Below are 57,671 nucleotides of genomic sequence, written 5' to 3'. Positions count from 1 at the left end.
TCTAGACTTAACAAAATGTAAATTTATTCTTATTCGCCAAGATCCACCTTTTAATCTTGAGTATATTTCAACAACTTACATTTTAGATACAATTAAGACTAAAGTTAAAATAATTAACAACCCTACTTCAGTAAGGAATATTTCTGAAAAATTGTATTCATCTAAATATCAAAAATACATGCCAGCTACTATTTTTACTCAAAATATGGATGAAATTAAAAAATTTTTCCAAAAAAACAAAAAAGTTATTTTAAAGCCCATCCATAGTTTCAGTGGAAATGATATTCATTTACTTACTAAATTTAATTCAAAATTAATTAATAAATTTATAAAAAAACATGATCATATAATGTGCCAAAAATTTCTTCCTAAAATAAGTAACGGAGATAAAAGGGTTTTTATTATTAATGGGAAAGTATGCGGTGCAATTTCAAGAGTTCCAAAAAAAGGTTCTATTTTAAGCAATATGAGTAAAGGAGCAAAACCCACTAATATAAAATTAACAAGTAAAGAAATTAAAATTTCAAAACTAATTGCAAAAGATTTAAAAAAAGAAAATATTTTTTTTGCAGGAATTGATTTTATAGATCAAAAACTCAATGGAGATATTAATGTTACCTCTCCAACTGGACTTAAAACACTTTATGATCTATCAGGAAGAAATTTAGCTAAAACTTTTTGGAAAGAGCTTAAAGCGTGAACAATTTAACCGATCAACAAAAAGGTTCATTGATGGCTTTTATAGGAGTTATGTTTATAACTCCAGATTCTTTACTAATTAGATTATCAAATATTGATACTTGGGGAATGCTTTTTTACCGAGGGGCAATACCATTTTTAGTAGTTTTAGTTGGTCTTCTTTTATTTTATAAAAATAATTTCTTAAAAGCTTTGTTTAAAATTGGTTACCCAGGGATTTTTTATGTAATTAGTTTTTCTATTTGTAATATTACTTTTATTATTTCAATTCAAAATACTAATGTAGCAAACACTTTATTGATGGTAGCTCTTGCACCAATGTTATCAGCAATCTTAGGAGCTATTTTCTTAAAAGAAAAACCAGATAATAAAACTTGGGTTGCTATAATAATTACCTTCATTGCTTGTGTTTATATTTTTTACGACTCTTTAAGTCTTGGCAATTTTTATGGAGATATGTTTGGTTTAATCACTTCTTTTGGATTAGCCTGTAACGCAAACATTGCAAGATATGCAAAATCTACCGATTTAGTACCTGCTGCTGTAATTGGAAAATCTTGCGTTGCTATATTTGCCTTTTTCTTCGTTAAAGACTTTGCATTAGTAGGAAACGATCTTTTTTATATACCCTTAATGTGTGTAATGTGTGTAGCCATACCATTTGTTTTAGTCACCATAGCACCAAGATTTATAACTGCAGCTGAAGTTAATCTATTTTTCTTATTAGAGACTATTCTTGGACCGATATGGGTTTGGATGGTTATTAAAGAACAGCCCTCTAACGAGACTATCTATGGAGGTATCGTTATCATTATTACGATAGCAATTCATTCTTTACTGGCCATAAAAAAAACACAAACCAAAACTACGTAGCCAGAAATTATTAAACTTAAAAACTAAATATGCAAAAAGAAGTAAAAAAGTCTTGGGCTCTATTTATAGGTATTGGAACCATGATGATAGCTCATGGATTGCAAATGCAAATCATGGGTATTCGTTCTGTGCTTGAGGACTTTAGTGTTTTTACAACTGGTATATTTATGTCAGGTTATTACATTGGTTACTTTATTGGCTCTAAAACCACTCCAAACTTTGTATCTAAAGTAGGTCACATTAGAGTTTTTGCAGCTTTTGCATCACTTGCATCACTTAGTGCGCTGCTTGCAGTAGTTTATGTAAATCCATTTATGTGGACTATCAGCAGATTTATAACTGGTATTAGTTTGGTTAGTTGTTATGTCGTAACAGAAAGTTGGTTGAATGATAGAGCAACTAATAAAAATAGAGGTCAATTATTATCTGCTTACATGATGGTAATTTATTTTGGACTAGCAGTAGGAATGTTGCTTCTTAACTTAAGTGAGCCAAAAGCATATGAGCCTTTTATTTTGGTATCTATTCTTTTATCTTTAGCACTTGTTCCAATTTTATTAACCAAAAGACCAGCTCCTAAGTTTAAAAAAATAGAAACAATAAGTATTAAAGAATTGTATGAAATATCTCCTCTTGGAACGTTTAGTTCTTTTTTTACTGGAGTTATTCACGCTGCATTTTTTTCTTTAATATCTGTTTATGCAACACTTGCTAAATTTACTCTATTTGAAACTTCAATTTTATTATTTATAGCAACAATTGCTGGTGTACTTGGCCAAGGACCCATTGGATATTTTTCAGATCAATACGATAGAAGAAGAGTAATCGTTGTTACTACTTTCGGAAGTTCTGCTTTAGCATTACTATCAATTTTAACTTCAAATGATCCTATCCAAAATATTTACTACATGGATGAACTTGCATTTAAAAAAATAGTATTCTTCATTGCAGTAGGACTATATTCAAGTTTATGTTTACCTTTATTTTCACTTAATCTTGCACATACAAATGATTTTGTTCCTAAATCAAAATTTGTTGCAGCTGGAGGTGGATTACAATTAATATTTGGTGTTGGAGCTATCAGTGGTCCAATTTTATGTTCATTATTTATGGAATGGTTTGGATTAAATGGATTTTTTGTTTTTTTAATTTTAGCTCACGCTTTAATTGGTGCATTCGGTTTATACAGAATGAGAATTAGAGAAACTGTAGATAATCCAGATTCTACTTTTACACCTGTTCCAGCAACTATTACGCCTGCTGGACTAGAACTAGACCCCGATACACCTGCAACACTTGATGAAAATCCAGTTAATGAAACTGCAAAACTTAATTAATTATTTCTATTTTATCACCGACATTAATTTTGGAAGATGAAAGAATTTGGCATCTAAGGCCTCCTTTTCTCATAAATTCTTTAAGAATATTTTTTTGATCAAGCATTTCAGTCAAATGTCGACACGGTCTACATAATTCAATTCCCTCTAATTCAACGTTTCCTACTTTCAATTTTTTCCCAATTAAATCGTTTAACTGAATCCCTTTTGTAACAACGTTCCGTCTAAAATTGATGTAAGGTATATCGAGCCCAAATTTAATATTATATTCATCAATATTCTCCGCCTCTATTAAAGATAATTGATTGTAAGGATCATTAAAATCATGAAAATGTCGATCACCTACTATTCCTTTATTTGCTAAAACCTCAATTGAATTTACTTCCTTGATTGGTTGATTGTTGTTAGCAGTAATTCCTAATTTAAATACTTCGGCCATAAATTATTGAAGAAATAGTTGAGCTCATATAATCTTTTTAAAATAATATGACTTATCTATCATCAAATCAACTTAAACAGTATGAAGATCAAGGTTACATATCCCCAATTGAAGTTTTGTCTAGTCGTGAAGCCTTAGAGGCAAGAGAAGAAATCGAATTAATTGAAAAAAAATTACCAAATGAAATAGATAAATCGGGAAGATATAATGTTCATTTAATTTCACCAAAACTTGATTCGATTGTTCATAATTCAAAAATTTTAGATGCAGTAGAAAGTATTATTGGAAAAAACATCTTAGTTTGCAGTACTACTTTATTTATTAAAAACCCTAACGAGCAAGGTTTTGTAAGCTATCACCAAGATGCAAAGTACATAGGATTAGAACCACACAATTGGGTTACAGCATGGGTGGCATTAACAGATTCGAATGAAAATAATGGATGTATGAAAATGTGGCCTAAATCACATTTGAATATTAAAGATCACAATGAGAAATTTAATGAAGGAAATTTACTTACCAGGGGACAAACAGTAGAAAATGTACCTGAAGAAGAAGTTAAATCTATAGAACTAAAAGCTGGTCAAATGTCTTTGCATCACCCAAGAGTAGTGCACGGCTCAGGAATAAATAAGAGTAATGATAGAAGAATAGGATTTGTTATCCAAAGTTATATAGGGACAAACGTAAAACAAACCTTGGGTAAAAATAGCGTCCAAATTGCAAGAGGAGAGGATAAATATCATCATCATGAAGTAATAAATAGAACTAATGCTTTAATGAGTGAGGAAAGTATTTTACTTCGAAAAAAAGAAAATGATTACTTGCAAGAAATTTTTTATAAAGGTGCAAAACAAAAAGGATCTTATTAGTTTATGAAAAAAGCACTTAACCTTGGAGTAATTGGAATAGATCATGGTCATATTTTCGATATGCTAGATGAAATGATCAAAGAAGGTTGTAGCTGTAATTATTTTTGGACAGATGGAGATCCTTTAACTCTTCAAGAATTTAATAAAAAATATCCAAATATTAAAAGAAAAGAAAATAAAGAGGAAATATTAAAAGACTCATCTATTGATATGATTTTAATATCTTCGATCCCTGCAGATAGAGCTGGTCATTCAATAGATGCATTAAAAGCTGGGAAAGATGTTATGGTAGATAAACCAGGCTGTACTACCTTGGATCAATTAAATAATTTGAAAAATACTGTTAAAGAAACTGGAAAGATCTGGTCTGTAAATTTTTCTGAAAGATTTCACGTTGCTGCAGTTGCTAAAGCTGAAGAATTAGTCAATGAGGGAAAAATAGGAAAAGTAAAACAAACGATTGGTACAGGTCCCCATAGACAAGGTAACTATGAAAGACCTGATTGGTTTTATAATCGTCAAAGTTATGGAGGAATTATTACCGATATTGGTTCTCATCAAATTCATCAATTTTTAGTTTTCACAAACTCAAATCAGGCAAAAATAAACCATGCATTAGTAGAAAATACGACAAAGAAAGATATGCCTGGTTTTCAAGATTTTGGTGAAGTGAACCTTACTGGTAATGGTGGGCATGGCTATATTCGTCTAGATTGGTTTACTCCAGATGCCCTTCCAACCTGGGGAGATGGAAGATTGTTAATCCTTGGAGACAAAGGTTTTATTGAAATAAGAAAATATACAGACTTAGCAAAATCAGAAAAAGGTAATCATTTATTTTTAGCAAATAATGATGAAGTGAAACATATTGATTGTTCTAATGTTAAGCTACCCTACTTTAGAAATTTAATTAATGATGTTTTAAACAGAACAGAAACTGTATGTCCACAAGATCTTACTTATCTTTCGATGGAACTTGCTATTAAAGCTCAAGAGCAAGCTGAAAAAAAATGAAAAAATATCAAGTAGCAATAATTGGAACCAACATAGGAGCAAAACATTTTGAAGATTTTCAAAAAGTATCAGAGAGATTTAATGTTCACACATTATGTGGTTTAACTAGGGAGGCTATTGATAAAATATTACAATCAATTACTGAGACAAAAGTTTCTCTAAATTTTGATGATGTATTAAAAGTTAAAGAAATTGATATTATTGATATTTGTCTCCCACCACATTTACATTTTTCTGCTTGTAAAAAAGCTATGGAAGCTGGAAAGCATGTGATTTGTGAAAAACCATTAGTTTCAAGTCTTAAAGAAGTAGATGAGTTAGAAAAGATCAGTAAAGAAACAGGTAAGATTATTTTCCCAGTATTTCAATATCGATATGGTCTAGGGTTTTCAAAATTAAAAGCATTAATCAAATCTGGTTTAGCAGGAAATCCTTTGGTTGCTTCTTTAGAAACTCATTGGAACAGAGGTAAAGATTATTATTCAAAACCTTGGAGAGGAACTTGGGAAGGTGAACAAGGTGGTGCAATATTAAGTCATTCAATCCATATTCATGATTTAGTGAGTATGATCTTGGGACCAGTTTCAAATGTTTTTGCAAAATTAACAACTAGAGTAAATAATATTGAGGTTGAGGATTGTGCTGCCCTATCTATTGAAATGGAAAACGGCACATTAGTTACAAGTTCAATTACATTGGGTGCAGCAAATGATACGAGTAGACTTCGATTTTGTTTTAAAGGGTTAACAGCTGAGTCTGGTGCATCACCAGATAAACCATATAGTCCAGCTGATGATAAATGGGACTTTTTACCAAGAGCTCCTATAACTCAAGCTCAAATAGATGAAGTTCTATCAAAAGTAAAAGAACCAAAATCCTGGTATGCAGGTATGTTTGATGAAATTGCAAATAAATTAGATGGATCTCATAGTGATGAAGTAACTTTATCAGATGCTAGAAAATCTCTAGAATTTGTAACTGCTGTGTATGATTCTTCTAGACAAAATAAGAACATTAAACTTCCAATCAATAAAGATAATCCTTTATATAGTTCTTGGTTACCTTTAAATAATTAAACATGGGAGATTTAAATAAAGCACCAAACGATTTTTTTGATAATTGGAATAAAATCCAATCAATGTCATATAAAAATGTCATTGAACTACTTGTAAAGAGAAGTAGCGAAAAAAAGATATTAGCTTTAATCCAATTTGAATTAGATCAATTTTCAGAAAATGTTCAAAAGGATTTAAATATTTCTGAAACAAGTTCTTTCTATCAAGAAATATCTAATCTTTTCAAAGATTCAAACTGGTGGTCAACTGCTACAGTAACTGATGCATGTAAATATTATCTAAACTGTGCAAGAAATAATATTTCTTATTTTGAAAACTATGTAGAGGCAGATAGTGATTTGTCTCAAAATCAAAAAAATGAGATATTTGCCTTATATCAATTATGTACTTTATTTGTTTCTTGGAATGCCAGTAAAGACAAACAGATCAGAGAAATTATAGATATTAGAAAAAGTTTATTTTTTAGATAAAACTAAACTGTATGAACAAAGAAAACGCAAGCAAACTCTGGAAAATTATTCAGGATGCTGGCGATTATTTGGTGGGACAATTACCTGACCACCCAAATCACCCTAAAGGAAGAAACCCTTATGCTCATGTTGCTATTTGTGTAAAAAGCAAATTCAATGCAAGCTATAAAGATATTCCTGATGAACAGTTCGACGAGGTAATAAAATATATTGAGTTTTTAAAAGAAAATCCTAGTTAGCTTTAATTGTATTTAACAATTCATCAACATCGCTATCTTTAGTATTCCAAGCAGCAACTAATCTTACCGCTTTTCCATCCAATTCTTCTTCGTTCATTTTGTAACCTTGAGAATTTAGATGTTCTATTTTTTCTCTTGGAAATTTTGCAAACACTTCATTTGCTTCTGTTGGATAAGCAATTTCAATATCATTATGTTTACTTAATCCATCACTTAATTTTTTTCCCATTGCATTAGCGTGCTTTGCATTTCTCAACCAAACATCATTTGATATATATGCATCGAGTTGTGCAGAGACAAAACGCATTTTAGATAATAAGTGCCCTGCTCGTTTCATTAAAAAAGCAATGTCCCCTACTAATTCTTTCTTAAAAAATATAATTGCTTCAGCTGCTAAACATCCATTTTTAGTTGCTCCAAATGACAATACATCAACCCCAGATTTCCATGTCATTTCAGCAGGAGTTACATCTAAAGAAACCAATGCATTAGCAAATCTAGCACCATCCATATGTAAATTTAGATTATGCTTATGGGTAACTTCTGCAATTTTTTTAATTTCATGTAATTGATAAACTTCACCTGTTTCACAGACTTGAGTGATACTGACTGATGAAGGTTGTGTATGATGAACAATTCCTTTTCCACCTATCGATTGATCCAACTCCTCTGCTGTTATTTTTCCCATTATTCCATTTAAAGGAACCAACTTTCCTCCTCCTGTATAAAATTCAGGTGCACCACATTCATCGGTGTTTATATGAGACATCTTATGACAATAAATATTTCCATAAGAAGGTGTCATTGTCGATAATGCTAAAGCATTAGCTGCAGTACCTGAGGCAGTAGGAAAAACAATTACTTCTTTTTCAAAAATTTCTGAAAACTTATCTTGTAATTCTGTAGATATTGGGTCATTCCCATAAGGAGTGCTATCTCCTTCATTGGCTTTTAAAATTGCATCTAATACCTCGGGACAGGCACCAGCAACATTATCAGAAGCGAATTTTACTCGCTCTCTTTTTATTTTAATTTTTGCCATAATTATTGTTTTGGAAAGTAATCTTTAAGTTCGCCTTCTCGGTAAACATCTGCAGTACAACAATGTAAACCTCCGCCAAAAGCGTAGGCATCTCTAAGTTCTACTGGTATAACTTCCATTCCTAATTTATCTAATTGCTCTGCTTGATATATTTCACTTTTCTCTACACAAACAGTTTTAGGATCCAAAACTAAAACATTCATTGATAGCCAAGTTGATGAATAGCATAATGGAGGTGGTTCGTTATGTGCTGGTTGTGCACTGTCTACGATTTCCCAACCATTGTCTTCAAATAATTTTCTTTGTTCCTTAGGAAGTCTTCTTTGAGGATTGTTGATAATTAAACCTTCTTTAATTGGGGTAAAGGTTGCATCAATGTGAATAGGATATGGATCTCCTGGGAAATTTACAGCGTGGACTCTGTGATCTTTATAATGTCTCTTTAGCCAATCAATTCCTTTCAAATTAGTTGTAAATCCATGTTGGACAACTAAATCTTTTCCAAATCTCAATACATCTGCTGCATCAAATAATGGCTCTTCCTCAGTGGTTACAAAATATTTTTTTTCAGTCCACTCTAATCTTTTTTGAACACCTATTTTATCTGATAAATAATCTTTTCTATAATCTGCATCCGTTAGTCTTGGCTTTGGAGCAGACTCATGCCTCATATTAGGATCTTGGTTGTAATAATCTTTAAGTAATGGTCGGTAACATAAATATTCAAACCAACGACAACGATAACTCATTGTAGCCTCTAAGATCTCCTTACCCACTGTTAACAAAACATCTCTTGGAGGCATACAGCCAAACATAGTTTCTGCTTCCCAATCTGGTGTGGATGTTTTTTGATTAAAATCTATTGGTGTTGGTCGATCAACTTTAATGCCTCTTTTTTGAAGCATGTTTGAAAAGTTATCTAATAATTCATTTGCTTTATCGACAGTATCTTTTGTTCTTGGTCCAAACTGACCTCGCATATCACTGTCTTCTGGAACTTTTGCATCTAATGCAGGCTCTGGTGCTGGTATACAAGTACCATCCGCTCTTCCAACAATTACGTGTTTTAACGGATCCCACTCATTCCAACTATTAACAATAGTTTTACTCTCGCTCATAAAGATTAGTTTTTTATAATATTATGCTCAGGGCCGAAAGGAAATTTTGTAATATTCTCTGCTCCATCTTTACCAATCACCAAAATATCGTGTTCTCTATATCCACCTGCGCCAGGATTACCTTCTGGGATCATGATCATTGGCTCCATCGACACGACCATATTTTCCTCAAGAACAGTATCAATGTCTTCTCTTAATTCTAAACCAGCTTCTCTTCCATAAAAGTGTGAAAGCATACCAAATGAATGTCCGTAGCCAAAAGTTCTATACTGAAGGTAACCAAGCTCAGCAAAAAGTTCATTAAGCTCATGACAAATATCTGAACATTTAACACCTGGTTTAATCAATTCTAATCCACGTTTATGAACTTTAACATTTGCCTCCCAAGCTTTAAGAGATGCGTCATCAGCATGATCTAAAAACAAAGTTCGCTCTAGTGCAGTGTAGTAGCCTGAAATCATTGGAAAAGTATTTAAAGATAAAATATCTCCTTTAACTAATTTTCTATTAGTCTTTGGATTGTGAGCTCCATCTGTATTGATACCCGATTGAAACCATACCCAAGTGTCCATGTACTCTGCACCCGGATAACTTTTAACAATCTCTCTTTCCATTCTATCTCTTGCTGCTATTGCTACTTCGATCTCCGTATTATCCTCTCTTATATTTTTAACTATTTCTTCACCACCAATGTCTGCAATTCTTGCACCATTTCTAATGATCTCAATTTCTTCGTTTGATTTAATCATTCTAAGTTTCATTAGATCTTTTGAAACATCGCTAAACATAGAGAAAGTAAAAATAGACCCTATTTTTTCTCGCATGTCTAAAGTGAGATGATCATTTTCAATTCCAATATTTTTTGGAGGTTCATCCCTTCCAATAATTGAGACAATAGCTCTTAAAAAATTATCTCTTTTCCAATCAGTATAAATAACGTTATCACAATGAGATCTACGCCATGGTTGACTTGCATCAATGTTAGCTGAAATTGTTGAGATTTTATTTTGTGTAATGACACATCCGTATGGTCTACCAAAAGAGCAATAAATAAAACCTGTGTAATATGCAACGTTATGCATTGAGGTTAAGATAACCATATCAAGACCATTTTGGTACATCACTGATCTAAGTTTACTTACTCGATCGTTATATTCTTTATCTGTAAATGGTAATTTTACTTTTTCACCATTTTTAAGTTCGAAAAAATCTGGTCGTTCCATATTAATTTAATGCTATATATCTTTTGTTCCATCTCATTATTAAACTGTAATAAAATATAGATACAAAAAGAAAAAAACCACCGATTATTGTATTTGTGGATGGTACTTCATTAATGCCAAATAATGGCAACCAAACCCAAAAAATTCCACCTACAACTTCAGTTAAAGATAAAAGTGTCAATTCTGCTGCTGGTATCGCTTTAGATCCAATTGAATATAAAATTAAACCAAAACAAACTAGTGTCCCATGCAAAGAAAATAAAGCTCCGTTATAGCTAGATGAAAAGAAAACTAAGTCTTTGGATAAAATCATAATTGTTGCAAATACAAAACAAAAGAAACCTGCAAAAGCTACCGTTGTGAATTTTGGTGTTTCTTTTCTCCATCTAAGAGTTACAGAAAAAACTGAGAAACCAATTGAGGAAGTTAAACCAAATACAAAACCAATTAATGATTTTTCACCAGTATTTCCAAATGCCATAATAATGATACCAACTGTTGCAATTATTATCGATATCCAAACATTAAGAGAAATTTTTTCTTGTAAAAATAAAAATGCCAATAATGCTGTAAAAAAAGGCATTGCTGCTAAACAAAGCAAGGTAACAGCAGCACTAGTATTTGTAATTGAATAAATAAATGTAATCATAGCGATCCCCAATCCAGATCCACCGATTACTCCAGATAAACCTATTTTATAATAGTTTTTGTAAAAATTTTTTCCTTCCTCAAAAAATAAATAAAGATTTAAAAGGATGAAAATTGTTAAACCTCTGCCAAAAATATACTGCCAAGGTGCCAATTGCGGATTATCCATGTATCGAACCACTAATGGACCAAACGACCACAACAGACCGGCAAAAAGTACAACGGGTATGGCTATTCTTGGATTTCTTAACTCTAACATATTGAGAAATCTAATTGTAAATAGAATTTTCTACAACAAAAATACGTTTCTAAACTAAATTTTGATTTGAAAGGTTGGGGAAAAAGCAATCAACGATATCTCCTTTTTTAAATTTTGATTTACCTGCTGGCAACAAAACCCAAATATTTGATTTTGCAAATGATTTAATTCTAAAAGACTCTTGACCTTTTAAAATTTCAACATTTATTTTTCCATTTTTAGTTGTGCTTAATTGGCTCTTTACAAATCTTGTGAAATTCTTTTTTTTAACAAATCCATTTGTCAAAATAGCTTTAATTGATTTTTCTTCTGATAATCCTAAAGCATTTAAAATATATGGAATTACAAAAAATCTAAAACATGCAGCAGAGGAAATTGGATTTCCAGGGAGTCCAAATATTGCCTTTTCTTTTCCTTTGATTTTTGCAAACATTATTGGTTTGCCGGGCCTTATTTCAGCACTTTTAAAATAGCTTGATAACTTAAATTTTTTAACAACATCAGGTATAAAATCAAACTTGCCTGCAGACACTGCACCTGAGGTAATAATAATATCATCTTTAGATTTAATTAATTTATTTATTTTTTGTTTAAAAATATTTTGATGATTATCTCTTAATATACTTCCACTTTTAAAATTAAATAAAAAATTTTGATTTAAGTTTTTAATATAATGTGTGTTAGAATTTCTTACCATCCAATTTGGAATATTGTCTTTGTTTGATATTTCGTTTCCAGTTGAAAAAAATAATATATTAATTTTTTTTTTTACTTTAATTTGTTTAATGCCTAAACTTTTAAAAGCTAAAATATGATTTGGTTGAACAATTGTATTTTTTTTTATTACAACCTCTCCTTTTCTATAATCTGAACCTGCAAACCTAACGTGATTAAATTTTTTTATTTTTTGATCAATTAAAATATATTTTTTATTGGGCGCAAAAATTATTTGTTCTATAGGAATAATTGTATCAAAACCCTTTGGTATAATTCCTCCAGTCATTATTTCTGCGGTATCAAATTTTTTTATCTTTTTTTTAAATGGTTTCATTCCTGCAGCAATTGAACCAATAATTTTAAATTTTTTTGGGAATTTTTTTTTTAATTCATTAGTATCTTTTGAATTAATTGCATAACCATCAAATGCAGCATTATTCCCTGCTGGATAATTTATTTTAGAATAAATATTGGTGGAAACTACTCTATTTAGAGAATTTATACTCTTTATAGTTTCGTCTTTAATTTTAATTTTGGCTTTTTTTAAAATTGTTTTTGATTTTTCGTAACTAATCATTTTTGAGTATTTCTTCAGCTTTTTCTAAATCTTCTTTTGTATTTATATTAAAGAAAGGATCATTATTTGAAAACTCCATATTAATTATTTTTACCCCAGTATTATTAGCCCACAACTCTACTTTTCTTTCTCCATTGTTTAAATCCTTCTCTAATTTATCTAGTAAATTAATCGACCATAAGCCAAATATATTATGTCGTGTGTTATTTGACTTTATAAAAAATAAATCACTTTCATTGAAATTAATATTTTGAATAAAATCTTTAAGTATTTGTCTCTTAAAAAAAGGTGTATCTACAGGGAAAGTTGCTATCCATTTGTAGTCTTTTTGATTTTCTTTTATCCATTTCATAGCTGATAAAACTCCACCTAACGGACCAAGACCTTTTTCAAAATCTTCGATTATTGAAATTTTTTCTGAATTATGAAAATTAATTTTATTATTTGATACTATTAAGAGTTCCTTAAATTCATCAATTATTTCAGTCAACATGTGATCAATTAACAATTTACCAGCTAACTTTACTTGGGATTTATCTTCTCCAAACCTTTGTGACTTACCGCCAGCTAGCACAGTACCTAAAATATTGTTATGATCCATCTATAAAATATAAAACATTCAAAGTTGAATTAAAGAAATTAAATGGATTTAAGAATTTTAGAAATAGCGGCCCATACTGAAAACAATAAAGTTGTTGAAAACTATACTCATAAGTCAAAACACAAAAATCCATTATGTGGTGATGAAATGGAAATAAGCTTAATTGTCAAAGAAGATGTTGTAAAAGATATGGGTTATCAGTGTAAATCATGTGTTTATTGTCAGGCATCAGTCAGTCTATTGTCCAGAAAAATTAAGGAAAAAAAAGTTGATGATATTAAAAAATTTATAAAAGTTGGTGAGCAACTTTTTGAGGATGCAAAAGTAAGTATAGAAAAACATTGGAAAGACTTTAAAGAAATTTTAGATAAAAAAAATCTTTCAAGGAAAGAATGTTTGCTTTTACCTTTAAGAACTATTGCGAAAGCATTAAAAATATAAATGATCAAAATTACAAAACCCTTATTGCAAAAAGCATTAATTGCAGGTTTTTTTTCTGCATTTACAATTGGTGTGCTAACAGTCCTTACTTATAAAAGTACACTTGGATATTTTATTGCAGCCTCTTTTGGTTCTTCAATGGTTTTACTATTTGGTTTTCCTGAAAGCCCATTTGCACAACCAAAAAATGTTTTTTTTGGACATTTGGTAACTGCTTTAGTAGGAGTTATTTTTGTAAACTTTATTCCGCTCCCTATTTATATCAATATTGCAATTGCTGTTGGAGCTGGAGTTTTTTTAATGATTGTATTTAATATTGTTCATCCACCTGCTGGTGGAAATCCAATTATAGTTATTATTGGAAGTGCCTCTTATGATTATTTAATTAATCCAATATTTTTTGGTAGCATAATTATATTGTTATTAGCAATAATAATTAACAAATATTTATTAAAAAATAACTATCCATTAAAATAGTTTTATGAATTCCAAATACAAAGTTTTAAAATATTCATCTAATAAGTTTGAAAATATAGATGACTTAATTTCAATTGAAGAACCATTGGAGATTTCATTGAAATATAAAGAATCTGATAAATGGATAAATCAAAGTTTATCTATAACAATGAGAACTCCAGGTGATGATGAAGATCTTGTAAGAGGATTTTTATATAATGAACAAATTATAACAAATATTGGTGATATTGACTCAATAGAAAGTTATGGAGATAAAGTTGGTCAATATAATATTCAAAATAAAATATTAGCAACTTTAAATAATTCTAAAAATATAAATATTTCAAAAATAAAAAGAGACTTTTTAACTAATTCCTCATGTGGTGTATGTGGAAAATCTTCACTTGATGCTCTAGAAATAATTAAAAAAAATAAAACAAATTCATCAGAACCCAAAATCAAAAAAGAGGTAATTGTTAAATCACCAGATATATTGAGAGAAGGCCAATCAGAATTCAGTAAAACAGGTGGAATTCATGCAAGTGGTCTTTTTAATAGCAATGGAGAATTAGTTGCTGTCAGAGAGGATGTGGGAAGACATAATGCTCTAGATAAACTTATTGGTTGTGCATTAAAGAACAATCAAATTGATCCGAAAACCCAATTTATAACATGCTCAGGCAGACTAAATTTTGAATTGGTTCAAAAGGTTTTGATGACGGATATAGGTATAATGATAGGAGTTGGTGCGCCAACTAGTCTTGCTATCGATTTAGCGAATAAATTTGACATTACCCTTGTTGGTTTCGTAAAGAGAGACAGTTTTAATATTTACACAAATAACAAAAAAGTTATTGTGGGCTAAATTAATAAAAGGGTATTTGTGTCAAAAAATATAAGTAATTTATCAGGCAGAATAGGCTTAAAAGACAACCTATTTAAGCAAATCTCAGAAAATACCTTAAGCGATAATCCACAAGATATTAAAGAAATTGCCAAAAAACATAACCTAGGTGTTTCAACTCTTCATGGTGCAGAATCCTTTTATGAGTTTTTAAGACCCTCTCATAGAGAAAAGAAAGCTTTTGTTTGTAACGGTAGTGCATGCATGTGCGCAGGTACTCAAGACAAATTAAAAGATAAATTAAAAGAAAAACTAGGTGATGACAAAGTTGGAGAAATGTTCTGCTTAGGTCATTGTTATGAAAACCATGCTTTCCATTATGATGGAGAAAATTATGCTGGTAAAGATATAGAAAAAATTGACCAAATAATTAAAGGTGAGGAAATTAAGCAAGAAAAATTTTTCTCAAAAAGTTTTGCTACAACAAGTTTTTTAATGGATGACAAATTATCATCAACAGATCAATTCAAAGAGCAATTAAGTAAATTTATAAAAACAGATAAAAAAGAAATAATAAAATCATTATTAGATTCAAATTTAACAGGAAGAGGTGGTGCAGGTTTTCCAACAGGAATGAAATGGGATTTCTGTAGCAAAGCAAAAGGAGATAAAAAATATGTTATTTGTAATGCAGATGAGGGCGACTCTGGTGCTTTCTCAGATAGATACTTGTTAGAGGACCAACCTTTAAAAGTTATTTTTGGAATGGTTATTTGTGGTTATGTGATAGGAAGTAATGAAGGAGTTTTATACATTAGAGGTGAATATCCTAAATCTATTGAAGCAATTAATGGCTGCATCAATGAACTTAAAAAATTAAATTTACTTGGTGAAAATATTTTAGGAACCGATTTTTCTTTTGATCTTGGAATTTGTATTGGTCAAGGTGCTTATATTTGTGGAGAAGAAACTGCATTGATTGCATCTATTGAAGGAAGAAGAGCAGAAGTTGATGTAAGACCTCCATTTCCTGTAACAGAAGGCTTATATAAAAAACCAACGGTAGTTAATAATGTTGAAACATTGGCTGCTGCAACTGGAATTTTATTAAATGGATCAGAAAAATTTTCTTCAGTTGGAAATAAAAAATCAGCTGGAACAAAATTAGTTTGTTTAGATAGTTTTTTTAACAACCCAGGTGTTTATGAAATTGATATGGGTACGCCAATGAAAAAAATATTTAATGAAATTGGTGGTGGATACAAAGAACCTGTTAAAGCATTTCAAATAGGAGGTCCATTAGGTGGGGTTGTTCCTTTAAATGAAATAGAAAATTTAAATTTAGATTTTCAAGAATTTACAGCAAAAGGTTTTATGTTAGGTCACGCAAGTGTAGTCAGTATTCCAAAAGATTTTCCAATGGTTGAATACATCCATCACTTGTTTGAATTCTCAGCAGAAGAATCGTGCGGGAAATGTTTCCCAGGAAGACTTGGATCTTACAGAGGTAAGGAGATGTTTGATCAAGCTAAGAAGAAAACAGCTAAAATTCCTTTAAAATTACTTGAAGAATTGTTGGTTACTATGCAAAAAGGATGCCTATGTGCACTTTGTGGAGCAATCCCAACTCCAATTCAGAACATTCTAAAATACTTTGGTGATGAAATGAAAAATGATATGGTGAAAGATAATTAATGAGCTCAGAAAAAAGAAAAATTGCTTATATTGATGGAAAACCATACGAAATTGGTCCTAAACACACATCTATTTTAAAATTTGTAAAAAGCTATGTAGGTGAAAAAAAAGTACCTACTTTATGTGATGATCCAAACCTAGCTCCTTATGGTGCTTGCAGAGTTTGCTCTGTAGAAGTTGCTTTAGAAAAAGATGGTCCAACAAGAGTGGTTGCATCTTGTCATACTCCAGTTGCTGAAAACCAACATATCTTTACTTCAAATGAAGCTTTAACAAGTCTAAGAAAAAATATTGTTGAATTAGTTTTAACTGACCATCCAATGGAATGTGATACTTGTGAGGTAAACAATAATTGTGAATTACAAACAGTAGCAAACGATCTGGGAGTTGCTGATCACAGATATAATAGTCCTAAGCAACATAAAGGAATTCCAAGAGATACTTCTCATGATTACATGAGAATGAACTTAGACAACTGTATTAATTGTGGAAGATGTGTCAGAGCTTGTGATGAAATTCAAGGTTCATTTGTACTAACAATGAGCGGAAGAGGTTTTGAATCTAGAATAACAACTGATAATGATATGATGTTTGGAGATAGTTCATGTGTATCTTGTGGAGCATGTGCACATACATGTCCAACAGATGCTATTTCAGATGTTTTTCAATCTAAATCTGCAGCTGTAGATAAAAAAGTTAGAACAACTTGTTCATACTGTGGTGTTGGATGTAATTTAGAAGCATCAATAAAAGATGATAAAGTTGTTGCAATAGATACTCCAAAGCAAACAGAGGTAAACGCTGGTCATACATGCATTAAAGGAAGATATGCATTTAGTTTTTATGATCATCCAGACAGATTAAAAACACCTTTAATTAAAAGAAATGGAAAGTTTGAAGAAGCTTCATGGGATGAAGCTTATGATTTTATTAAAAAAGAAATGAACAGAATCACAAAAGATAATGGTTCAGATGCTTTTGCTGGAATTTCTTCTGCAAGATGTACGAATGAAGAAAATTATGTTTTTCAAAAAATGATTAGAGCGGCTGTAGGAACTAACAGTGTAGATTGTTGTGCAAGAATTTGTCATTCACCAACAGCTTGGGGAATGCAACAAACTTTTGGGACTGGGGCAGCAACTAACTCTACAGAAGATATTTATCATGCAGATTTATTTTTGGTAATTGGAGCTAATCCAACTAACGCTCATCCTGTAACAGGAGCAAAAATAAAACAGCAAGTCATGAAAGGTAAAAAATTAATTGTACTTGATCCAGTTACAACTGAACTTGCAAAACTTGCTGATTATCATATTAAACTAAGACCAGGAACTAACGTTGCAGTTCTAAATATGATGTTGCACTTTATTATTAAATCAAAACTGTATAATGCAGATTTTGTTAGAGATAGAACTGAAGGTTTTGATAATTTCTTAAAAGAAATTGAAAGACAAGATGTCGATCATTTAGCAAAAGTAGCTGGTGTAGATAAACAATTAGTTAAAGAAGCAGCAATTGCATATGCTACTGCAAGAAATTCAATGGAGTTCCATGGTTTAGGAGTTACTGAACACGAACAAGGATCTAAAACTGTAATGTTAATTGCAGATCTAGCAATGATTACTGGAAACATTGGACGAAAAGGTGTCGGAGTTAATCCTTTAAGAGGTCAAAACAATGTTCAAGGTGCAGCAGATATGGGATGTCAACCACACCAAGGTGCTGGATATTTTCCTGTAGCTGATGAAAAACATCAAGAATTCTACACAGAAAAATATGGAGTAACTCACCCAACTAAGCCAGGATTAAAAATTCCTCAGATGTTTGAAGCTGCAATAAACAAGGAATTAAAAGGTTTATGGATCATTGGAGAAGATATTGTTCAAACAGATCCTAACAGTGCACATGTAATTGAAGCTATGAACTCATTAGAGCTTTTAGTGGTTCAAGAAATTTTTATGAGTGAAACAGCAAAATTAGCAACTGTTGTTCTGCCAGGTACAACTTTCTTGGAAAAGGATGGAACTTTTACAAATACTGAGAGAAGAATTCAAAGGGTGAACAGAGCTGTACCTCCTCTACCAGGCACTAAACCTGACGGATTAATTGTAACTGAGATGATGCAGAAATTAGGATTTGATCAGCCGACTTATGATGCAGATCAAGTTCTAGCAGAAATTGCTGATATCGTTCCATTCTTTAAGGGAGTTACTAGAGAAAGACTTGGAAAATTTGGATTACAATGGCCAGTTCAAGAAGATGGAACTGATACAAAAATTTTACATACAGAAACATTTAAACTAGGTAAAGGTCGACTAAAAAACTTTGATTGGAAAGAATCATCAGAAATAGAAGCTAATCGAAAAGACTATCCTTTGATTTTAACAACAAGCAGAGTTTTACAACATTACAACGCTGCAACAATGACTAGAAGAACAAAAAATATAAATATTGTTGATGAAGATGTTTTGTTAATTCATCCTAAAGATGCAGCTCATAGAGATCTAAATACTGGTGATATTGGAAGACTTTATTCAGGTAGAGGTGAGGTTGCTCTTAAAGTTGAGGTTACAGATAAAGTTAAAGAAGGAATTGTGTTTACTACGTTCCATTTCCCAGAGCATATGGTTAATATGGTAACAGGTCATGGTAAAGATGAAGAAACAATGTGTGCTGAATACAAAGTATCTTCTGTTGAAGTACAAAAAATCTCTAATCAATTTAAAACAGAAGTTAAACCAAAAGAAAATCAAGCTGAAGTTAGTTAATTAAAATGACCATTGGTTGGCATTTTGATAATACCTATTCAAAGTTATCAAATACTTTTAAAGAAAATATTAAACCAACTCCTGTTCATGATCCTGAATTAGTAATTTTAAATGATGAACTAGCATCTACTTTAAATTTAGATTTTTCAAAAATAGACAAAAAAAAATTAGCAGAAATATTTTCTGGAAACTCTATACCAGAAGAAACTAATACCATTGCGCAAGCATATGCAGGTCATCAGTTTGGACACTTTACGATGTTAGGAGATGGTAGAGCAGTTTTATTGGGTGAGCATTTAGTAAACCATGACAATCGTTTTGACATTCAGTTTAAAGGTTCAGGAAGAACTTCTTTTTCTAGAGGTGGTGACGGAAGAGCAGCACTAGGACCTATGCTTAGAGAATATGTTATCAGTGAAGCGATACATTCATTAAATATTCCAACTACTAGAAGCCTTGCTGTAGTCAAAACAGGAGAAAAAGTTGTAAGAGAAAATCTTTTACAAGGGGCCATATTAACAAGAGTTGCATCAAGTCATCTTCGGGTTGGAACATTTCAATATATAGCTGCAACTCAAAATATTGAAAATTTAAATACTTTAGTCGATTACACAATAAACAGACATTATCCAGAAATTAAAACATCAAATTCAAAAGCATTAGACTTGTTAAATCTTGTAATGGAAAAACAATGCCAGCTAGTAATCAATTGGATGAGAGTTGGATTTATTCATGGGGTTATGAATACTGATAACATGGCAATTTCAGGTGAAACAATAGATTATGGTCCTTGTGCATTTATGGATCATTATGATCCAAAAACTGTATTTAGCTCAATCGATAAATTTGGAAGATATGCCTTTTCTAATCAACCACCAATTACAAAGTGGAATTTAGCAAGATTTGCAGAATGTTTAATCCCTCTAATTGATAAAAATGAAGATACTGCAATTAAATTAGCAACAGATTTAATAGATAATTTTCAAAATATTTATGAAGAAAAATGGTTAAATATGATGAGAGATAAACTTGGTCTATTTGGTGAGGATAAAAATGATAAAAAATTAATTAATGATTTGTTTAATTGGATGGAAAAAAATAAAGCAGATTACACAAATACTTTTTGTAATCTAATGGATATCAATTCTGATGAAATTTATAAAAATAATGATTTTATCGATTGGAAAAATGAATGGAAAAAAAGATCTGAGTTAAATAATTCAACTAAGGAAAAACAAAGCAAACTTATGAAATCAAATAATCCAATTGTAATACCTAGAAATCATAAAGTAGAGGAAGCTTTAGATGAAGCAGACAAAGGAAGTTTAGATAAAATGAAAAAGTTATTAGCTATTTTAAAAAATCCTTATGACAATCAAAATAATATTGAAGAATATCAAGCACCTGCTCCATCGAGTAACGAAAAATATCAAACTTTTTGTGGTACTTAATTTATAGAACGTAGGGCTCTGGCCTAGCGGTTTTACCCAAAACTCTCTCAACTGCAAAATCACTTATATCAATTGTTTGGTATGATCCTGTTGTGATTAATTCGGTTAAGGCTCTACCGATACCTGGTGCCTGCATTAATCCCCGGCCTGTAAATCCAGAAGCCATGTAAACATTATCATATTTAGGATGCTTACCAACAACTGCATTATTATCTAATCTGTTACAATCATAGTAACCTGCCCATCCACCAGTTAACTTTAATTCTTCAAAGGCAGGTATTCTCTTAGCAAGAGCTGGCCAAACTAATTCCTCAAAATCATTCCAAGCTGGTTCCAAATCATCTGCATCAAATACAGAAATAGGTGACCCTGCTAAATATTCTCCTCCTTCTGGTCTCCAATAAACACCAGTTGTTAAGTCTCCACTCAGAGGCATCTCTTTTATATATGTTGGACATTTTACTCTAAACACAGTGTGCTTTTGAGGAACAACAGGAATATCTTCTAACAATTCTTTAGTCCAACAACCAGCCGCAGAAACAATTGTTTTAGCATTTATTTCAGAAATACTTTTAACTTCACCCTTAATAAATTCTGCTCCAAGCTCTATTGCTTTACTTTTAAGAGCGCTGTGAAACATAAATGGATCAATCCATCCTTCACTTTGATTATCCGTATAAGTTGCTGTCTCTATCCCTTCACTATTCACATAAGGAAAAACCTTAGATAATTCTGACCCTTTAATATTTTTTGTTCCAGCGTCACATTCTTTATGATTTTCTAATGCTCTATATTGTTCTTCAGCGTGTTCAGAACCAAACATTAATAGATATCCATTGGTTACCATACTAGCTGTTGGATTAGGATTTTTTTCTGTTTTCAATAATTCTGGTATTTGGAAAATAAATTCTCTTGCAAATTTTCCTAATAAAATATTTTCTTTTTGAAAAAATTGTCTTCTAAAACCACCTAGAGATAATGGGAATGAGGCAGTTTTATAAGTAGGATCTCTTTCGATAACTTTTACTTTTCTACCTTCTTTGGATAAAAAATAAGCAGTTGCAGCCCCTATTATTCCTCCACCAATTACTACAACATCATCCATATCTAGTTTAATAAAATTAAGCTTGTATTCAGAATTAGTGCAAAGCTGCACCAAAGTAAATATGGAATCATTAGGTAGGCACTCAACATCTTGACGCGTTTAAACCTTAAAATAAGATTAATTATCAATGCTATTAGTATGATTAATACCAAAAGTGCTAGAACCATATTGTGAAAAACAAAAAAAACTACACTCCAAGTTGTATTGAACACTAAATGGATAAAATAAATATAAACAGTATTCATATTTCTATTTTTTGTATGCCAGTAAAGCCATATTGCAACTGTCATCAATGTATACAATGTCGTCCAAACAGGTCCGAATATCCAATCCGGTGGATTAAATGATGGTTTATTTAGTAATGAGTACCATGGCTCTTTAAATGTAATGGTAACTAAACCACCAATCAATGAAGCAGAGAATGTAATAGCAAGAAACAATATAAATGTTAAAAATTTATTTTTAAACATGTTAGATATATACATAACAAAAAATGAGTAAAAAAACTATTTGGATTACTGGCGGTAGTACTGGTATTGGAAAAGCTTTAGCAATTAAATTTGCAAGTAAGGGATGGAATGTTGCTATATCTGCAAGAAGAGCTGAATTACTAAATGAGCTTTCAAATTCTTATGAAAATATTTCAAGTTTTCCTTTAGATGTAACAGATAAGGAAAAATGCAAAGAAGTATTTAATGAAATTAAAAACAAATATGAAAATATAGATATTTGTTTTTTTTCAACTGGAACATGGGATCCCAAAAAAGAAAAAGATATAGATGTCGAACAAATGGAAGATGTCTTTAAAGTAAATTTTTTTGGAACTGTGAATAGTATCAAAGCAGTTGAACAATACTTTAGAGATAAAAAAAACGGTATAATTACTATTGTTTCGTCAATTGCAGGATATAGAGGTTTACCTAATTCAACTGGATATGGACCATCTAAATCTGCATTAAATAACTTAGCTGAAAGTTTGTACTTTGATTTTAAAAGGTACAATGTACGTGTTTGTTTAGTATCTCCTGGATTTATTAAAACACCAATGACAGATAAAAATGATTTTAAAATGCCTTTTTTAAAAACTCCTGAGTATGCTGCAGATCAAATTTATGAAGGTTTAGTTAACAAAAATATATTTGAAATACATTTTCCAAAATCACTTACAATTACATTAAAACTATTGAGTTTTTTACCGAGTAAAATTTATTTTGGATTAGTTGGAAAACTAACGAAATACCAAAAAAAATAGTTAATCTTTTACAAATACAACTGTTAATTCAGCTACTTTAAAACCAAATTTAGTCATTGTTGCTCTATTAATTGCAACTCTATCATCTTGTTTAAAAATCCAATCATCGAAAGTTATTTTTAATTCTTTACCTTTAACTGGAACTAACAAAACATATTCAAATTTAAACGCTGGACCATAAGAGTATCCTATTGCTTTACCTACAACATCTCCTGCTGTTCCTTCATAATTATGCTTGTCAATTTTGTTTATTTTCCATTCTCTGTCTTGAACTTCTCCATCGTCCCAATTAAACTTTTCTTTAAGAATTAATTGCTTTCCATCCCAGGTTCCATTTAAATTTGCAGAAAATTGTCTTGTAACTTTTCCTGATCTATTTTGTAGGACACCCCAAGCCTTAACATTGCCAGATAAGTATTCCTCAATAATTAATCTTGGTTCTTTGTTTTTAAAGTCTTCTGGTTTCATGGCGCTATTATTTGAGCAACTTGTAATTAAGAATAATGAAATTATCAATGAAATTGACTTAATTATTTTTATATGTCGCATAAATATCTCCATTATTTTTATTTGTTTTGCATTGAAAATTGTATCAGATCAATATTTTTTGACTTAAATCCAGCCTCACAATAAGAAAGATAAAACTCCCACATTCTTTTAAATGTTAGGTCAAAACCTTGATTTTTTATTAAATCCCATTTTTTTAAAAACTCATTTCTCCATATAGCCAATGTATTTGCATAATGGTCAGCATAAGAAATATATGAATTAACAGTTAAACCGTTGTCAGAAACATATCGATTAATACTATTTTTATTTGGCAAAAAACCACCTGGAAAAATATATTTTTGAATAAAATCTTGTTTGTTTTTATATCTATCAAACAACCTATCATCGATAGTAATTGCTTGAATAGCTGCTTTACCGCCATCAGATAAGTTGGTTTTAATAGTTTTAAAATACCCCTCTAAATAATTTTGACCAACTGCCTCAATCATCTCTATAGAGGCAATTGAATTATATTTGCCTTTAAGATCTCTGTAATCCTTTATTTCAATATTTACTTTTTCGTTTAAACCACAATTAAAAATTCTTTCTTTTGCATATTCAAATTGTTTTTTTGATATTGTAATACAATCTAGTTTTACATCGTATTTTTTACCTAAGTACTCAGCAAAACCTCCCCAACCACATCCTATTTCTAAAACTTTGTCACCATTATTTGGTTTTATTAGATCAATTAATTTTTGATATTTATTATTTTGAGCATCAGAAAGATTTTTCGATTTATCATCAAAAATAGCACTAGAGTAAGTAAGTGTATCATCTAACCAAAGAGAAAAAAAATCATTACCTAGATCATAATGTTTAGCAATATTTTCTTTGCTTCTACTTTTTGTATTTTTGATTATTTTATTTTTTACAAAATTAATTATAGGAAAATCTAAAAGACCTGAGAATTTATATATAACTTCTATATTTCTTGCAGTTAATTCAATTAAATTTGATAAATTATTAGTTTCAAATTCACCTCTCATGTAGCTCTCAGCAAATCCAATACTACCGCCTCTGATTAAATTAAAATTAAAATCTCGTTTTTTGATTAAAATATGTGCATGCAATTTTTCATTTGGATTTCCAAACTTTAAAACTTTTCCATCATATGTAGTAAGCTCTAGATAACCATAACTTATTTTATTAAGAAATTTAAAAACTAATTTATCTGCAGCGTTATTTAAAAACATTAATTCTCTACTGTTATATTGTTTTTAATTTTAAATTTTTTCTTTATAAATTTAATTCCTTTAATCCACAATTTAAACGCTTCAAAATGTATCGCAGAGATAATTTTAAACGTCATTAAAGGGTGTTTAAGATAAGAATTCATTAAGTTTTTAGTTGTCAAATCAGATCTTTCACCATCTTGAGATGCGAAAAGAATTTTTCCTTCTTGATCATATTGATCAATTACAACTGACAACTTCTGCTCTGGATTTAATATTCTAAAAAAATAATTACAATTCATTTCAATAAATGGTGAAACATGAAATTTCTTTGAGCAATTATTTTGAATTAATTTATTTTGTCCCTCTACTTTAAAAACATATGTGTGTTGCTCACCAAATGTATTCTTAACTTCATATAAAATAGAAATTAAATTATCATTTCTATCATATACAAAAAAAATACTTAGTGGATTAAAAACATAACCAAATATTCTTGGATAGCATAAAAGTTTAACTTTAATGTTCTCTGTATTGATTTCGTTATTAATTAAATTTTTTTTTACCCATTCAAAAAGAGATGACCCGTCACGATCACCATGATCTTTCTCATAAAAACTAATAAGATTAAATTTATTTAATGAAAAAAATTTTAATTTATCATTAAGCTCATTTAGCTCTGATAGATCTATAAATAATGAAAATACTTTATACTTAAAAAAATGTTCTTTTGGTTTAAATCTCTTATGGATTACATTTCCATTATATATACAAGAACTAGTCATTAAGGTTTTTCAGCATTTCAATAGATGATTTTATTCCATCTTCATGAAATCCGTAACCAAAATAACTGCCACAAAAAAGTAAATCTTTTTGATTTTGTATTTTAATAAGCTCTGATTGAGCATCTAATGCTTTTTGATCGTAATATGGATGTGTAAATTTTACTTTCCTCAATATTTTTTTCTCATCAATATTGAAGTAAGGATTTAGTGTTAAGAAAATATTTTCATTACACTTTAAATTTTGTAATAAATTTAACCAATAGGTTATTGAATTTTTCTCTAAATTCTTGTCATCTATTGATGAATTCCAAGAAGACCAAGCTTTTTTATTTTTTGGCATAACCTGCTGATCTGTATGTATGTAAGCTATATTTTCTTTGTAACTAAAATTCGAAAGAATATTTATCTCATCCTCAGTTGGATTTTCAATTAACTTTAATGCTTCATCAGCATGTGTCGCTAAAACTACTTTGTCGTAATCGAAAAATTCGCTTTCTCCACCATAATATAAATCTAATCCTGATGATTTTCTTTTAACTCTTGTAACTTTGTAATTTTTGTAGTGTTCACCACTTATTTGAGAAAGTATTTTACTTACATAAGTTCTGCTTCTGTTGGTTACTGTGTACCACTGCGGTCTATTTTTCAATTTAAACAAACCATGATTTTGAAAAAATCTAAGAAAGAAACTAATTGGCATCTTGCTAGCTTCATAAGGAGGCATAGACCAAATTGCAGATACCATTGGTATTATATGATAATCAACAAATGTTTTTGATAATTTATTAATTTTTAAATATTCACCTAAAGTAATTTTATCATTGGATACATTTACTTGATCACTTTTTTTATAAAATTTAATTATATCAAAAAACATTTTTAGGAACTCTATGTTAAACAAATTTGATTTATTAGAGAAAATTCCACTCAACCCTTTTCCACAATATTCAAAGTTTGTATTATCTACTGAAACTGAAAAAGACATATTGCTTTTTTCAATTTGAATATCATTTTCTTTAAAAAAATTAATTAAATTTGGATATGTCTGAAAATTAAAAACAATAAAACCAATATCTACAGAAACTTTTTTTTCATCAAAAAAAATATCTATTGTATGTGAGTGTCCACCAAAATGATCTTCTCGCTCGAAAAGATCTACATGATGTTTTTTAGATAAATAATAAGCGGCACTTAATCCGGAAATACCTGAGCCAACAACAGCAATTTTCATTAATTATTATGCTGCATCTTCTTTAAACTCATCCATACTTGGACAAGTACAAAAAATATTTTTATCTCCGTATACGTTATCAACTCTCGCAACCGGAGGCCAAAATTTATTTGCTTTTAAGAATTTTGCTGGATATGCAGCTTGCTGTCTTGAATATTTATGACTCCATTCATCTGAAGCTAATTCAATATCCGTATGAGGTGCATTTTTAATTGGATTATCAACTTTATCAAATTTTCCTGATTTTATCATATCTATTTCTGATTTAATGCTAATCAAAGTATCACAAAATCTATCTAGTTCGGACAAGCTTTCACTTTCAGTTGGTTCAATCATCATTGTACCTGCTACTGGCCATGACATTGTTGGTGCATGAAAACCATAATCAATCAACCTTTTAGCTATATCTTCTTCTGTGATCCCTGTTTCAGTTTTAATGGATCGAATATCAATTATACATTCATGAGCTACATTTCCGTTTGAACCTTTATAAAGAATTGGGTAATGATCTTTAAGTCTATGAGCTATATAATTTGCATTTAATATTGCAACTTGAGTAGCTAATTTCAAACCTTCAGAGCCCATCATTTTGATATACATCCAAGAAATTGATAAAATACTTGAGCTTCCCCAAGGTGCTGCTGAAACTGCTCCTATTCCTGTAGCAGGTCCACAGTCTTTAACAACCGGATGATTAGGTAAATAAACTTGTAAATGTCTTTTACATGCAATTGGTCCCATTCCTGGTCCTCCACCACCATGTGGAATACAGAATGTTTTGTGTAAATTTATATGACAAACATCTGGACCAAAATTTCCAGGTCTTGCTATACCAACAAGCGCATTTAAATTTGCACCATCCATATAAACTTGACCACCGTGTTTATGAATTAACTCACATATATCTGTAATTTTTTCCTCAAATACTCCGTGAGTAGACGGATAAGTGACCATTAATGCTCCAAGATTTTCAGAATGTATTTCTGCTTTTTTCTTTAAATCCTCAAAATCAACATTTCCTTCTTTATCACAATCAACAACGACAACTTTCATTCCTACCATTTGTGCGCTAGCAGGATTAGTTCCATGTGCTGAGCTAGGTATTAAACATATGTTTCTATTTTCTTCGCCTCTATCTAAATGATATTTTCTAATAACCATTAATCCTGCATATTCCCCTTGAGCACCTGCATTTGGTTGAAGCGAAACACCAGAAAATCCTGTAATTGATCTCAGCCAATTTTTAAGATCAGTGAATAAATCTCTATATCCTTCCATCTGCTCTATAGGCACGAACGGATGAGGTTCAGCTAATTCTCTCCACGAAATAGGTATCATTTCTGCAGTAGCATTTAATTTCATAGTACATGAACCAAGTGCAATCATAGTTCTATTTAAAGCTATATCTTTATCTTCTAACTTTTTTAAATATCTGAGCATCTCAGTTTCTGAGTGGTATGAATTAAAAACAGGATGTTCTAAATATTTTGAAGTTCTTAATAAGTTTTTTGGCAAATTAGGTAAACTTACTGTTGGGTCTTCTTTTTTAATCGACTCAGCTGCATTAAAAATTTTCAACAATTGATTTACTCTATAAACATTTTTCTTTTCATCAAAAGAAACTGCCAACATTTCAGAATTTACTCTTCTAATGTTTACCTTTTGATCCAAGGCATTTTTATAAATTTGATCAGTTTTATCCTTTGTTACAATTGTAACAGTATCAAAGAAATGATCTGAATAAATTTCATATCCAGATTGTTTCAATTTATCTGCAAAATTTTTAGCTAATTGAGAAACTCTCTCAGCAATAGTTTTTATTCCATCTGGTCCGTGGTAAATGGCATATGCAGCTGAAACAATTGCTAACAAAGCTTGGGCAGTACAAATATTACTTGTAGCTTTATCTCTTCTTATATGCTGTTCCCTAGTTTGTAATGATAATCTGTAAGCTTTGTTTCCATGTCTATCAACAGAAACCCCTACAATTCTTCCAGGCATAGATCTTTTATATTCATCTTTAGTTGCAAAGAAGGCTGCATGAGGTCCACCGTAACCCATTGGAATTCCAAATCTTTGAGAACTTCCGACAGCAATATCTGCTCCTAGTTCTCTTGGTGTTTTTAATTTAGCAAGTGCTAATAAATCACAAGCTAATATTGCTTTACCATTTTTTTTATGAATTTTACTTATTGCTTCACTAGGATCTTTTATATCTCCTAAAGTTCCCGGATATTGTAATATACCACAAACTAAATCTTCCTTTAATTGGTCTAATACTTCATCTTCATTACCAACAAATACTTTTAATCCCATTGGTTCTGCTCTTGTTTGAATTACATCGATTGTTTGTGGGTGACAATTTTCTGAGACAAAAACTAAATTACTATCTTTTTTATTTAATCTATGACTTAATCCCATTGCTTCTGCAGCTGCTGTTCCTTCATCTAATAAAGACGCATTTGCAATATCCATTCCTGTAAAATCAACTATCATTTGTTGGAAATTAAGCAGCATTTCTAATCTTCCTTGAGCTACCTCGGGTTGATAAGGTGTATAAGAAGTATACCAACCTGGATTTTCTAAAATATTTCTTAGAATTACGTATGGTGTGTAAGTTCCATAATAACCCATTCCTATAAAGTTAGAGTAAATTTGATTTTTTTTTGAAATTGCTTTTAATTTTCTTAATGCTTCATATTCTGAATTAGACTCACCAATATTTAATTCATCTTTCAATTGGATTTTTTCTGGAACTGTACTTTTGATTAAATCATCAAGTGATTTGTAATTAAGTTCCTTAAGCATTTTATTTTGATCTTCATCTGAAGGTCCAATGTGCCTTTTTAAAAAATCTTTTTGAGAATTATGTAACATTAGCTAGCACTCTCCTTTGCAAATTTATCGTATTCTTCTTTGTTCATAAGACTGTCCATTTCGGATTGATCTTTCATTTTAAGTTTAAAAAACCATGCTGAACCCTCTGGATCTTCATTAATTTTAGAAGGATCATCTACAATAGCTTGATTAGTATCTACTACTTCACCACTAACTGGAGTATAAACATCACTAGCAGCTTTCGTGGACTCTACCACTCCTGCAGTACCATCTTTTTCAACATTAGATCCTTTTTCAGGAAGTTCTGCAAAAACGATGTCTCCAAGCATTTCTGTTGCATGTTTTGTAATTCCTATTGTGGCTACATCTCCCTCTAAAGTAATCCACTCATGTTCTTTTGAAAATTTTACTTCACTCATTAATTTACTCCTTTCACATAATTTTTTTTATAAAATGGTAATGCGCAAACATTTGCTGGATGTTTTTTCCCTCTTACCTCAAGCAAAATTTTAGTATCAACTTTTGAAAACTCTTTATTAACATAACCCATCGCTATAGGACCATTTACACTTGGTCCAAATGTGCCACTAGTTATCTCACCGATTTGTGTATCTGTATCATCAAATATTTTAGTTTTTTCTCTAGCAATCAATCTACCTTCGGGCTTAATCCCTACTCTTATTTGGCTTGCTCCATCTTGCATTTGGTTCATAATTTTTTTCGATCCAATAAAACCTCCATTTGATAGTCTAGATTTTGAGATTGCCCATCTAAGGTTTGCCTCAACTGGTGTTTTATTAATATCTAATTCGTGACCATATAAACATAATCCAGCTTCTAATCTCAAGGTATCTCTTGCCCCAAGTCCTATAAGTTGTGCTCCCTTTTTTATTAAATTTTCAACGAATTTTTCAGCTTTATCGTTAGAAATTGAAATTTCAAATCCATCTTCCCCTGTATAACCTGATCTTGTGACAAATAATTTTTGATTATCAGAATCGAACCAATTTCCTGTCATAAAATTTAGTTGATCAACCCCATTTACAATTGAATTTAAAATTTCAACAGACTTGGGTCCTTGAATTGCTATCAAAGATCTAGTGTTATCTAAATTCATTTTAAATTTCGAATCTAGTAAATTAGATAAAATCTCAAAATCTTTATCTTTGCATGCAGCATTTAAGATAATTAAATATCCTTCCTCAATTTTAGTAATGATTAAATCATCATAAATTCCAGCATCTTCATTCATTAAAAAACTATACTTAGAGCAGTTTTGTTTTAAATTTTTTAAATCTAATGGAAAAATTTTTTCTAATTCTTCTGTTAAACTTTCATTACCATATATGAATAGCTGACCCATATGAGATACATCAAATATTCCAGAATGTGATCTTGTGAATTTATGCTCTTCAATAATACCTTTGCTATACTGAATAGGCATTTCATAGCCAGCAAATTCAACAAACTTAGCGTTATTACTTTGATGAAGTTTATTAAGTGATGTTTTTTTTATTTCCATATTAACTCTTTTTTGCCCCCTCTGTCTTGGTGCCTGAGAGATTTGCTCCTTCGGCGAGAATAATTCTCTTTCCAGAGTTAATATGTACGGTCCTTTTGCCTGAGAGTTTCCGGGGTGGTTGCTCCTTCGGCGCTACAAAAGTAGTCTCTCCCGTATATAAATTTATAACACATTTAAAATGTTTATGTGAAATTTATTTAGCTAGTTTTTTAACAAGTAATGGAGACAAAAACTGTATAACTACTGCTGTTATAACTACGGCTCCCCCAAAAAGTACAGTAAGTGGCGGGTTTTCGTTTGCAAACATCCATGCCCACAAAGGTCCTAGAACAGCTTCTGTTAACATAATAATTCCAACAAATACTGAAGGAGTTGATCTTGCTCCAATTGTTATAAGTATAAATCCAAGTCCAACTTGAAAAAATCCTGCAATAAAACCTAAAAAAATATCATTTGTTGAAACTAAAATACTCGGTGACATAAACAAACCTATTAGTGTTGCAAAAATTCCAGCAACCAATTGTAAAGGTATCATGTCGACTTTTGGATATTTTCTGACAATTAAAATTAAGATTGCAAATGATATCGGCATGATAAATGCAACTAGGTTTCCAGTCATTTGACCTGGTGTTAGTGAACTTCCTAACATTAAAATGATGCCAACTACTGCTGTAATAATGCAAGTTAATGTAATTTTAGAAATTTTTTCCTTTAAAAATACATAACCAAAAATTGCTAAAAACAAAGCTTGAGTTTGAATTATAAAGTTTGCATTAGCTACTGTTGTTTCATACATAGCAAATACATAGCTAGCAAATCCAATAGATAAAATTATACCTCCAAATAAACCTGGAATTCCAGATTTATAAAGAGCACTGAAAATTTTTCCTCTGTAAGTAAAAATTAAAAAAATTGTAATTACTCCAATAAAGAAAAGTGATCTCCAAAATAATATTTGCCAAAGTGTAGATCCATCGAAAGACTTAACAATTAAACCTCCAAAACTTAACGCACAAGCTCCTAAAAAAACTAAAAAAGGACCTGGTATTTTTGATAAAAAATTCATTAAATTTGTGATAGTAAATTTTGAGTTTCCATTTCATATAACTTAAATAAAGTCTCTGCATCAGATAAATTAATCTCTTTAAATTTTATTTTTGAACCAGGAGACATCTGTACTAATCGGTCATAATCGACACTAGCCACAACTCCAATTTTTGGATAACCACCAATAGTACCATGATCTGAAAGCATTATAATTGGATTTCCGTCTGCCGGTACTTGGATTACACCTTTAATCAAACCCTCTGATTTTATGTTGGTATTCACTATATTATCAATTTTAGGTCCCTCTAACCTCATACCCATTCTGTCTGAAAGTTTCGATACTGTGAATTCCTTTTCATAAAATATTTTTTTACCTTCTTCAGAAAAGTAATCAAAATTAGTGCCTTTGATCACCCTTATGTTTTCTATTTTGGTATTAATGTAATTAGTTTTTTTAATATCCTTATTTGAATTTATTTTTTTTAAATTAATTCTTTGCCCTACATCTAATTTTTTTCCATCATTAGATCCAATATTTGCTTTCGTATTTATAGAACAACTATTCCATTGAAATTTTAAATCAAACTCTCCACCTAATGCTAAATATCCATAAACTGATTTATTTGTAGATATGATATTTATCTCATCTCCATTTTCAATTTGATAGCTTTCGTAACAATTCCCCTCAATTTCTGTATCTTTTTTTTTAATTGAAAAAATTACATCTCCAGTGACAGCAAGGTTAATTTTTTCTCCTGAATACTTTATGTGAGGACCCTGATATGCAAACTCTATCAATGCAGAATCTAAATTATTATTAACAAGTTTATTGGCTATAAGATAATTTCTATTATCCATAGCACCACTAAATGGAATACCAATATGATAAAGATGATCCCTACCTTTATCTTGAAAGGTAGTATTAATACCAGGTCTAATTATTTCTAAATAATTGCTACTCATTATAATTTTTATACTGATCTAAAGAAATTTCCTTGAAAATTACTGTATCTCCTGGGTTAATTAGATTTGGTTTATCTTCTTTTGAACTATCAAAAACATCCAAAGGGGTATTTCCTAAAATATTCCATCCACCTGGGCTTTCAAATGTATAAATGTTTGCAAATTGCTCAGTTAATGCAACAGATCCTTTAGGTACTTTTACTCTTGGAGTTTCCAAACGTTGAGCTCTCATATTCTCATCTAAGTCACCAAGAAAAGGCATACCAGCAATGAACCCGGTCATATAACAAAAATATTCCTTATTTAAAAAATTCTCTAAAATTTTTTCTCTACTTAATTTTAATATCTCTTCCAATCTTTTAATGTCCATTGAAAAATTTTCATGACAGCAAACTGGTATTTCTAATTTTTTAGAATTTATATCTTTTGAGTCTTGAGCATTAATGTTTTCAACATAATTTTTTACTTCTTTAAAATTTGTTTTTTTTAGATCATACGAAATAATTAATTTATTATAAGAAGGTGTTAAATTATTTATCCCTTCAAATTTTTTTTCTTTAATAGTTTTAAAATATTTTATAACTTGTGAATTAATTGATTTATTTACTTCATTACCAAAATCACAGTACAAAGCTGCGTCACCAAGATTTGATATATTTTTTATCATGTCATGTTATACTTAACATTAGAGACTATGGAAATTAATATAAATTGCGATTTAGGTGAAAAATCAAAACATCATTCAAATAAGTATGATCCAGATTTACTAGAAATAGTTAATTCTGCAAATGTCGCATGTGGTTATCATGCAGGTGATGATGAGTCGATGAATCAAGTAGTTCAAATTTCAAAAAAAAATGGTGTTAGTATTGGAGCGCATCCGTCATTTAATGACCCTGAAAATTTTGGAAGGCAAAGAATGAATCTTTCACCTAATGATGTAAGACAATTGATTATTGATCAATATGAAATTCTTCAAAAAATTGCTCAAGATCATGGAGAGAATGTTACTCACATAAAACCACACGGTGCTTTAAATAATATGGCTTGTGAGGATATAGATTTAGCTACTACTTTAGCAAAAGCTATAAACGAGATAAGTAAAGATTTAATTTATTTAGTTCCTACAGGATCTAAAATGGAAGAAGCGGCCAAAAAACTAAACATGCTTATAGCTTGTGAAATTTTTGCTGATCGAAATTATGAAGATGATGGTAATTTGGTTTCTAGAAAAAAACCACACGCTCTTATTACTGATCCAGAAGAGGCTAAAAAACATGTATTAAATATGGTTAAAAATCAGTCACTTAATTGTCACAGTGGAAAGCAGATACCTTGTGAAATAGACTCGGTGTGCATACATGGAGATAATGAAAGTTCATTGTCTACTGCAAAATCAATTAGAGAAAATTTAATAGAAAATGGGCTTCAATTAAAACCACTTAACCAAATGAAAAAATTTATATGATCAAAAAAACTTTTTATTTACTTTTGTTTTTAGTTTTACTATCAACAAATTCATATTCCGCAGGATCAGACAGCACTACGAAAGTAAAATCTGAATACAGTAAAGCTGTAACTTTAATTAAGGCAGCTAAGAAATATGAAAAAAAAGGAAAAATAGAAAAAGCCAATAAAAGATATGAAAAAGCTCAAGCCTTGTTAATCAAATCAAATAAAAAAAAACCACTACAAGCAGATACTTTAAACTATCTGGGTTTTACAACTAGAAAACTTGGAGATTTTGAAAATGGTGAAAAGTATTATCTTTTAGGTTTAGAAATTAATCCAAATCACGTGGGTATAAATGAATATTTAGGTGAATTATACGTTGTTACAAATAGATTAGATTTAGCGAAAGAAAGATTAAAAGTATTAGAAAGTTGTAATTGTGAAGAGTATAATGAATTAAAAGAAATTATAGAAGGCACAAAGAAATCTAAATATTAAAAATCTTGATTGAAGAACTCATAATTTTAACAAATATAATTTTTATCACGATTATATTAACAGCAGACAATGCTGTAATTGTTGGATCAATTGCTTCAAATTTTGTTCCAAAAAATAGAAAACAAATAATTCTTTGGGGTGTAATTGGGGCCTTTGTTTTTAAAATATTTTTTGCAATTTTTGCGACTTTTTTATTTGAATTTTATTTTATAAAAATTTTAGGTGGTTTATTATTAATTTGGATTGTTAATGATTTAAGAAAAGATTTATTAGACATTAAAAAAGTAAAGCCTACCACAAAAAAAAGTAAAGAGCCTTCTTTCATAAATAGTATTGGAAAAGTTTTGTTTGCAGATATCATGATTAGTTTCGATAACGTTATTGGTGTTGTAGCTGCAGCAAAAGGTTATTTTGGATTTATGATTTTTGGACTTGTTTTATCAGTAGTTCTTACTGGTGCATTAGCAACATATATGGCTAATTATATACAAAGACATATTTGGATAGCTTATGTTGGTTTAATATTTATCTTAATCGTTGGTTTACAATTAGTAATTGGTGGATTGGTTGATCTTGAAATATTAAATATTAATGAAGAATTTAAAAAATACTTTTAATTAAAAAGAATTTTTTTTATTAGGAAATTTAATTTTTCTAACTTCTTTTGAATAACTAAAAACAGCTTTAGAAATATCTTTTCTAATATTTGCATATTTTTTTACGAACTTATAACTCATTGGATTTAGGCCAATTAAATCATCAAAAACTAATATTTGTCCATCGCAATATTTAGAAGCTCCAATACCTATTGTTGGTATCTTTAAATTTTGAGTAACAAGCTTTGCTAAAGAAGTTTCAACACATTCTAAAACAATTGAAAATACTCCAGCTTTTTCTAATAATTGCGAATCTCTTATAATGTTGTTTCTCTCTAACTTTTTTTTTCCTTTAAATTTGAAAGTTTTATCTGACTGGGGAAGCAAACCTAAATGACCCATAACTGGAATTTTGTTTTTAACTAAAGATTTGATTGTTTCATAAATTTTTTTTCCACCTTCTAATTTTACACCATCACATTTTGTTTTTTTCATTATTTGCTTTGCATTTTTTACTGCTTCTTTAGGAGTTCGATAGGTGTTATGTGGCATATCAACAATCATTAAACTTTTTTTTATACCCATTCTGACACTTTTAGAATGTTCAATCATAGTGTTCAAAGTTACTTCTCTTGTGGATTTATAATTGTATAAAACCGAACCAAGAGAATCTCCTACTAAAATTAAATCACAATAATTATCCAATATGGAAGCAATATTTTTTGAATAGGCAGTTAGACTAACTATTTTTGACTTGTTTTTTTTTGCAATAAATTTTTTAATTTTACTCATTTATAAATTCTTGGTTCTTATAAGCTTTCAGAAGCTTTTTAGATATAGATAGTTTGTTTGCAATAGGAGATTTTTCGTCAATAATTCTCCAAAAAGGAAGTTTTGGTTTTTTAGTTTTTTTTTTAATTTGTTCCTCTAATGATGCCTCTATAGCAATTCTTAAAAAAATTCCTGTAGATACTGGGCACGTTTTGTTAGCTTTGGCTTTTTTAGCTAAAGCTTCTCTCATTTCAATAACTGTCTTTTTTTTACCTTTGGGAATTTTGTGAATATATTTTGCTATTGAACTTGGGGATGAAACTAGCATCGTTTCACCTTTCTTAATATCTGCAAAATTAAAAGTTAATTTTTTAATTTTTTCCTTGTATGGTTTGTTAAACTTAGCAATCCACATTAGAAAAATATTACCAGGTACCAGTATTCTCCATTGAGGCCCAAGGCTCTTTGGGTTCTAAATTTCCTTCTTGAAGTATTTCAATTGAAATTTTGTCTGGTGATCTAACAAAAGCCATATGGCCATCTCTTGGCGGTCTATTAATCGTGTAGCCCATATCCATTAATCTTTGGCATGTTTCATAAATATTATCTACTCTATAGGCAAGATGACCAAAATTTCTTGAACCTTCTCCAAGCTCATCACCATCCCAATTATATGTTAATTCTATTTCTGCTTTTTCATCATTTGGTGCTGCAAGAAAAATTAATGTAAATCTTCCTTTTTCATTTTCCATTCTTCTAGTTTCTTTTAAACCAAGCCCTTCGCAGAAAAATCTTAAAGACTCATCCACGTCTTTAACTCTAATCATTGTGTGTAAATATTTCATAATATTAATTTATAATTAAAAACTACTCTAATTCAATAGTGCTTGGTGGTTTTGAAGTAACGTCATACACTACCCTATTTATACCTCTTATACTGTTAACTATTTTATTTGAAATAGTTTGCATAAAGGATTTTTTAAATTCATAATAATCAGCTGTCATACCATCTTCAGATGTAATTGCTCTTAATAAACATAAATATTCATAGGTTCGATTATCTCCCATAACACCTACAGTTTTAACTGGCAGCAATGCTGCATAAGCTTGCCAGATCTTATGATAAAGACCGTGATCTTTTAAAGCTTGAATAAAATAATAATCAGCTTCTTTTAAAATTTTAATTTTTTCATTAGTTATAATACCTGGCATTCGAATTGCTAAGCCTGGTCCAGGAAAAGGATGTCTTGAAATAATTTCTTTACTTAAATTTAACTCTAATCCTAATTTTCTTACCTCATCCTTAAATAAGAATTTTAGTGGTTCTACTAATTTTAAATTCATTTTTTTTGGTAAGCCACCAACATTATGATGTGATTTAATTTTAGAAGTTTGACTACCAGTAACTGATTTACTTTCAATCAAGTCTGGATAAAGAGTGCCCTGAGCTAAAAATTTAACATTTTTAATTTTCTTAGCGTATCGCTCAAATATTTTGATAAATAAATTACCAATTATTTTTCTTTTTTTTTCTGGGTCAGAAACATTTTTTAATTTTTTTAAGAATTCCTTTTCAGCATTTACATAAATTAAATTCATTTTTAAACGCTTCTTAAAAGTTTGAACTACCTGTACTTCTTCATTTTTTCTTAAAAGGCCTGTGTTTACAAAAATACAATAAAGTTTTTTACCAATAGCTTTATTCAGTAATTGAGCAACTACACTGCTATCTACACCTCCTGATAAAGCACAAATAACTTTGTTATTTCCAACTTGTTTTCTAACATCTTTAATAAGCTGATTTTTTTGATCCCTAGAAGACCAATTTCTTTTAATTTTACAAATTAAAAAAATGAAATTACTTATTAACTTCTTTCCATTCTCAGTATGCGTTACTTCAGGATGAAATTGTACTCCATAATATTTTTTAATTTTATTTTCAACAATTGCAAATTTTGAATTAGTACTTGATGCTACAACTTTAAAACTCTTAGGAAGTTTTGAAACTTGATCAGCATGACTCATCCAAACTTGTTTAGATTTTTTGTTTCCAAAAAAATTAGTTGTTAAAAGACTGTTATTCTTTTTATAGACATTAGCTAAACCAAATTCTCTATGTTTAGATTGTTTTACTCTTCCACCATTAAGTTTTGATAAAATTTGATGCCCAAAACATATTCCAAGAACTGGTATATCAAGTTGTAAAATTTTTTTATCAAATGAATATTTATTTATTTGATAAACATTTAATGGACCGCCAGATAATACTATTCCTTTAACACTGTGATTTATGTCTTTTAGTTTTATTTTTTTGTGACTAACTATTTCTGAAAACACGCCAAATTCTCTTACTCTTCTTGCAATTAATTGGGTAAATTGAGAACCAAAATCTATTATTAAGATTTTGTTAAGATTTTGATCAAGACTCATTATTTTCAGGTTCTATATTTTTTAATGACTCTTGAATATCTTTGTTTTCATCACATAAATTTTTACAAACTTTTACAAACTTATCTGAAAGATCTTTGACTTTTTCATAATTAGATTTTTCTAAAGCAATTTTCATTAACATTAATAAAGCTTCTTCGTTATCAGGCTCAATTAAAAGTGTCGTTTCTAAATTGTATTCTTCTTTTCTTTGATTTTCTTCTTGGTTGTAAATTTTTGCTAAATATAAATATGAGTTTGCATCTTTTGGATTAAAAACAATATTTCTCTCAAATAGAAAACGCGCATCTTCATATTTTTCTTTTTTAAACAATTCTAAAGCTTCATTAAAAAAATTTTCTTTACTAAAAGACGTGCTGTTAAAAGAAGCTGTTAAAAGTATTAATCCTAATAATTTTAAAAATTTATTCATTAATATTTACTATCGTTTTTTACCACATCTACATTATGAACCATACTTTCATAAAATCCAGCTTTTGTAATTTTCACAAATTGTGGTTTATTTCTTAATTTAATGATTGTTTTTGATCCAAGATAGCCCATAGAAGATTTCAATCCACCAATTAATTTATAAATAATACTCCCAACATCTCCTTTATATTTTACGAAACCTTCAACACCTTCAGGCACATATTTTGAGGAGTCTTTTTGTTTTTTTTGAAAGTATCTATCGGCTGAACCTTTATTCATAGCTCCAACAGACCCCATGCCTCTAAAGCTTTTGAAAAGCTGTCCATTTTTTTTTATTAATTTTCCTGGGGTTTCGTTTGTACCTGCAAATAACGAACCTATCATTACAGCATCAGCTCCTGCAGCAAAAGCTTTTGCTAAATCACCTGAATATTTTATTCCCCCATCTGAAATTATTTTAACATTTTTATTTTTTAAACCACTTCTTACAGCTAAAATTGCGCTTAATTGAGGAACTCCTATACCAGCAACCAGTCTTGTTGTACAAATAGAACCTGGCCCTATACCAATTTTAATTATATCTACTCCTAATTTTATTAGGAATTTTGCAGCTTCTGGTGTTGCAATATTTCCTGCACACAAAGCAATTTTGTTAGTTTTTATTTTTTTTATATATTTGATTATTTCAGCAACTTTCTTTGTATGGCCATGTGCTGTGTCTACAACGATTAAATCTACACCTTCTTTAATTATTTCTTTAGCTCTAATAAATTCATTCGGTGCTGCACCTACAGCTGCTCCAACAATTAGTTTTTGTTTTTTTACTTTTTTTATCTCTGATAATTGTGTTTTAATTTCAAGGTTTCTGTGAATTACTCCAATACCACCAGCCTTAGCTATAGCTATTGCCATTCTGCTCTCTGTGACAGTATCCATTGCAGATGATAAAAGTGGAATTTTAAGTTTCAAATGCTTTGTTAAAGATACACTAGTGTCTGCATCAGAAGGTAATATTTCTGAATACTTTGGAGCTAATGTAACATCGTCAAAGGTAAGTGCTTCTTTTATGGGAACCATAATCTTTTATATACGATTCCTTTTAAATTAAAAGTCTCTATCGGATTTTTCTACAAATTATAAAACTTTCTTTGGAATCTTTTCTGCTAGATTTTGGTTTAAAAACCTTAACTTCTTTAAAATATTTTTTTCCCTCTGCGACGATTTCGTTAAATGTTCCTCCCATAAAAATTTTTGAAATAAAATATCCATTTTCTTTCATTAAATCTTTTGCAAAAAACATTGCCTCTTTACACAGTTCTCCAGTTTGTATTGAATCTATATTTTTAATCCCAGTTGTATCTACGGCCATATCAGACATTACGACATCAACTTTGCCGTTTATATTTTTTTTAATTTCGTCTTGAGTTTTTTCTTCAGTAAAATCTCCTTGGATTTGAACACTATTACCTATGGGTTCCATTTTTTTTAAATCTATAGATATCAATTTTCCACTTTTAGCTGCTTTGAGAACATATTGTGACCAGCTTCCTGGAGCTGCACCAATATCAATTACTGACAATCCACCCTTAAAAATTTTAAATTTTTCGTCAATTTCAATTAATTTGTAAGCTGATCTAGCACGATACCCATCGACTTTGGATTGTCTTACATAGATATCCCTACGCTGCTTATTAACCCAGTTCTTGGATATTTTATTTTTTTTCAATTAATTATTAAATCTTAAACTTTTATTTAAAATTTTACCTGTAAGAGTTTGAATATCTATCTTAATACTCTTGTTAAGTCTCATATCTTCTTTATCTTTCCATATACCAGCAGCTAAATGCATAATTCCAATTTTATAATTAGGTAAATAAGGCTCTACCCATGTATCTTTATCCTCATCAAACTTTGGCAAAAGGTTACTAGTGATCCAATTGCAGTTTAAAGGAAGAAATTCAGTTTCGACATTATCAACATAAACAGACATATTCATCGCTAATTGTTCAGAGCCAAATATTTCTCCACCTTTAAGTGTTTGCTTTAAGTTTTCCTGCCATGAATTCCAACACGTTGAATTTTTTTCTAAAGAAAAAACACCAATATTGATATGAGGAGCAAAAGCTAACTTTCTAGCTTTTTCTAAATCAATATTAGATTTTATTGCGTGTTTAAAATTTTGAGATTTAATAATTGCTAGTTTTCCAAAAACCCAATTTACTCTAGAAGTAATCTTGTAACCTGGTCCAATAGTTTGTGTAATTCCTAATTTGCCATTCTCACACGCTTTAAAATAAAGCTCAACAGATTGCCAATCATTGACCCAAGCATCACAATCAATCCATAAATATTTTTCAAAGCTCGGAAAATATTTTGGTAAAAAAGCCCGAGATACTTGGCTCTTTAACCATTCGCGCCCTTTGATTTTGCTATCTGGAACTTTTATATCCCACTCTGCTGATTTTATTTCATCTACTTTTGATGATAATTCAGTCTTTTGATCCTCTGATAAACCAGCATCCAAAATACATATTGCAACTTCAGAGCTCTCTTTAAATCTTTTTATAGAGTCTATTAACTCATTTAATAAAGGGAAATAATTTGAATCAGCTAATGATACAATAACACTTTTTTTCATCACAAAATATCTTCAAGATCATCATCTTCATCTTTATAATTCTGATCTTCGTTTTGTTTTTTTAATTTTTGATAATGAAAAAAACTAAATGGAAGCATACCTAAGTATATAATTGCACTAATAGATATAACGTTAAATGGATATATTAAAAGTAATCCAAAAAATAAAACTATTCCAAATAATAGAAAAATAGTTGCCTTTCTTTGAATTACAATTTTTTTAAATGAATAACTTGGAAATTTACTGATCAATAACAGAGATGTTGCAATAAAAAAAACTGGAACGACAACATCATAATTTATCTTTATAAATTCAAAGCTTGTAAGACTAAATATCAATGGACTTAAAACTAAAATACCTCCTGCAGGTGATGGAACTCCTTCAAAAAAATTATCTCTCCAAGAAGGTGCTTGACCTGTGTTTACGTTGAAACGAGCTAAACGTAATGCAACACAAATTACATATATTAAACATAGCAACCAACCAAATCTTCCTAATGTATTTAGTTTCCAGAAATACATAATAAATGCTGGAGCTACTCCAAAACTTATCATATCTGTAAGAGAGTCTAACTCCTTACCAACTTTTGATGTCCCTTTAATTAGTCTTGCTATTCTTCCATCTAATCCATCAATAAGAGCGGCAAACATAATTGCTATAATCGCAAATTCAAATTTTCCATCTAATGCAAATCTTATTGATGATAGACCTATACAAACTCCAATAAGAGTTAGCATGTTAGGCAAAATCACTCTTGCGTTAGTTTTTTTATCTGTAACAATTTTTAAATTGTTTTTTGGTTGTTCCATAAGTTAATTTTTAGCCAGCAGTGTTTCTCCAGAAATTGCTGTTTGACCAACTTTTACTAGTGGTTCATAATTTTCATAATAAACGTCTGCTCTACTACCAAATCTAATCATCCCAATTCTATCACCTTGATTTAATTCCTGATTTTTATTTGTTTCGCAAACTATTCTTCTTGCAACTAATCCTGCAATTTGAACGACTACAATATCATTCCCATGTTTATCTTTAATTTTATAATAATTCCTCTCATTGTCTTCACTTGCTTTATCTAAAGATGCATTTAAAAATTTACCTGGTTTATATAAAATATCCTCAACAATACCTGAGCACGGTGTTCTGTTTACATGACAATCAAAGACGTTCATAAAAATACTTATTTTTTTAAATTTTTTATTTTCTAGTCCAAGTTCTTTAGGACCGTCTACCTCTTCAACTTTAATCACCTCTCCATCTGCAGGACTTACAAGATAACTATCGTCTCCTATAATTGTTCTCTCTGGATCTCTAAAAAAATAATAGACCCAGACACTTAGTAAAATTCCTATTAATCCTAAAAAATTATTAATAATTAGAAAAATGATAGTTATGAATACAGCTATGACTATAAACTTGTATCCTTCTGTGTGAATCTTTGGAAATATCTTACTAAACATATTCTTCTATTTGCTAATTTTCGATTAATATGTATATAAAACGATCAAATTCAATTAATAAGATAATTTTTATTTAATGAGCAAAATCAAGGTAAAAAACCCAGTTGTAGAGCTGGATGGCGATGAAATGACTCGTATTATATGGGAGTTCATCAAAAATAAATTAATCCTCCCATATTTAGATCTTGGTATTGAATATTACGATTTAGGCATGAAAAGCAGAGATAATACTGATGATCAAATCACAATAGACTCTGCGAATGCAATCAAAAAAATTGGTGTTGGAATAAAGTGTGCAACTATTACTCCTGATGAAGCAAGAGTAGAAGAATTTGATTTAAAAAAAATGTGGAGATCTCCTAACGGAACGATAAGAAATATAATTGGAGGAACAGTATTTAGGGAACCAATTATTTGCAAAAATATCCCAAAACTAGTCCCTTCTTGGACTGATCCAGTGATTATTGGAAGACATGCATTTGGTGACCAATATAGAGCAACTGATTTTAAAGTTCCTGGAAAAGGAAAAATGGAAGTGAAGTGGACATCTGAAGATGGAAAAGATGAAATTAAATATGAAGTATTTAATTTTACAGGTCCTGGTGTGGCTTTATCAATGTACAATTTAGATAAGTCTATTGAAGACTTTGCAAGATCTTGTTTCAGTTATGGGTTAATTAAAAAATGGCCTGTTTATATGTCTACTAAAAATACAATTCTAAAACAATATGATGGAAGATTTAAAGATATTTTCCAAGAAATTTTCGACAAAGAATATAAAAGCGAATTTGAAAAAAATAATTTAACTTACGAACATAGGTTAATTGACGACATGGTTGCATGTGCAATGAAGTGGAGTGGAAAATATATTTGGGCTTGTAAAAATTATGATGGAGATGTGCAATCAGATACTATGGCACAAGGTTATGGTTCTTTGGGATTAATGACAAGTACATTATTAACTCCAGATGGAAAAGTAATGGAAGCAGAGGCTGCTCACGGAACAGTAACTAGACATTATAGAATGCATCAACAAGGAAAAGAAACTTCAACAAACCCGATCGCATCAATTTTTGCTTGGACTAGAGGATTAGCTCACAGAGGTAAATTAGATGGTAATGAAGAACTAATTAAATTTGCACAAACTTTAGAAAAAGTTTGTATCGAGTGTGTAGAAAGTGGATCAATGACAAAAGATTTGGCAATTCTTGTTGGTCCAAATAGTAAATTCTTAACTACAAATCAATTTTTAGATGAAATTGATGGTAATTTAAAAAAAAAATTAAACTAAACTCTTAAGCTTTTTAAAAGCTTCTTCAATTTTTGATTGATCTTGGCCACCAGCTTGAGCAAAGTCTTTTCTTCCACCACCGCCTTTACCACCAATTATTTCAGATCCAACTTTAACAAATTGAACTGCATCAAACTTGTTAGTTAAATTGTCAGTTACGCCAACAGCTAATCCAACCTTGTCATCTTTATTTGCAAATACAACCACAATACCTTCACCTAAATCTTTTTTACCTTTATCTACAAGTTTTCTTAATTCTTTTGGAGGCAATCCATCTATTTTTTGGAGTCTTAACTTAACTCCATTAATTTCTTCATCTTTAATAATATTTTTAGATTTGTCCTTTAAAATTGCATTTACTGAGATAGTTTCTAATTGTTTAGTTAAATTTTTTATTAAAGTTTTCTGGTCAATTTCTTCTAGACTTGGTTTTCCTCCCAATTTAATAATTTGCTGACTTAATTCTTTAATTGTTTCCTCATCTTTTTCTGCAGATAGGTTTGATAATTTTTCTTTATTTTTTAAATATTCCTCTAATTGTTTATCTCTCAAAGCCTCAATTCTTCTAACCCCTGCAGCAATTGAGGACTGGCTGACAATCTTAAATTTACCAATATCACCAGTGTTTTTAACGTGTGTTCCACCACATAATTCAGTAGAAAAATACTTACCGTCCTCATCTCCCATCGAAAGAACTCTTACTTCATCTCCATATTTTTCACCAAATAATGCTAAAGCACCATTTTCAACTGCCTCATCAGGTGTCATTAATCTAGTTTTAACCTCAGATTTTTTAGATACCATTTTGTTTACAAATTCCTCTATTTTATCAATTTCTTCATTCAAAATAGGTTTCATGTGACTGAAATCAAATCTTAATCTACTAGGCTCTACCAAAGATCCTTTTTGAGTAACATGCGTGCCAAGAACTCTTCTCAAGGACTCGTGTAATAGATGGGTAGCTGAGTGATACGCACGAGTATTATCTCTTCTTTCCACATCAATTTTTAACTCTACACTTTCCTGTATTTTTATAGATCCACTCTTAACCTTTCCGTAATGGACAAATAAATCTCCTAATTTTTTTTGAACATCGGTTACTTCAAATTTAAAATCATTTGATACTATTTCACCAGTATCACCAACTTGTCCGCCAGACTCACCATAGAAAGGGGTTTGATTTACTATAATCATTCCTTCATCATTTTCTTTTAACTGATCTACTTCTTTATTGTCTTTTAAAAGAGATAAAACGACACCTTCAGCTTGATTAGTTTCGTATCCTAAAAATTCAGTTGCTTCTAATTTATCTTTTATTCCAAACCAAATATCTTCAACCGCCGCATCTCCAGAACCTTTCCAATTTTTCTTAGCAAGTTCTCTACTTTCCTTCATTAAAGATTGAAACTTTTCAGTATCAATTGACATTGATTTATTTCTTAAAATATCTTCGGTAAGATCTAACGGGAAACCATAGGTATCGTATAATTTAAAAGCTACTTCACCTGGCAACACTTTGTCTATTTTAGATATTTCATCATTTAAAATTTTTATTCCTCTGTCTAATAGAACTAAGAATTTTTCTTCTTCCATTTTTAAAGTTTCTTTAATTAAAGACTCAGCTCTAACTAATTCTGGATAGTTTCCTGACATTTCATTTTTAAGAGTATCAAACAAGTTAAAAAAAACTGGTTCCTTTGATCCAAGTAAATGAGAATGTCTCATCCCTCTTCTCATTATTCTTCGAAGAACATATCCTCTTCCCTCATTTGAGGGCAAAACACCTTCAGCAATTAAAAATGAACTAGCTCTCAAGTGATCAGCTATAACTCTAAAACTTGAAAGATTAGATTTATCTGATTTAACTTTTACAATTTCTGAGGCAGAGTTGATTATTTTTTTGAAATGATCTGTTTCATAATTATCATGAGTACCTTGTAGTAAGGCTGCAATTCTCTCTAAACCCATACCAGTATCGACAGATGGTTTTGGGAGATTTATTCTCTTATCTTTTGTAACTTGTTCAAATTGCATAAAGACCAAGTTCCAAATCTCTATAAACCTTTCTCCATCCTCATCTTTACTTCCGGGTAATCCTCCAGGTAAATGATCACCATGATCAAAGAATATTTCAGAGCATGGGCCACAAGGACCTGTCTCTCCCATTGACCAAAAATTATCTGATGTAGCAATTCTTATAATTCTATCATCACTAAAACCCGCTATTTTCTTCCAAAAATTAAAGGCCTCATCATCTTCATGAAATACAGTTACATAAAGTCTGTCTTTATCTATTCCAAAATCTTTTGTAATTAAGTTCCAAGCATAGTGAATTGCTTGTTCTTTAAAGTAATCACCAAAAGAAAAATTTCCTAACATTTCAAAAAATGTATGGTGTCTTGGTGTGTAACCAACATTTTCTAAATCGTTATGCTTACCACCTGCCCTTACACATTTTTGTGATGTAGTTGCTCTCACATAATCTCTTTTTTCTAATCCAGTAAATACATTCTTAAACTGAACCATTCCAGAATTGGCAAACATCAATGTAGGATCATTATTTGGAACTAAATTACTAGATTCTACTATCTTGTGATCGTTCTTTTCAAAATACTTTAGAAAAGTATTTCTTATTTCATTGAGTGTTTTGTCTGCCATATTTTTAAAATACAGCTTTTTTATTCTATGTCTAGATACCGAAGGGAAAAAAGGCGCTTAAATTAAGCGCCTTTTATTAATAAAGATGACCTATTAATTCTTTTTAGAAGGAGGAGTAGCTTCTGCTTTTTCAGCTTCTTCTTTTTCAGCTACTTTCTTTTCTTTTTCCAATTTTTCAGGATCTATTGGATTTCCTTCTATTTTCTTAGAAATCACACCTGCTTTTTCTCTAATTGCCATTTCAATTTCTGCAGCAACTTTAGGATTTTGAGCTAAATAAGTCTTAGCATTTTCTCTACCTTGACCAATCTTCTCACCTTTGTAAGCATACCATGCACCTGATTTTTCAATTATATCTGCTTTAGAACCAAGATCGACTAATTCACCCATCTTGCTAATTCCTCTTCCATACATCAAGTCAAATTCGACAACCTTAAATGGAGGTGCTACTTTATTCTTAACTACCTTCACTCTTGTAGAGTTACCAATAATTTCATCTTTATCTTTGATGGCACCAATTCTTCTAATATCCATTCTTACAGATGAGTAAAACTTAAGTGCATTACCACCTGATGTTGTCTCTGGACTTCCAAACATAACTCCAATTTTCATTCTGATTTGGTTGATGAAAATCATCATTGTGTTCGTATTTGAAATTGAACTTGTTAATTTTCTTAAAGCCTGACTCATTAATCTTGATTGTAGACCAACATGATGATCTCCCATTTCACCGTCAATTTCAGCTTTTGGAGTTAAAGCTGCAACAGAGTCGATAACGATTACTGAAATAGAGCCCGATTTTACTAGTGTATCAGCGATTTCTAATGCTTGTTCACCGGTATCTGGCTGTGAAATTAAAAGTTCTTCAGTATTTACACCTAATTTTTTTGCATAAACTGGGTCTAATGCATGTTCTGCATCAACGAATGCGCAAATTCCGCCAGATTTTTGAGCTTCAGCAACAACTTGTAACGCTAATGTTGTTTTTCCAGATGACTCTGGTCCATAAACTTCAATAATTCTTCCTTTTGGTAATCCACCTATACCTAAAGCTAAATCAAGACTTAAAGAACCTGTTGAAACAGACTCGATATCCATTGCTCTCTTTTCACCAAGCTTCATTACAGAGCCTTTTCCAAAATTATCTGTAATTTGAGCTATAGCAGCGTCTAACGCTTTGTTCTTTTCTTTAACATCCATTTCTTGATCTTTAGTAGATTTAACTACTTTTAGGTTATTTTTCGTCATTTTTTGCCTCTTTTTTTAAATTTTTTAACACTCGAATCATGAAATAAATGTACACATTTTGTTCTCATTAGCAATATATTTATTTTTTAGCCTTAAAAATCAAATAATTACTTAAGTTTTAGATATTGGCTATTAAGCAAACCTACTGACTTAAGCAGATTGTATTGAGCCATGAGATAATTTTTCTCAGAATTTGCTAAAGAAATCTGAGCGGAAAGTAATAAAGCATTTGATTGGATAACATCTAAAGTTGTTCTCGAGCCTCTTTCGTATTCTGCAGCTATTCCTTCATTAGCTATTTCAGCTGCATTAACTTGAACCCTAACTGAATTTAAAAAACTTTCTGAAGACTCTAAACTAGACCAAGCACTTGCTACATTTGTTTCATTTGTTCTAACAGCATCATCTAACAGTAATCTTTTTCTGGTAGTTAAGTTTGAATTTTTAGAAATAGTTGATCTTTTTTTTCCACCTGAATAAAAAGGCCAATTAACTGTTGCCTTTAATACATCTTTTTCTCTTTCATCATATGTAGAACTTAGATCATCAGTATAAGATCTTTCTAAAGATAAAGAAGCAGTTGGTTTTAAGTCTGACTCTGAAATTGCTAATTCTTTTTCAGCTTTAGCTAAATCAAATTTTGCTATTTGAATATCCGGATTATTTTGTTTTGAAATACCAATTGCCTCGTTTAAAGATTTTGGAATATTGACTATTGCTGTTGAATTTTTCTGTAATTGGTTTGGATCACTAATTTTACCAATTATATTCTCATAATTTAGTTTACTAATTAATAAATCACTTTTTGATTTTGCAAATTGAGCTTGAGCACCTGCAAGTGATGACTCGGATTGAGCTAAGTCAGTGTTTGTAATTTGACCTCTGTCTCTTCTAATTTGATCATTTTCAACTTGTCTAATTAAAAGATTTAAATTTTTTTCATTTATATTTAAAGTTTCTCTAGCTAAAATTAAATTTGTGAAAGCATCGATTGCTTTATGCAAAATATCTTGTTCTTTTTTAACTAATTGAGCTTTTGCTAAATCTAAAGCAGTAATATTTTTTTCAAGAGTTAAGCCCCTACCAAAATCTAACAATGTTTGTTCTAATTTAATTGAAGTAGTGAACGGGTCTACATCAGTTATACTTGCATCACCTCCACTTTGATTGGTAAGTTTATTTGTATCTTCAATACTTTTTGTTCCACTTAATGTTAATGAAGGTTTGTAGTCAGCCTTTGCAATATTTACATCCTCTTCTGATGCTTTAATATTTTCTCTCTCAGCATTTAATTGAATATTATTTTTATAAGTTTGATTTAATGCATCAAGAAGCGTAACTGCGAAAGCATTACTAAAATATAATATTGATGTAATTACTATTATAAATATTTTTTTCATTTCGATTTATATACAGCAGTTTTAATTTGATGGTTACTGTTTAAATTTAAAATTATAGAGGCGTATTTAGGCATATTTTTGAACATGTTTTGAGTTATTCTTTGGTAGGTTTGCATAAAATTAATAACATCTCCTTTACTCATTATTTTATGACCACCCTTTTTCTTTGTTTTTAACCATAGTTTATGTTCCTGCTTTAATCTCCACTTTTGTAATAAACTAAAGTTTTTTGCTTTTAAGTAAATCATGCAATTTAACTGAGAATATAGCTTTTTATATTTAGTTTTTAGTTGTTGATTAACATATTTTCTCCAAACCAGTTTGCGATCCTTTGCCTTTTCCATAGAATTAATAGATTTTTTTAATGTCTTGTGAGCTTCCGCTCTTGCACCAACACACCATCCTTCAAAAATAATTACTTCTGGTCTTTTATTGATTTTGTTCCATTTGGTTTTAGGAAATCTGTCATCAATTGCTTTATTAAAATTTGGTAATTTTAATTTATTGAATTTTTTACTTTTTGATTTTTTAAAGAAATCCAACATCATATTGATATCATGAGTTCCAGGAACTCCTCTAGTAAGTAACATTGGGTGTACTTTTTTTGATAAAGCTATTCTTTCTTTTCTAGTTTTATAAAAATCATCAATAGAGATCTTGAATACTTTTAATTTAAAATACTTTTCTAATATTATCTTTATTATGGAGCTAATAGTTGTTTTGCCTGTTCCTTGTCCTCCAGCTAAACCAACAAAGTAAGGTTTTGTGTTATCTGCTTTTTTTGCAATCCAAAAACATATTGGGATTAAAAAATTCTTTATCATCCCCTCTTTATTGCCAAACTTTTCAGTTGGAGTTTCTTGTGATTTAATAAATTTAAAACAATCCTTTTTAACTTTCTTAAAACACTCTTCAGATAATTTCATTGAACTTTTATTTTTCTTGATCCATTGGATGGTTAAGACCATCAAAGTAAGCTACTTCTTTTAAATCCTCTACTTTAACTTCATCCACACAACCTAAATTAAATCCAGTCATAGCTGGTGCACTTCTTGGATTATGATGAGTGTAAATTCCACATTCAGTACAAAAGTAATGGTTAGCAACTTTAGTATGATACTGATAAAGTTTTAATTTATCTTGTCCTTTAGTAACTTTAAAATCTTCGTTTTTAACCATCCCCATTGTTGCATTTTTTCTTTTACAAATAGAACAATTGCATCTTACAATTTTTGCTAATTCATTAACTGTAGCTTTAATTTCTGCCTCTACAGCTCCACAATGACAATTTAGTTTCATATAACTCCTTTTTTATTTTAAAATACTTTTAGCTGCAATCTTATTTCCATCTAAATCACGAATATATCCATAATAATTTCCATCTTTTCTCACTCCTGGAGCTCCCTCATCTGTTGCTCCTTTTGAGATTGCAATTTCGTAAAATTTTTCAACTGCTTCTTTATTATCTGCTAATAAAGTTACTTGGGTTCCGTTACCAAACGTTGCATCTTTTCCATTTACTGGACGTGTTACATAAAATTGGACTTTCTCTGGATCACTTGAATGAGCGTAACCAAGGTATTTTTGTGTTTTCAAAACTCTTTTTAATTTCAAAGGTTCAAAGACAGCATCATAAAAATCACCTGACTTTTCATGATCATCAGAACCAACCATCACAAAATCTAAAATATTCATAATTTATTTATTATATTCCTCGTAAACTTTTTCTCTTTCACTTTTGTTCATTCCCTTGGTTTCTTCTATAAACTTATTTCTTAATTCTCTTGTTTTTAATATGAAAAAACAAACAGTGTCTTTGCTATGGTAAACTGCTTTTAATTCATCATCTATTTCGTTTAACTCTTCTGGAATATTGGCTTTAATACAAATCATAATTTTCCTTTATAAATCACTTTAAGACTACTTATTGTAAAAGTTATCCACATGTCCACCAAATGTTGTTTTCGATGTTCACGTTTTGATTCACTTTTGATTCAATTACGGACTCAAAATACAACCTCTTGAGTGTATTGTATAAATGGTCTATAAATTAGAACAAAACAAGAACATGAAACTAACAATCCCTTATTATCTACATAAAGCAGGCGCTGGCTTTCCTTCCCCTGCTACTGATTATATCGAAGAAGATATTGATCTGAACATGCATTTAATAAGAAATGTTCCAGCAACTTTCATCATTAGAGTTCAAGGTAAATCAATGGTCGATGTTGGGATTAATGATGGTGACTTATTGGTAGTTGATAAAAGTTTAAAACCAAAAAACTTTTCAACAGTGATTGCAAATGTTCATGATGAACTTGTGGTTAAAACTTTAGTTCAAGAACGAGATAAAAAATTTTTAACTTCTGGATCTAAAGAGTTTTCTGACAGAATTTTAATTAACGAAGAACAAGATATTTTTATTTGGGGGGTTGTTACTTATGTCATCCATTCAACGTACTAAAAAAATAGCATTAATTGATTGTAATTCTTTTTATGTATCATGTGAAAGATTATTTAATCCTAAAATAAGAAGAAAACCTGTTGTAGTTTTGTCTAACAATGATGGTTGTATCATCTCAAGATCAAATGAAGCAAAAGCTTTGGGAATTAAAATGGGTGAACCCTATTTTAAAGCAAAAGATATTATTCTTAAAAATAAAGTTGAAGTTTTCTCATCAAACTATTCTTTATATGGAGATTTATCAAGAAGAGTAATGCGAACTCTTAAAAGATTTAATTCAGAAATAGAAGTTTACTCCATTGATGAAGCCTTTTTAGATTTATCAAACTTTCCTGATAGTGAAGTTGAAAAAGTTGGAAAAGAAATTAGAGAAACAGTTTTACAATGGACGGGTATCCCAACAAGTATTGGAATTGCAAATACAAAGACTTTAAGCAAAGTTGCAAATCATATTGCTAAGAAAAAACAATCTGGAGTGACAAGTTTAATCGGCATTGAAAACTTAGATCCTATTTTAGAAAAAGTTGAAATCAATGATGTCTGGGGTGTTGGTAGACAACTAACTAAGTTTTATCAAAAGCATGGAATTTATAATGCTAAGCAATTAAAAAATAAATCTAATACCTGGATCAAAAAATCTTCTAATGTTTTAAGTTCAAGAACTGCAATGGAGCTTAGAGGAATTTCTTGTATTGGGTTAGAAACAACTACTACCAAAAGAAAAAGTTGTGTAGTTTCAAGATCATTTGGAAAAAGAATTGAAACATTTCAAGAATTAAAAGAAGCAGTCGCAAATTATTGTTTAAATGCCTCTGAAAAAATTAGATCAGAGTCTTTAGTTGCAAAAGCAATTACAGTTTTTGTTAGAACAAGTCCTTTCCAAAGAAACTTTGGTTATTATTCAAATGCAAAAACTGTTGATTTTCCAATTGCAACAAACAACAGTATTGAAACAGTTAAGACAGCAGTTTCAATATTGGAAAGTATATTTAAAAATGGTTACCGTTATCAAAAAGCAGGTGTCATGCTAACAGGATTGTCAAATGCAAGTGATAAAACAAATTTATTTACATCTGAAAAGGATGAAAAAATAAATAGCTTAATGAGATCCATTGATAATACTAATCATCGATATGGAAGATCCACTTTAAGTGTCGCTAGTGCTGGGGTTCATAAAAAGTGGAACATGAGAAGGCAATATTCCTCTAAAATTGATACTGCTGACTTTTATAGTTTGCCAACTATTAGAGGTTGATTTATCTGGTTTTTTTAATAAAAAAGAAGCATGCAAAACCAAGAAATAGTCAAAATAATTGAAAACCTTAAAGGGCGAAGAGATTATGAGGAAAAAAGAGCCTCTAAATTAGGTTTTGCCTCTCTATATGATTACTTTGAAGATAAGATTTCAAAGAAACAAAAAGCTCTTGAGGAAGAACAAAAAGAATTAGAAGCTGCAAAAGCTGATGATCAACCAAAAGCTGCTAAAAAAAGCTGCGGTTGCTGCTAAAATCTTTTTCATTAACTGTTATTTTTGATTTTTTTATAAACAATTTTTTTCCAATTATAATTTCTAAATAATGAACTAATAACTATTATTCTTTTATTATCTAAATCAATCAATATATTTTGTCCTGCAAATCCGCTTAATCCTAAAATTTTTCTTTCTTTTTTTATTCCAAAAAGATCAAAATGAATTTGGCCACCATAGGATTTTGTATAAAGACCTACATCGGTTGAATGTTTTACGTTGTCTTTCTTTTTAATTCTATTTTTATAAATTGTTTTTAAATACTTGCCTACACAAGTATCGTTATGCCAATCTTCCATCATTGTTTTTGCAATTCTTAAGTAATCATATCTATCCGCATAAAAGGAATATCTTGCAGAAACAAAATCTCCATATCTTCTAGATTTTTGAAATTGAACATTATTTTTAACTTTAACGTGCTCATTAAATACATTGTGTAATAATTTATCCCAATTATCACCTGCTTTATGTTTTACGTAATTCATGATTACATTGGTAGTTAAAGCGCTATAATTATAAATCAGTTTACTTTTTTCTGTGCCTCTTAAATATTTATCCTTTACTTTTACTAGACCAATAACATTCACGTTCTCTTCTGGCTTCTCACCTTTGATCCTATTGTCCGAACCAATATTTCTTCTTTCTCCAACCCATTTTTGATCTCCACCTTTCATATTCAGAAGATCAAGCAGTACCGCATCCTCGTAAAGAGTATCTTTAATTAAAGGCCAATCATTTAATTTTACATTAACACTGTCAATATAGCCTTCACAAATTGCGTGACCTGTTACATAAGACACTAAACTTTTGCCCATTGAATGTGAGGGTAACAAACCATCAATTATGTATTCTCCGCTACTAATTTTTTTAGGAATATCAGCAACATCAATAACAATTTTATCATTCTCAAATAATAGATAGCTAATAATTCCTGTGTCTTTATTTTTTTTAAATTCTTTTAGAACGTCTTTATCTTCTTTTAAATCTGATTGAAATTTATAATGATCTTTTGAACCTTTAATAACCCATCCTCGATAATCTATTAGAGGGTAATCCCAAGTATTTTTATTTTTATTTGCAAAAGCAGAAGTTGAAAATATTAATATAAAAATAACTGTTAAGATTTTTCTCATTTAACCTTTTCCTTTTTTAAATGGATCGTACAGTAGTTTTTTGTGATTATATTTGTATTTTTTATTATTATAATGAAGGGAATTAACAACTAGTATTCTTGAATTTTCTACATCAATTAAAATCATATTCCCACCATAGCCACCCATACCAAATATAATTTGGTCTTTTAATCCTGGAAAATCCATATGAAATTGACCCCCGTACGATTTTGTACGATTAAATAAGGGCTCTTCTTTTTCTTTGCTTCCTTTTGGTATTCTTCTTTCGTAAATCTCTTTTAAATATTTTCCAACACAAGTGCCATTCTGATAATCATCCATTATAGCTTTTGCTATTCTAAGATAGTCAAATCTTGTTGCCATTATGTTGGGATGTCCATTTCCAAAATGTTCTTGAAGACTAGTATAGCCATAACGAATGCTATTTTTGATCTTTATTTTATCATTGAAAACTTTGCTATAAAATTTGTCATAATCTTCACCGATTTTAAATTTCATATAGTTTAAAATTAACTGAGTGACAAATCCGTTGTAATTGTATCTTTCCTTAGATTTTTTTGCATTTTTATTTCTAAAGAATAAACGCATAGTTGTCTCTATATCTCTATCTTCATATGCACCTAATTTACTAGTACCATCTTCAAACTCATCGATATATTTTTGATCACCAGTATTCATGTTTAAAAAATTAATTAATTTTTGATCATGATAAAGTGAATCTTTTATTATAGGCCAGTCATTTACTCTTGCATCAACTCCATCAATATAACCCTCACATATGGCGTGGCCTACTAAATAAGAAGTTACTGACTTACCCATCGACATTGAATAAAATTTTGTTTCATTATTCAAAAACTCTCCTAATCTTTCTTTGGGAGAAAGTTCGTCAATTAATACTTCACCGTCTTGATAATATAAATAACTAAGGATGCCTTTAGTTTTCATTTGCTTTTTTACAAATTCATCTTCAATTAAGTTGAATTTAAAATCGTATGAACTATTTGTGGGTTTAAACTCTTTTAAATGTCCACCTCTATCTCTATATGAGTATTTCCATAAATAGTAAATCAAGGTATCTCTGTTTGGGTTTGAATGATAAGCAATATTGGTACCTGATAACGCTTTGTTTTTAATTTTAATATCTAAATTGTTCATCGTTATCATTTTTCCTTCAGGATAATTTCCACATTCCTCATGTAACCAGCTAGCACTATTTTTTTTTAATGTTGCACAATAATCAACCGGTTCACCTCCATTTTTTAAATATTGAGAGTGACCATTTTCCAAAAGCCATTTATTGAATTTCATTTGATTGAACCACTCTGAAGCAAATAGATTGCTTGAAGTTAATAAGCTTAAAGTAATGATTAGTAATATTTTTTTCACTCTGATGCCTTTATTTTAACCGTTAACTTTGTTGTCCCTTGATTTAAAAGTCAGCAAAACCAGACTTTAAGCTTTAAAAAGCTTGTCAGATAAATTTTGTAATTTGTCTCCAAAGAAAACTTCTTTTTGAATTCTATTAAAATCTAAATCAAATACAGTAGACATGGCAGAGGCATAAACAGATCGTGCATCAATCGTAGCATTTAAATCTCTTCCTTGATAAAGCTCTTTTCTTTTTAATCCTGGCCAATCAGAATACACTTGGCTTTTCTTTAATAAACCACCGGCCATAAATAGAGCAGTACCGTAACCATGTTCTGTTCCATTTCCTCCATTTTGAGCGATTGTTCTTCCAAACTCTGTAACTGTTAATATCAAAGTATCTTTATAAGCTTCTTTTAAATAAACCTTAAGATTTTCAATTATTTCATCCATTTCAAGTAGGCATTTGGTGTGAGTACCGTTAATTCCACCTTGAGCAGCATGAGTATCAAATCCATTTACTTCAAATACTGCAACTCTTGGACCATCGGGTTTTTTTAAATACTCAGCAGCTTTCATTGCTAAGTTGCCATTTTTTCTTTTTCCGTAACTCGACGTCATACCCATCATTTGCTCATTTTTTCTTTTCTTAACAAAATTCATCATATCTAACAGTTCCTCTTCCGAACTATCTGCGTAAATTGATCTTAATAATTCAAGCGTTTCTTCTCTTGGAAGACGTCCATCAGAAGGATAATAATTATTGTTTTTAGGTACCCCTCTTAATAACAACGGCATAGGTAAAGATAAAGCTAAACCCTCTCCTTTATGGTTAGCTATTTTCATTGCTCTTCCAAGCCAACCTGTTTTTTCTTGGTAAGGAACTTTTCCTCCTGACTCCATTAAGTTTTGACCTTCAAAATGTGATCGAGCTGTGTATGGAATGCTAGTTGCATGAACAATAGCACCAGTGTTTTCTTT

General features: G+C 30.1%; 61 protein-coding genes and 1 riboswitch (1 of these 62 running past the window's edge). Of the genes, 22 read left to right on the top strand and 39 right to left on the bottom strand.

Features of this window, described 5'->3' with window-relative positions; all coding sequences use genetic code 11:
* The 3 genes in view from gshB to AMN88_RS01195 are tightly spaced (at most 29 nt apart) and all read left to right on the top strand, a layout consistent with a single transcriptional unit that may run on beyond the window.
* Positions 1–700, top strand: the 3' portion of a protein-coding gene (gshB, locus tag AMN88_RS01205; protein ID WP_075536063.1) for a glutathione synthase. It extends 227 nt beyond the left edge of the window; the window shows 700 of its 927 coding nt (coding positions 228–927); its start codon lies off the left edge, out of view; the stop codon is at positions 698–700.
* Positions 697–1,572 (top strand): DMT family transporter, encoded by an 876-nt coding sequence (locus tag AMN88_RS01200; RefSeq protein ID WP_075536062.1) that lies wholly within the window; start codon positions 697–699, stop codon positions 1,570–1,572. The genes gshB and AMN88_RS01200 overlap by 4 nt, the downstream gene beginning before the upstream one ends.
* 29 nt (positions 1,573–1,601) lie before the next feature.
* The gene (locus AMN88_RS01195; protein ID WP_075536061.1) at positions 1,602–2,909 is read left to right on the top strand and encodes an MFS transporter; all 1,308 of its coding nucleotides are present in this window, start codon (positions 1,602–1,604) and stop codon (positions 2,907–2,909) included.
* On the opposite strand, the gene AMN88_RS01190 is transcribed toward AMN88_RS01195, so the two are convergent.
* Positions 2,902–3,348 (bottom strand): MOSC domain-containing protein, encoded by a 447-nt coding sequence (locus AMN88_RS01190; RefSeq protein WP_075536060.1) that lies wholly within the window; start codon positions 3,346–3,348, stop codon positions 2,902–2,904. The genes AMN88_RS01195 and AMN88_RS01190 overlap by 8 nt on opposite strands.
* Positions 3,349–3,395: 47 nt before the next feature.
* Here AMN88_RS01190 and AMN88_RS01185 point away from each other — a divergent pair, with 47 nt between their 5' ends.
* The 5 genes from AMN88_RS01185 to AMN88_RS01165 are packed head-to-tail and all read left to right on the top strand — an operon-like array spanning position 3,396 to position 7,019.
* Positions 3,396–4,220, top strand: a complete 825-nt coding sequence (locus AMN88_RS01185) for a phytanoyl-CoA dioxygenase family protein (protein ID WP_075536059.1) — start codon at positions 3,396–3,398, stop codon at positions 4,218–4,220.
* A 3-nt stretch (positions 4,221–4,223) separates the two neighbouring features.
* On the top strand, positions 4,224–5,234 hold the full coding sequence (locus AMN88_RS01180) for a Gfo/Idh/MocA family protein (RefSeq protein ID WP_075536058.1): 1,011 nt from the start codon (positions 4,224–4,226) through the stop codon (positions 5,232–5,234).
* A complete protein-coding gene (locus tag AMN88_RS01175; protein ID WP_075536057.1) occupies positions 5,231–6,310 on the top strand; it encodes a Gfo/Idh/MocA family protein in 1,080 nt (359 codons plus the stop codon). The genes AMN88_RS01180 and AMN88_RS01175 overlap by 4 nt, the downstream gene beginning before the upstream one ends.
* A gap of 2 nt (positions 6,311–6,312) precedes the next feature.
* Positions 6,313–6,780: a hypothetical protein gene (locus tag AMN88_RS01170; RefSeq protein ID WP_075536056.1), complete on the top strand. Its 468-nt coding sequence runs from the start codon at positions 6,313–6,315 to the stop codon at positions 6,778–6,780.
* Between the two features lie 11 nt (positions 6,781–6,791).
* Positions 6,792–7,019 (top strand): hypothetical protein, encoded by a 228-nt coding sequence (locus AMN88_RS01165; protein WP_075536055.1) that lies wholly within the window; start codon positions 6,792–6,794, stop codon positions 7,017–7,019.
* Here AMN88_RS01165 and AMN88_RS01160 read toward each other — a convergent pair.
* From AMN88_RS01160 to mobA, 6 genes are read right to left on the bottom strand one after another with little or no spacing between them, the layout of a single operon-like run.
* Positions 7,012–8,061: a threonine aldolase family protein gene (locus AMN88_RS01160; protein ID WP_075536054.1), complete on the bottom strand. Its 1,050-nt coding sequence runs from the start codon at positions 8,059–8,061 to the stop codon at positions 7,012–7,014. The two genes, AMN88_RS01165 and AMN88_RS01160, sit on opposite strands and share 8 nt — an antisense overlap.
* 2 nt (positions 8,062–8,063) lie before the next feature.
* Positions 8,064–9,179: a serine/threonine protein kinase gene (locus tag AMN88_RS01155; RefSeq protein ID WP_075536053.1), complete on the bottom strand. Its 1,116-nt coding sequence runs from the start codon at positions 9,177–9,179 to the stop codon at positions 8,064–8,066.
* A gap of 5 nt (positions 9,180–9,184) precedes the next feature.
* Positions 9,185–10,402: an aminopeptidase P family protein gene (locus AMN88_RS01150; RefSeq protein WP_075536052.1), complete on the bottom strand. Its 1,218-nt coding sequence runs from the start codon at positions 10,400–10,402 to the stop codon at positions 9,185–9,187.
* A gap of 1 nt (position 10,403) precedes the next feature.
* Positions 10,404–11,309 carry a DMT family transporter gene (locus tag AMN88_RS01145; protein WP_023854965.1) on the bottom strand — a complete coding sequence of 302 codons (906 nt, stop codon included), beginning with the start codon at positions 11,307–11,309 and terminating at the stop codon, positions 10,404–10,406.
* Positions 11,310–11,358: 49 nt separating this feature from the next.
* Complete coding sequence (locus AMN88_RS01140) at positions 11,359–12,603, bottom strand: molybdopterin molybdotransferase MoeA (RefSeq protein WP_075536051.1); 1,245 nt, start codon at positions 12,601–12,603, stop codon at positions 11,359–11,361.
* Entirely contained in the window at positions 12,596–13,204 is a 609-nt protein-coding gene (mobA, locus tag AMN88_RS01135; protein WP_075536050.1) for a molybdenum cofactor guanylyltransferase, read from the bottom strand. Before mobA ends, AMN88_RS01140 begins: the two co-directional genes overlap by 8 nt.
* A gap of 42 nt (positions 13,205–13,246) precedes the next feature.
* Between mobA and AMN88_RS01130 the strand changes: the two genes are divergently transcribed.
* From AMN88_RS01130 to AMN88_RS01105, 6 genes are read left to right on the top strand one after another with little or no spacing between them, the layout of a single operon-like run.
* The gene (locus AMN88_RS01130) at positions 13,247–13,645 is read left to right on the top strand and encodes an iron-sulfur cluster assembly scaffold protein (RefSeq protein WP_075536049.1); all 399 of its coding nucleotides are present in this window, start codon (positions 13,247–13,249) and stop codon (positions 13,643–13,645) included.
* The gene (locus AMN88_RS01125) at positions 13,646–14,122 is read left to right on the top strand and encodes an HPP family protein (protein WP_075536048.1); all 477 of its coding nucleotides are present in this window, start codon (positions 13,646–13,648) and stop codon (positions 14,120–14,122) included.
* A 4-nt stretch (positions 14,123–14,126) separates the two neighbouring features.
* The gene (fdhD, locus tag AMN88_RS01120) at positions 14,127–14,966 is read left to right on the top strand and encodes a formate dehydrogenase accessory sulfurtransferase FdhD (RefSeq protein ID WP_075536047.1); all 840 of its coding nucleotides are present in this window, start codon (positions 14,127–14,129) and stop codon (positions 14,964–14,966) included.
* An 18-nt stretch (positions 14,967–14,984) separates the two neighbouring features.
* Positions 14,985–16,640 carry an NADH-ubiquinone oxidoreductase-F iron-sulfur binding region domain-containing protein gene (locus AMN88_RS01115; RefSeq protein WP_075536046.1) on the top strand — a complete coding sequence of 552 codons (1,656 nt, stop codon included), beginning with the start codon at positions 14,985–14,987 and terminating at the stop codon, positions 16,638–16,640.
* Positions 16,640–19,408 (top strand): formate dehydrogenase subunit alpha, encoded by a 2,769-nt coding sequence (gene fdhF, locus AMN88_RS01110; RefSeq protein ID WP_075536045.1) that lies wholly within the window; start codon positions 16,640–16,642, stop codon positions 19,406–19,408. The genes AMN88_RS01115 and fdhF overlap by 1 nt, the downstream gene beginning before the upstream one ends.
* Before the next feature lie 5 nt (positions 19,409–19,413).
* Entirely contained in the window at positions 19,414–20,859 is a 1,446-nt protein-coding gene (locus AMN88_RS01105; RefSeq protein ID WP_075536044.1) for a protein adenylyltransferase SelO, read from the top strand.
* A gap of 1 nt (position 20,860) precedes the next feature.
* Here the strand turns inward: AMN88_RS01105 and AMN88_RS01100 are convergent, their stop codons facing one another.
* Together AMN88_RS01100 and AMN88_RS01095 are read right to left on the bottom strand one after the other, a co-directional pair.
* Complete coding sequence (locus AMN88_RS01100; RefSeq protein ID WP_075536043.1) at positions 20,861–21,964, bottom strand: NAD(P)/FAD-dependent oxidoreductase; 1,104 nt, start codon at positions 21,962–21,964, stop codon at positions 20,861–20,863.
* A 2-nt stretch (positions 21,965–21,966) separates the two neighbouring features.
* Complete coding sequence (locus tag AMN88_RS01095) at positions 21,967–22,434, bottom strand: TspO/MBR family protein (protein WP_075536042.1); 468 nt, start codon at positions 22,432–22,434, stop codon at positions 21,967–21,969.
* Positions 22,435–22,457: 23 nt separating this feature from the next.
* Between AMN88_RS01095 and AMN88_RS01090 the strand changes: the two genes are divergently transcribed.
* Positions 22,458–23,216: an SDR family NAD(P)-dependent oxidoreductase gene (locus tag AMN88_RS01090; RefSeq protein ID WP_075536041.1), complete on the top strand. Its 759-nt coding sequence runs from the start codon at positions 22,458–22,460 to the stop codon at positions 23,214–23,216.
* On the opposite strand, the gene AMN88_RS01085 is transcribed toward AMN88_RS01090, so the two are convergent.
* The 10 genes from AMN88_RS01085 to AMN88_RS01040 all read right to left on the bottom strand — a co-directional run bounded on the left by AMN88_RS01085 (position 23,217) and on the right by AMN88_RS01040 (position 33,993).
* Positions 23,217–23,765 carry a DUF3833 domain-containing protein gene (locus AMN88_RS01085; RefSeq protein WP_075536079.1) on the bottom strand — a complete coding sequence of 183 codons (549 nt, stop codon included), beginning with the start codon at positions 23,763–23,765 and terminating at the stop codon, positions 23,217–23,219.
* 17 nt (positions 23,766–23,782) lie between these two features.
* On the bottom strand, positions 23,783–24,961 hold the full coding sequence (locus AMN88_RS01080; RefSeq protein ID WP_075536040.1) for an SAM-dependent methyltransferase: 1,179 nt from the start codon (positions 24,959–24,961) through the stop codon (positions 23,783–23,785).
* Positions 24,961–25,725 carry a DUF1365 domain-containing protein gene (locus AMN88_RS01075; protein WP_075536039.1) on the bottom strand — a complete coding sequence of 255 codons (765 nt, stop codon included), beginning with the start codon at positions 25,723–25,725 and terminating at the stop codon, positions 24,961–24,963. Before AMN88_RS01075 ends, AMN88_RS01080 begins: the two co-directional genes overlap by 1 nt.
* Positions 25,718–26,956: an NAD(P)/FAD-dependent oxidoreductase gene (locus AMN88_RS01070; RefSeq protein ID WP_075536038.1), complete on the bottom strand. Its 1,239-nt coding sequence runs from the start codon at positions 26,954–26,956 to the stop codon at positions 25,718–25,720. Before AMN88_RS01070 ends, AMN88_RS01075 begins: the two co-directional genes overlap by 8 nt.
* 6 nt (positions 26,957–26,962) lie before the next feature.
* Positions 26,963–29,833 (bottom strand): aminomethyl-transferring glycine dehydrogenase, encoded by a 2,871-nt coding sequence (gcvP, locus tag AMN88_RS01065; protein ID WP_075536037.1) that lies wholly within the window; start codon positions 29,831–29,833, stop codon positions 26,963–26,965.
* A complete protein-coding gene (gcvH, locus tag AMN88_RS01060) occupies positions 29,833–30,213 on the bottom strand; it encodes a glycine cleavage system protein GcvH (RefSeq protein ID WP_023854947.1) in 381 nt (126 codons plus the stop codon). The genes gcvP and gcvH overlap by 1 nt, the downstream gene beginning before the upstream one ends.
* Entirely contained in the window at positions 30,213–31,316 is a 1,104-nt protein-coding gene (gene gcvT / locus AMN88_RS01055) for a glycine cleavage system aminomethyltransferase GcvT (RefSeq protein ID WP_075536036.1), read from the bottom strand. The genes gcvH and gcvT overlap by 1 nt, the downstream gene beginning before the upstream one ends.
* A 77-nt stretch (positions 31,317–31,393) precedes the next feature.
* Positions 31,394–31,479: riboswitch (glycine riboswitch) on the bottom strand.
* A 30-nt stretch (positions 31,480–31,509) separates the two neighbouring features.
* Positions 31,510–32,382, bottom strand: a complete 873-nt coding sequence (locus tag AMN88_RS01050) for a DMT family transporter (RefSeq protein ID WP_075536035.1) — start codon at positions 32,380–32,382, stop codon at positions 31,510–31,512.
* Complete coding sequence (locus tag AMN88_RS01045; RefSeq protein ID WP_075536034.1) at positions 32,382–33,326, bottom strand: 5-oxoprolinase subunit C family protein; 945 nt, start codon at positions 33,324–33,326, stop codon at positions 32,382–32,384. The genes AMN88_RS01050 and AMN88_RS01045 overlap by 1 nt, the downstream gene beginning before the upstream one ends.
* Positions 33,319–33,993: a 5-oxoprolinase subunit B family protein gene (locus tag AMN88_RS01040; RefSeq protein ID WP_075536033.1), complete on the bottom strand. Its 675-nt coding sequence runs from the start codon at positions 33,991–33,993 to the stop codon at positions 33,319–33,321. Before AMN88_RS01040 ends, AMN88_RS01045 begins: the two co-directional genes overlap by 8 nt.
* A 27-nt stretch (positions 33,994–34,020) precedes the next feature.
* Here AMN88_RS01040 and AMN88_RS01035 point away from each other — a divergent pair, with 27 nt between their 5' ends.
* Genes AMN88_RS01035 through AMN88_RS01025 form a run of 3 tightly spaced genes read left to right on the top strand, consistent with a single transcriptional unit; the run spans position 34,021 to position 35,893 of the window.
* Positions 34,021–34,794, top strand: coding sequence for a 5-oxoprolinase subunit PxpA (locus AMN88_RS01035; RefSeq protein ID WP_179850082.1), 774 nt, complete (start codon positions 34,021–34,023; stop codon positions 34,792–34,794).
* The gene (locus AMN88_RS01030) at positions 34,791–35,276 is read left to right on the top strand and encodes a tetratricopeptide repeat protein (protein WP_425319185.1); all 486 of its coding nucleotides are present in this window, start codon (positions 34,791–34,793) and stop codon (positions 35,274–35,276) included. The genes AMN88_RS01035 and AMN88_RS01030 overlap by 4 nt, the downstream gene beginning before the upstream one ends.
* Before the next feature lie 5 nt (positions 35,277–35,281).
* On the top strand, positions 35,282–35,893 hold the full coding sequence (locus AMN88_RS01025; protein WP_075536031.1) for a YjbE family putative metal transport protein: 612 nt from the start codon (positions 35,282–35,284) through the stop codon (positions 35,891–35,893).
* On the opposite strand, the gene panB is transcribed toward AMN88_RS01025, so the two are convergent.
* Genes panB through AMN88_RS00975 form a run of 10 tightly spaced genes read right to left on the bottom strand, consistent with a single transcriptional unit; the run spans position 35,894 to position 43,600 of the window.
* Positions 35,894–36,664, bottom strand: coding sequence for a 3-methyl-2-oxobutanoate hydroxymethyltransferase (gene panB / locus AMN88_RS01020; protein WP_075536030.1), 771 nt, complete (start codon positions 36,662–36,664; stop codon positions 35,894–35,896). It lies immediately after the preceding gene.
* Positions 36,657–37,058 (bottom strand): hypothetical protein, encoded by a 402-nt coding sequence (locus tag AMN88_RS01015; protein WP_075536029.1) that lies wholly within the window; start codon positions 37,056–37,058, stop codon positions 36,657–36,659. Before AMN88_RS01015 ends, panB begins: the two co-directional genes overlap by 8 nt.
* A 10-nt stretch (positions 37,059–37,068) precedes the next feature.
* Positions 37,069–37,488, bottom strand: coding sequence for a VOC family protein (locus tag AMN88_RS01010; protein WP_075536028.1), 420 nt, complete (start codon positions 37,486–37,488; stop codon positions 37,069–37,071).
* A 22-nt stretch (positions 37,489–37,510) separates the two neighbouring features.
* Complete coding sequence (gene guaA / locus AMN88_RS01005) at positions 37,511–39,073, bottom strand: glutamine-hydrolyzing GMP synthase (RefSeq protein ID WP_075536027.1); 1,563 nt, start codon at positions 39,071–39,073, stop codon at positions 37,511–37,513.
* Entirely contained in the window at positions 39,063–39,503 is a 441-nt protein-coding gene (locus AMN88_RS01000; RefSeq protein WP_075536026.1) for a tetratricopeptide repeat protein, read from the bottom strand. The genes guaA and AMN88_RS01000 overlap by 11 nt, the downstream gene beginning before the upstream one ends.
* Positions 39,503–40,579, bottom strand: coding sequence for an IMP dehydrogenase (guaB, locus tag AMN88_RS00995; protein ID WP_075536025.1), 1,077 nt, complete (start codon positions 40,577–40,579; stop codon positions 39,503–39,505). The genes AMN88_RS01000 and guaB overlap by 1 nt, the downstream gene beginning before the upstream one ends.
* 37 nt (positions 40,580–40,616) lie before the next feature.
* The gene (locus AMN88_RS00990; RefSeq protein WP_075536024.1) at positions 40,617–41,228 is read right to left on the bottom strand and encodes an RlmE family RNA methyltransferase; all 612 of its coding nucleotides are present in this window, start codon (positions 41,226–41,228) and stop codon (positions 40,617–40,619) included.
* The gene (locus AMN88_RS00985; protein WP_075536023.1) at positions 41,229–42,140 is read right to left on the bottom strand and encodes a glycosyltransferase; all 912 of its coding nucleotides are present in this window, start codon (positions 42,138–42,140) and stop codon (positions 41,229–41,231) included. It abuts the gene before it with no gap.
* Complete coding sequence (gene pssA, locus AMN88_RS00980; RefSeq protein ID WP_075536022.1) at positions 42,140–42,949, bottom strand: CDP-diacylglycerol--serine O-phosphatidyltransferase; 810 nt, start codon at positions 42,947–42,949, stop codon at positions 42,140–42,142. Before pssA ends, AMN88_RS00985 begins: the two co-directional genes overlap by 1 nt.
* Positions 42,950–42,952: 3 nt before the next feature.
* Entirely contained in the window at positions 42,953–43,600 is a 648-nt protein-coding gene (locus AMN88_RS00975) for a phosphatidylserine decarboxylase (RefSeq protein ID WP_075536021.1), read from the bottom strand.
* Positions 43,601–43,676: 76 nt separating this feature from the next.
* Between AMN88_RS00975 and AMN88_RS00970 the strand changes: the two genes are divergently transcribed.
* A complete protein-coding gene (locus tag AMN88_RS00970) occupies positions 43,677–44,891 on the top strand; it encodes an NADP-dependent isocitrate dehydrogenase (protein WP_075536020.1) in 1,215 nt (404 codons plus the stop codon).
* On the opposite strand, the gene alaS is transcribed toward AMN88_RS00970, so the two are convergent.
* The 7 genes from alaS to AMN88_RS00935 form a co-directional block, all read right to left on the bottom strand.
* Complete coding sequence (alaS, locus tag AMN88_RS00965) at positions 44,883–47,549, bottom strand: alanine--tRNA ligase (protein ID WP_075536019.1); 2,667 nt, start codon at positions 47,547–47,549, stop codon at positions 44,883–44,885. The two genes, AMN88_RS00970 and alaS, sit on opposite strands and share 9 nt — an antisense overlap.
* Before the next feature lie 93 nt (positions 47,550–47,642).
* A complete protein-coding gene (gene recA / locus AMN88_RS00960; protein WP_023854927.1) occupies positions 47,643–48,797 on the bottom strand; it encodes a recombinase RecA in 1,155 nt (384 codons plus the stop codon).
* A 107-nt stretch (positions 48,798–48,904) separates the two neighbouring features.
* Entirely contained in the window at positions 48,905–50,197 is a 1,293-nt protein-coding gene (locus AMN88_RS00955) for a TolC family outer membrane protein (protein ID WP_075536018.1), read from the bottom strand.
* Positions 50,194–51,165, bottom strand: a complete 972-nt coding sequence (locus AMN88_RS00950) for a uridine kinase (RefSeq protein ID WP_256997770.1) — start codon at positions 51,163–51,165, stop codon at positions 50,194–50,196. The genes AMN88_RS00955 and AMN88_RS00950 overlap by 4 nt, the downstream gene beginning before the upstream one ends.
* Complete coding sequence (locus tag AMN88_RS00945) at positions 51,131–51,496, bottom strand: GFA family protein (protein WP_075536016.1); 366 nt, start codon at positions 51,494–51,496, stop codon at positions 51,131–51,133. Before AMN88_RS00945 ends, AMN88_RS00950 begins: the two co-directional genes overlap by 35 nt.
* 12 nt (positions 51,497–51,508) lie before the next feature.
* On the bottom strand, positions 51,509–51,892 hold the full coding sequence (locus AMN88_RS00940) for a VOC family protein (protein ID WP_256997769.1): 384 nt from the start codon (positions 51,890–51,892) through the stop codon (positions 51,509–51,511).
* A gap of 3 nt (positions 51,893–51,895) precedes the next feature.
* Positions 51,896–52,090 (bottom strand): hypothetical protein, encoded by a 195-nt coding sequence (locus AMN88_RS00935; RefSeq protein WP_075536015.1) that lies wholly within the window; start codon positions 52,088–52,090, stop codon positions 51,896–51,898.
* A gap of 175 nt (positions 52,091–52,265) precedes the next feature.
* Between AMN88_RS00935 and AMN88_RS00930 the strand changes: the two genes are divergently transcribed.
* Genes AMN88_RS00930 through AMN88_RS00920 form a run of 3 tightly spaced genes read left to right on the top strand, consistent with a single transcriptional unit; the run spans position 52,266 to position 54,168 of the window.
* Complete coding sequence (locus AMN88_RS00930) at positions 52,266–52,661, top strand: LexA family protein (protein WP_034390305.1); 396 nt, start codon at positions 52,266–52,268, stop codon at positions 52,659–52,661.
* On the top strand, positions 52,639–53,916 hold the full coding sequence (locus AMN88_RS00925) for a Y-family DNA polymerase (protein WP_075536014.1): 1,278 nt from the start codon (positions 52,639–52,641) through the stop codon (positions 53,914–53,916). Before AMN88_RS00930 ends, AMN88_RS00925 begins: the two co-directional genes overlap by 23 nt.
* A 30-nt stretch (positions 53,917–53,946) precedes the next feature.
* Positions 53,947–54,168 carry a hypothetical protein gene (locus tag AMN88_RS00920; protein ID WP_075536013.1) on the top strand — a complete coding sequence of 74 codons (222 nt, stop codon included), beginning with the start codon at positions 53,947–53,949 and terminating at the stop codon, positions 54,166–54,168.
* 11 nt (positions 54,169–54,179) lie between these two features.
* Here the strand turns inward: AMN88_RS00920 and AMN88_RS00915 are convergent, their stop codons facing one another.
* The 3 genes from AMN88_RS00915 to AMN88_RS00905 form a co-directional block, all read right to left on the bottom strand.
* On the bottom strand, positions 54,180–55,322 hold the full coding sequence (locus AMN88_RS00915) for a hypothetical protein (protein WP_075536012.1): 1,143 nt from the start codon (positions 55,320–55,322) through the stop codon (positions 54,180–54,182).
* Entirely contained in the window at positions 55,323–56,708 is a 1,386-nt protein-coding gene (locus AMN88_RS00910) for a hypothetical protein (RefSeq protein ID WP_075536011.1), read from the bottom strand. It lies immediately after the preceding gene.
* 66 nt (positions 56,709–56,774) lie between these two features.
* Positions 56,775–57,671 (bottom strand): DUF1501 domain-containing protein (locus tag AMN88_RS00905; RefSeq protein WP_075536010.1); only part of this gene is annotated, 897 nt, incomplete at its 5' end.

This window comes from Candidatus Pelagibacter communis (assembly GCF_001180165.1).
GTDB lineage: Bacteria > Pseudomonadota > Alphaproteobacteria > Pelagibacterales > Pelagibacteraceae > Pelagibacter > Pelagibacter ubique_P.
This window is presented reverse-complemented; position numbering and strand designations above follow the sequence as displayed.

Bases quoted from the DNA above. Each gene is read 5' to 3' on its own strand.
- AMN88_RS01195 (WP_075536061.1), top strand. From the start codon at position 1,602: ATGCAAAAAGAAGTAAAAAAGTCTTGGGCTCTATTTATAGGTATTGGA.
- AMN88_RS01190 (WP_075536060.1), bottom strand. From the start codon at position 3,348: ATGGCCGAAGTATTTAAATTAGGAATTACTGCTAACAACAATCAACCA.
- AMN88_RS01185 (WP_075536059.1), top strand. From the start codon at position 3,396: ATGACTTATCTATCATCAAATCAACTTAAACAGTATGAAGATCAAGGT.
- AMN88_RS01180 (WP_075536058.1), top strand. From the start codon at position 4,224: ATGAAAAAAGCACTTAACCTTGGAGTAATTGGAATAGATCATGGTCAT.
- AMN88_RS01175 (WP_075536057.1), top strand. From the start codon at position 5,231: ATGAAAAAATATCAAGTAGCAATAATTGGAACCAACATAGGAGCAAAA.
- AMN88_RS01170 (WP_075536056.1), top strand. From the start codon at position 6,313: ATGGGAGATTTAAATAAAGCACCAAACGATTTTTTTGATAATTGGAAT.
- AMN88_RS01165 (WP_075536055.1), top strand. From the start codon at position 6,792: ATGAACAAAGAAAACGCAAGCAAACTCTGGAAAATTATTCAGGATGCT.
- AMN88_RS01160 (WP_075536054.1), bottom strand. From the start codon at position 8,061: ATGGCAAAAATTAAAATAAAAAGAGAGCGAGTAAAATTCGCTTCTGAT.
- AMN88_RS01155 (WP_075536053.1), bottom strand. From the start codon at position 9,179: ATGAGCGAGAGTAAAACTATTGTTAATAGTTGGAATGAGTGGGATCCG.
- AMN88_RS01150 (WP_075536052.1), bottom strand. From the start codon at position 10,402: ATGGAACGACCAGATTTTTTCGAACTTAAAAATGGTGAAAAAGTAAAA.
- AMN88_RS01145 (WP_023854965.1), bottom strand. From the start codon at position 11,309: ATGTTAGAGTTAAGAAATCCAAGAATAGCCATACCCGTTGTACTTTTT.
- AMN88_RS01140 (WP_075536051.1), bottom strand. From the start codon at position 12,603: ATGATTAGTTACGAAAAATCAAAAACAATTTTAAAAAAAGCCAAAATT.
- mobA (WP_075536050.1), bottom strand. From the start codon at position 13,204: ATGGATCATAACAATATTTTAGGTACTGTGCTAGCTGGCGGTAAGTCA.
- AMN88_RS01130 (WP_075536049.1), top strand. From the start codon at position 13,247: ATGGATTTAAGAATTTTAGAAATAGCGGCCCATACTGAAAACAATAAA.
- AMN88_RS01125 (WP_075536048.1), top strand. From the start codon at position 13,646: ATGATCAAAATTACAAAACCCTTATTGCAAAAAGCATTAATTGCAGGT.
- fdhD (WP_075536047.1), top strand. From the start codon at position 14,127: ATGAATTCCAAATACAAAGTTTTAAAATATTCATCTAATAAGTTTGAA.
- fdhF (WP_075536045.1), top strand. From the start codon at position 16,640: ATGAGCTCAGAAAAAAGAAAAATTGCTTATATTGATGGAAAACCATAC.
- AMN88_RS01105 (WP_075536044.1), top strand. From the start codon at position 19,414: ATGACCATTGGTTGGCATTTTGATAATACCTATTCAAAGTTATCAAAT.
- AMN88_RS01100 (WP_075536043.1), bottom strand. From the start codon at position 21,964: ATGGATGATGTTGTAGTAATTGGTGGAGGAATAATAGGGGCTGCAACT.
- AMN88_RS01095 (WP_075536042.1), bottom strand. From the start codon at position 22,434: ATGTTTAAAAATAAATTTTTAACATTTATATTGTTTCTTGCTATTACA.
- AMN88_RS01090 (WP_075536041.1), top strand. From the start codon at position 22,458: ATGAGTAAAAAAACTATTTGGATTACTGGCGGTAGTACTGGTATTGGA.
- AMN88_RS01085 (WP_075536079.1), bottom strand. From the start codon at position 23,765: ATGCGACATATAAAAATAATTAAGTCAATTTCATTGATAATTTCATTA.
- AMN88_RS01080 (WP_075536040.1), bottom strand. From the start codon at position 24,961: ATGTTTTTAAATAACGCTGCAGATAAATTAGTTTTTAAATTTCTTAAT.
- AMN88_RS01075 (WP_075536039.1), bottom strand. From the start codon at position 25,725: ATGACTAGTTCTTGTATATATAATGGAAATGTAATCCATAAGAGATTT.
- AMN88_RS01070 (WP_075536038.1), bottom strand. From the start codon at position 26,956: ATGAAAATTGCTGTTGTTGGCTCAGGTATTTCCGGATTAAGTGCCGCT.
- gcvP (WP_075536037.1), bottom strand. From the start codon at position 29,833: ATGTTACATAATTCTCAAAAAGATTTTTTAAAAAGGCACATTGGACCT.
- gcvH (WP_023854947.1), bottom strand. From the start codon at position 30,213: ATGAGTGAAGTAAAATTTTCAAAAGAACATGAGTGGATTACTTTAGAG.
- gcvT (WP_075536036.1), bottom strand. From the start codon at position 31,316: ATGGAAATAAAAAAAACATCACTTAATAAACTTCATCAAAGTAATAAC.
- AMN88_RS01050 (WP_075536035.1), bottom strand. From the start codon at position 32,382: ATGAATTTTTTATCAAAAATACCAGGTCCTTTTTTAGTTTTTTTAGGA.
- AMN88_RS01045 (WP_075536034.1), bottom strand. From the start codon at position 33,326: ATGAGTAGCAATTATTTAGAAATAATTAGACCTGGTATTAATACTACC.
- AMN88_RS01040 (WP_075536033.1), bottom strand. From the start codon at position 33,993: ATGATAAAAAATATATCAAATCTTGGTGACGCAGCTTTGTACTGTGAT.
- AMN88_RS01035 (WP_179850082.1), top strand. From the start codon at position 34,021: ATGGAAATTAATATAAATTGCGATTTAGGTGAAAAATCAAAACATCAT.
- AMN88_RS01030 (WP_425319185.1), top strand. From the start codon at position 34,791: ATGATCAAAAAAACTTTTTATTTACTTTTGTTTTTAGTTTTACTATCA.
- panB (WP_075536030.1), bottom strand. From the start codon at position 36,664: ATGAGTAAAATTAAAAAATTTATTGCAAAAAAAAACAAGTCAAAAATA.
- AMN88_RS01015 (WP_075536029.1), bottom strand. From the start codon at position 37,058: ATGTGGATTGCTAAGTTTAACAAACCATACAAGGAAAAAATTAAAAAA.
- AMN88_RS01010 (WP_075536028.1), bottom strand. From the start codon at position 37,488: ATGAAATATTTACACACAATGATTAGAGTTAAAGACGTGGATGAGTCT.
- guaA (WP_075536027.1), bottom strand. From the start codon at position 39,073: ATGAGTCTTGATCAAAATCTTAACAAAATCTTAATAATAGATTTTGGT.
- AMN88_RS01000 (WP_075536026.1), bottom strand. From the start codon at position 39,503: ATGAATAAATTTTTAAAATTATTAGGATTAATACTTTTAACAGCTTCT.
- guaB (WP_075536025.1), bottom strand. From the start codon at position 40,579: ATGGTTCCCATAAAAGAAGCACTTACCTTTGACGATGTTACATTAGCT.
- AMN88_RS00985 (WP_075536023.1), bottom strand. From the start codon at position 42,140: ATGAAAAAAAGTGTTATTGTATCATTAGCTGATTCAAATTATTTCCCT.
- pssA (WP_075536022.1), bottom strand. From the start codon at position 42,949: ATGGAACAACCAAAAAACAATTTAAAAATTGTTACAGATAAAAAAACT.
- AMN88_RS00975 (WP_075536021.1), bottom strand. From the start codon at position 43,600: ATGTTTAGTAAGATATTTCCAAAGATTCACACAGAAGGATACAAGTTT.
- AMN88_RS00970 (WP_075536020.1), top strand. From the start codon at position 43,677: ATGAGCAAAATCAAGGTAAAAAACCCAGTTGTAGAGCTGGATGGCGAT.
- alaS (WP_075536019.1), bottom strand. From the start codon at position 47,549: ATGGCAGACAAAACACTCAATGAAATAAGAAATACTTTTCTAAAGTAT.
- recA (WP_023854927.1), bottom strand. From the start codon at position 48,797: ATGACGAAAAATAACCTAAAAGTAGTTAAATCTACTAAAGATCAAGAA.
- AMN88_RS00955 (WP_075536018.1), bottom strand. From the start codon at position 50,197: ATGAAAAAAATATTTATAATAGTAATTACATCAATATTATATTTTAGT.
- AMN88_RS00950 (WP_256997770.1), bottom strand. From the start codon at position 51,165: ATGGTCTTAACCATCCAATGGATCAAGAAAAATAAAAGTTCAATGAAA.
- AMN88_RS00945 (WP_075536016.1), bottom strand. From the start codon at position 51,496: ATGAAACTAAATTGTCATTGTGGAGCTGTAGAGGCAGAAATTAAAGCT.
- AMN88_RS00940 (WP_256997769.1), bottom strand. From the start codon at position 51,892: ATGAATATTTTAGATTTTGTGATGGTTGGTTCTGATGATCATGAAAAG.
- AMN88_RS00935 (WP_075536015.1), bottom strand. From the start codon at position 52,090: ATGATTTGTATTAAAGCCAATATTCCAGAAGAGTTAAACGAAATAGAT.
- AMN88_RS00930 (WP_034390305.1), top strand. From the start codon at position 52,266: ATGAAACTAACAATCCCTTATTATCTACATAAAGCAGGCGCTGGCTTT.
- AMN88_RS00925 (WP_075536014.1), top strand. From the start codon at position 52,639: ATGTCATCCATTCAACGTACTAAAAAAATAGCATTAATTGATTGTAAT.
- AMN88_RS00920 (WP_075536013.1), top strand. From the start codon at position 53,947: ATGCAAAACCAAGAAATAGTCAAAATAATTGAAAACCTTAAAGGGCGA.
- AMN88_RS00915 (WP_075536012.1), bottom strand. From the start codon at position 55,322: ATGAGAAAAATCTTAACAGTTATTTTTATATTAATATTTTCAACTTCT.